This is a genomic window from Corynebacterium sp. UMB6689, assembly GCF_030215295.1.
Classification (GTDB): Bacteria; Actinomycetota; Actinomycetes; order Mycobacteriales; family Mycobacteriaceae; genus Corynebacterium; species Corynebacterium aurimucosum.
In genome coordinates this window covers 115,344-171,838 of the sequence record NZ_JASOLS010000003.1, presented here as the reverse complement: position 1 = coordinate 171,838, position 56,495 = coordinate 115,344, and the positions used below count along the sequence as shown (strand labels likewise).

Genomic DNA, 56,495 nt, shown 5'->3' with positions numbered 1-56,495 from the left:
GAGCAGATCACTGAAGAATCTGAAGAGGCTGTCGCCCGCCAGGTAGCTGAAAAGAAGGCGCGAACCCTCAAGAGGGTTCCCGCTGACCGGCATGAGAGGGACAAGTTCTTGCGTCGCATCGTTGGCACGCTCGCGCGGCGTGGCTATAACCAGGAACTCGTTATGCGTATCTCCATTGAGGTCTTGGACGCACGCATTGCCGAACTTAAGGCATTATGAGTAGTCGGATGGGCCAGTTAGAATGTCCCCCCGTGAACTCCCCCGTAACTAATTCCCAGCCCCGCACCTATGAGGTGCGGACTTTCGGCTGCCAAATGAACGTTCATGACTCAGAGCGCATCTCCGGCCTGCTTGAGGAAGCCGGCTATTCGGCGGCACCGGAGGGCACTGAGCCTGACCTCATCGTTTTCAATACTTGCGCCGTGCGCGAGAACGCCGATAAGCGCCTGTACGGCACGTTGGGTGCGTTAAAGAAGACGAAGGAAAACCACCCGGGCATGCAAATCGCGGTGGGTGGCTGCTTGGCGCAGAAGGATAAGGACACAGTCCTTGACCATGCGCCGTGGGTAGACGCTGTTTTCGGAACCCACAACATGGCTGCCCTGCCGGCATTGCTGGAGCGTGCCCGCCACAACGATGAGGCCCAGGTCGAGATCGTCGACGCCCTGGAGGCCTTCCCGTCTGTGCTCCCGGCAAAGCGCGAATCCGCTTATGCCGGGTGGGTATCGGTATCCGTGGGCTGCAATAACACCTGTACCTTCTGCATTGTTCCCTCGTTGCGCGGCAAGGAAGAGGACCGCCGCCCAGGTGATATCCTCGCAGAGGTTCAAGCACTGGTGGACCAGGGCATGTCCGAGGTGACCTTGTTGGGGCAAAACGTCAACGCCTATGGTGTCAACTTCGCCGACCCGGATCTGCCGCGGGACCGCTTCGCTTTCTCCAAGCTGCTGCGGGAAGTAGGCAAGATTGAGGGCCTTGAGCGCCTCCGCTTTACCTCCCCACACCCTGCCGAGTTTACGTCCGATGTTATCGATGCCATGGCGGAGACCCCAGCGGTGTGCCCACAGCTGCACATGCCGCTTCAGTCTGGTTCGGACAAGGTGCTCAAGGACATGCGCCGTTCCTATCGCACGAAGAAGTTCCTGGGCATTCTCGATGAAGTGCGAGAGAAGATGCCGCATGCTGCCATTACGACGGATATAATTGTGGGCTTCCCTGGCGAGACAGAGGAAGACTTCGAGGCCACTCTAGAGGTGGTGCGCCGCGCCCGCTTCGCGTCCGCCTTTACCTTCCAGTACTCGCCGCGCCCAGGCACCCCGGCTGCGGAAATGGAGAATCAGATACCGAAAGAGGTCGTGCAGGAGCGCTTCGAGCGCTTGGTAGCGCTGCAAGACTCCATCCAGGCTGAGGAAAACGCGAAGCTCGTCGGTTCCGATGTGGAGCTTCTGGTTCAGGCGGAAGGTGGTCGTAAGTCCGCCGAGACTCACCGCCTTACCGGCCGCGCCCGCGATGGTCGCCTCGTTCACTTCGCTCCCGTCGATCCTGCGGGCAAGGACATTTCCGCGGAGATTCGTCCCGGTGATGTCGTGCACACCACCGTGACGGGTGCGGGCTCCTTCTTCCTGGTTGCTGACTCCGGCGTCAGCGAGCACCGCCGCACGAAGGCCGGCGATATGTCGGCGGCAGGGCAAACACCTACGACGGCTCCGATTGGGGTGGGGCTGGGGCTGCCGGGCGTCGGCAAGCCCAGCGCGCCGGCTGATTCTTGCGGCTGTTAGAAGAGAGTAGGCTCCGGTTCTATGAGTGATGACTTGAAGCAGGTGCGCGACGCCGTCGCGGCAGAGAAGCGTGCAGCGAGGACCATTGAACTGGGAAAGCACAAATACGCGCTCATCGTATCCGTCCTGGCGTGGGTAGCGTACCTGGTGCTTCCTTATGCTGGCGAGGCTCGCGGATGGGAAGCGCTCTTCGTCGGAGGAACCGTTGAGGGAGTCCGGATCTCGCTTATGGAGACCGTCAGCGCCTGGCTAGCGTTGGGTGGCGTGGGTATTCTGACCACGGCCACACTCCTCGCGCGGCGGACGTCTGTAGCTCTCGCCGCATGGATGATGGTGACCATCTCCTTTTTCGTCAACTTATGGGGCTTCTGGTACCGCGGCGGCGCCGCTGAGGGTGCTTCCATCGGCATGTACGTGGGTGCTATCTCGACGTTGGTGGCCTTTCTTGTGTACTGCCAAGTTGCGTTGCGCCGCAACCCTGAGCAGCTAGCCGCCGCTGAGCGTGTCCGTGAAGTCTCGGGGCAGCTTGACCACGTGGGTGTCTTGCAAAACGAAGCCGCGACTGAGCTGCCAGCGGAGCAGAACCCGCTGCTTATCGACGACCGCCGCGCACGCGCCGCCTCACGCCACCGCCGTCAGCAGGGCGAGGAATAAGCGCTACGAGATTCGTGTTGTGGAGTGCATGACTACACTCTTCGACTCACTTGAATTGGGACGGCTAACCCTGCCAAACCGCGTGACCATGGCAGCTTTGACCCGCTCACGAGCAGGCCGTGACGGTGTCCCCACACATGTGCACGAGACGTACTACACGCAGCGCGCTTCCATGGGCCTTATCGTGACAGAGGGCGTATTCCCCTCGGTGACGAGCCGCGCCTTTCCTGGCCAGCTCGGTGTCGAAACTCCAGAGCAGATTGCCGGGTGGCGTCGCGTGACGGAGTCCGTCCATGAGGCCGGCGGACGCATTTTCATGCAGGTAATGAATGGCGGGCGCCTGTCTCATGCCAGTCTCCTAGAAGGGGCACAGCCGGTAGCGCCCTCCGCAGTGGCCTCTGGGACTGCGGTCAGAGATTTTGAGTCCCGCAAAGAGTGCCCGGTTCCCCGAGCCCTCGACGTTGAAGAGCTACCTCGCATCATCGGAGAGTTCCGTCAGGCCGCTCGCAACGCCATCGACGCAGGGATGGATGGCGTAGAGATCCATGGCGCCAATGGCTACCTTCTGCATCAATTCCTTTCCCCGAGCTCCAATCACCGAGAGGATGCTTATGGTGGAAGCCCAGAGAATCGCTATCGCCTCGTGGAGGAAATCCTCCGTGCTGTGGCCGAGGAGATCGGTGCAGACCGTCTCGCACTGCGGCTGTCGCCACAACACAATATTCAGGGCATCGAGGAAACTGACGCCGCGGATGTGCTTGCCACGTATGGAGGGCTGCTCCGTGCAAGTGAAGACCTCGGTCTGGCCTATGTTTCCTTTCTCCACGCAGAGCCCACCGGTGAGCTCATTACTGAGCTGAGCACCCTTGCACGCGCTAACGGGCGCACCCGCGTCATCCTGAATTCGGGATTTGGCCAGGTCACCCAGCGTGCCGAAGCCGAGGAGCTGGTTCAGCATGGTGATGCGGTGGCCGTGGGCCGCTTGGCCATCTCGAACCCGGACCTCGTTCGCCGCTGGCAGGAGCAGCTTCCAATCACCGCGCCGGACGAAGGAACGTTTTACACAGGTGGGGAGCGCGGCTACACCGATTATCCGCTCTACACGGTGAGCTCGTAGGCGCTGCTGGCGGAGATGATATGCGCGCCGAGGCGCGCGTAGAGCGCATTCATCGCTGGATCAGCTTGGGCCACAGAACAGTACGCCCGGCGAACGGTGGGCCAGTGGTGTGTCACCGCGTACTGAGCATGCTGCTTGGCGCGCGTGGCCAGTCCGCGCCGGCGGTAGACGCGGTCGGTGACTGTGAGAGTCCACTCGCACACTTCGGGGTCTGCATCGCCGTGGCGCGACAGCTCCGTGAGTGCGACAACTCGACCGCGCTCGAGAATGCCGACGAGCAACGTGTGAGCCTTCCGGGAGCGTAGCCGGGCGTAAGCTTCGTTGAGGCGTTGCCGCGTCCACACGATGGGCTCAACGCTCAAGTCACCGTACACGGCGTCGGCGGAGGCAATGGTGAGCAAGCGGAGGACATCATCCAGAAGCTCTTTCGGGATGTCATAGTCCGGCCACACTTGCGCACCGAGCACCGGGGCAGTGGGCTGGATGTCGACGTACATCTGACGCTCGGCGTGCTTCTGGCGAAACCCCAGTTCGAGGTAGGCCTGCGACATCGGATCGTAGGTATGGTCCGCGTCCGGCGGATACAGCATGCCAACCTGGGCATTCTTGCGGCCCAGTTGGCGGGTAAGCCGGAGTGCCTCGCGGGCGAGGGCTCGCGTAACGTCGAGAGCCTCTGGCTCTAGTTCCTCCCCAGGCAAGGGCAAGAGATCCGCGGCGAGAACGCATTCGATATCGGCGTTGTCCGTTTCCTCCAAGAGAGGAAGTGAGATATGGATGAAACCGTCGAAGTCGATTTCTGGGCTGGGCTCGGCTGCTGAAATGACCGGCAGCCCCAGTTCTCCTGCAGTGCCCATAGCAGCGGTAGTGAGCCCGAAAAGGTAAGTCACGGACTCTGCGGAGCCTTGCAATCGCTGGAGCACACGGCGTGGAGAGCCACTGGCCGCGGGATCACCGCTGGCTTCCTGTGCGGCAAGGTTAGCGTCGAAGACAAAGCTGCGGAGGCAATCCGCCGGCTCAGCGTGTGCCGAGCCCGGCGGGGCGACTATCTGAACGAACACTCAGACTGGGAGCCGCTACTTATCGTTGACAGCAGCCGCAGCGGCATCCGCGAACTCCTGCCATTGCTGCGCCTGGGCGCGCAGTTCCTCTGCCTTTTTGGCATTGCCCTTGGCGTCTGCGGCCTCCGCCTGTGCAGTGAATTCATCCACCTTGGCTTGGAACTGGGCCACGCGGGCTTGGGCCTCTGGGTCCGTCCGGCGCCATTGTGAATCCTCGGCGTCGCTCACGCGCTTTTCCAAAGCCGAGATCTTAGACTCGTATTCGCGCACCTGCTTGCGCGGGACGAAACCAATCTCTTCCCACTTTTCCTGCAGCTCCCGCAGCTTGGCCTTTGCAGCGTCGATGGACTTGGATGGATCAATCTGGGAGTCATATTCCGCAATGAGCGCGTCTTTGGCGGCGGCGTTTTCTGCGAATTGCTTATCCCGTTCGTCGTTGACCGCGTTGCGGGCGTTGAAGAAGTGGTCCTGCGCGGCACGGAAGCGGGCCCAGAGTTTATCGTCGATCTCGCGGGGAGCGCGGCCAGCGGCCTTCCACTCCGTCATGAGGTCACGGTAAGCACGCGCCGTTTCACCCCAGTTGGTGGATTCCTTAATAGCCTCCGCGCGCTCCACTAGCTCTTCCTTCTTGGCGCGGGCTGCAGCGCGGTTGCGATCGAGCTCGGCGAAATGCGAGCCCCGACGACGGTTAAAGGAATCGCGGGCGCGGGAATAGCGCTTCCACAGTGCATCATCCGTCTGACGGTCGATGCCACGAATCTGCTTCCACTCCTCGAGGATGGCGCGAATGCGGTCGCCGGCGGCCTTCCACTCCGTCGAGTTGGCGGCGATGTCCTCGGCCTCGGCCGCCAGCTTTTCCTTCTTGGCGATTGCCTCTTCGCGGCGGCGAGCCTTGTTAGCCTGCGCCTGCTCGCCGGCCTCCACGGAATGCTCAATGACGGTGCTCAGGCGCTTGTCCAAGGCGGCAATATCACCAATCACTGCCTGCGTGGGCAGGGAGTCCCGGAGCTCTGCCGCGGTTGATTTGATCGACGCTGCATCGTCCGGATGCGCCTGCAGGCGGGATTCCAGCAGCTCGATTTCGGTAGACAGATCGTCGTAGCGGGCGCCAAAGTGCGCCAAGCCTTCTTCTGGGGTGCCTGCCTGCCATTCGCCGATCTTGCGTTCACCTTCGGGCGACTTCACAAAGACCGAACCATCAGCATCAACGCGGCCCCATTTAGCGGGATCATTCTTTGCCGGCTGCACCGGTCGTGCGGCGGGGGCGGAAGCCGACGGGCCGGGACGAGCGCCCTTGCGGGGCATGGCTCCAGGAGAAGGAATAGCGGACATGGTAGGAAACCACCTTCGGTACTATCGCGCCGCGCGACACGGCTGCCAAAACTTATGTGACACAACACTACCGTTTCCGCCGTGCAGCCGCGTGTTAACCCCGAAAAACAAACCTTATAGGATGGGAGTTGATGCAGAATCTCATGGTTATGCCAGCCTCCCCGGCTCTGGCGGAAGAACTCTCTCCCGGCGATGACGCTTCGCGCGCGCTGCTCGGCGCGGCCTGCGAGCTCGCTCGCGATGCCGCACGCATAAGCGGCGGAGGCCCTCTCAAGGTAGATATCGTGGGATCGCGTGATACTCGGTGGCGCACCGAGCATACGGGAAGCTTGCGAGCATGGGGAGCGCCGCAGGTCGACGTCGGCGGAGGCAACTTTCTGCCAGAAATCATGGCCCGCTACGTGCTTTGTCGCGCGCTTGCCCACACACCCGATGAACCAGGCTTCGTGGTGGAGGATTCCCGCGCTGAACTCGGTGAGGTCCGTCCCGCCCGCCTGACCGTTGTCTGTGTTGATGGCTCAGCAGGCCTGACCAAACGCGCGCCACTAGCCCTCGTCGACGGCGCACGGGATGCCCACCTGTGGTGCGAAAGCGTTCTTGCCGGCGGGGAAGCACACTGCGACGAGGCACGTCTGCGGTCCGCAGGTGTGCTCGAGACGAACCTCTGGGCACAGCTGGCAGGCGTGCACCCACGGCACGCGGAGCTTCGGGCAGCGGATTCAACCCTCGGGGTAGGGCGCTATGTGGCGGGGTGGCAGTGCTGATGACTCATACTCACCCGCACGCACCAACCCCCATTGCAGTGGTTGGCCCGACGGCCTCCGGAAAGTCGGCTCTCGGCGTAGCTCTTGCACACGAGCTTGACGGGGAAGTTGTCAACGTTGATTCGATGCAGCTCTACCGTGGCATGGACATCGGCACCGCCAAGCTAACGATGGAGGAACGCGAAGGTATCCCACACCATCAGCTCGATGTGTGGGACGTGACGGAAACGGCGTCGGTAGCACGCTATCAGTCCGCTGCCATCGCGGATATCGAGAGTATTCGAGCGCGTGGCAAGACTCCGATCTTGGTGGGCGGCTCCATGCTTTATGTCCAATCACTCGTGGATGATTGGCAATTCCCGCCCACTGATCCGCAGGTGCGCGCTCGCTGGGAAGCCCGGCGCCAAGAGATTGGTACCGATGCCTTGCACGCAGAGCTTGCCAGCGTGGACCCGGCAGCCGCGGCCATCATTGAAGATAAGGACCCGCGCCGTACCGTGCGCGCGCTGGAAGTCATCGAGCTTACAGGCAAGCCTTTCAAAGCCAGCCAGCCACCGAAGAACGCCCCGCCCCGGTGGGGCACGAGAATCCTCGGGTTGCGCACGGAAGCCAGCTGGTTGAACCCGCGCATCGAGCTGCGTAGCCGCCTCATGTTCGACAAGGGGCTGGTGGAGGAAGTGGAGAGCCTCCAAATCCGCGGCTTGAAGGCTGAGTCCACAGCCGGGCGGGCGATTGGCTATGCCCAAGTTCTCCAAGCACAGCGCGGAGAGCTGACATGGGAGGAGGCAGTGGAGCGCACTATCACCGGAACCCGCCGCTATGTGCGCCGCCAGCGCGCCTGGTTCAACCGCGATAAACGGATCCACTGGTTGGATGCCGCGGCTGACACGACCACGCAGGCTTTGCGTGTCCTCGAAGGGCGTTAGACTCTACAGCTATGAACTTTGCTAAAGGCCACGGAACTGAGAACGATTTCGTCATTGTGGAGGGAACCGAGCCGCTACCGCCGGAAAAGGTGGCGGCACTGTGTGACCGTCGAGCCGGAATCGGCGCCGACGGTGTACTGCGCGTCATCCGCGCTGGTGAACTGCTCGCTTCTGGAGAAATCGATGAGCTCGCGCCGGGTATTAACGCCGATGACTGGTTCATGGACTACCGCAACGCGGATGGCTCCGTGGCGGAAATGTGTGGCAACGGCACCCGCGTCTTCGCGCATTGGGTCCGTTCCCGTGGGTTGGTGGAAGAAGACACCTTCACCGTGGGCACGCGCGCCGGCGCCAAGCAGGTTACCGTGCACTCTTTCAGCGAGACTGAGGCCGAAGTTAGCGTGGAGATGGGACCAGCACAGGTGCTCGGTGTCTCCACGGCTGCGATGGCGGGGGAGAGCTTCGCCGGGCTAGGAGTGGACGTGGGAAACCCCCATTTGGCGGCTGTAATCCCGGGGCTTAGCGCAGAGGCCTTGGCTGGAAAGCGCCTTGAGCAGCCTGTCTTTGACACTGATTTTTTCCCGGCAGGCGTCAACGTAGAGCTGGTGACACCTTTGCGCGATGGTGTGATTCACATGCGCGTCTTCGAGCGCGGCTCGGGTGAGACTCGCTCGTGCGGCACCGGAACGGTGGCGGCAGCGTGCGCCGCGCTTGCCGATGCCTCCCAGGTCACCGGCCACGTCCGCGTCATTGTTCCGGGCGGCGAGGTAGAGGTGGACATCACCGAAGACGGCTCCACGCTGACGGGGCCTTCGCGCATCGTGGCAACTGGTGAAACTTCACTATAGGGCTTTTCGGGACGGCGTTTAGCGTCCGTCCTCTTTTTTGTAGTTGGTGCCCAAGGCCAAGGCGGCGCGGCGGGCCGCGAGCCAGGCTTCTTTGAGTTCTGCGGCGCGCTCGTCGGCCACTTTAAGCAGGGATTCCAGCTCACTGGTTTCAACGTGCGGTGAGTTCACCCGCGCATCGAGGCGGCGTAAGAAGCGTTGCGCACCATGCATCTCGTAGTGGAACGCTTCGATGACGGGGTTTGCGCAGTCGACGTCGACAAGCGCGGGGCGGTGCAATGTTCGGTCGGCTAAGGACTCCGCGTCATCGCTCGTAGCAAACGTGGCATAGTCCTCGAGGACACCCGTGATGTCCTCCACCGTGAGCGCAATGGAAGCCCGCAGTGCCGCATGCTCCGAGGCGTTGGGGCGGGCATCGGCGAAAAGCCACAGCGCGCCGCAGACGAAAGCAGCGAGGATGACTCCCGGCAGCTTCAGCGTCACAATCAACACCGCAGCGGTAACTGCGGCGAGAAGCAGCGCTAGACCGCGACGCTGAGATGCGGAAAAAATCATGGTGACAACTCTCCGAGACCTTAGTGGCCTCCGCAGCCTCCAGAGCCACAAGCGCAGCCGCCTTCGCTGCCACAACCACCGGTGGGCAGCGCAATCGAGGCCGTCAACATCGCCGAACCCGCAAGAACGGAATCCTTCGGTGGCAGCTCACCAAAGCTCTCCGGCAGACACAGATCGAAGGGGAAGGTGCCATCCATGACGAGGTGCATGAAGCGCTTACCTGTGAGCTGGTTGTGGCGCCACTCGGATTCCATGACCCGTGCGGAAAAAGTGCAGCCCGGCGTGGGGGATTCGGAACCGGAACCGGCCGCAACAATTGCCGCGCCAGTGGATTCAAACGTGGCTGGGTAGGCACCCTTCTCGGCTTCGTAGGCTTCAGTGCTGTCGAAGGCGGTGACGTCGAGGCCCATCGCGGTGAGCTCTACCTGTTGCCACTGCTGGGTGTCCTCATCTGCCAAGAGCGGGCCCTGCGCCAGGTTCGCCGTTGCTTGCGCGAGAACGTTTCCGAAAGGATCGATGATGTCCAGGTAAGCCAAGACATCGTTGATCATAGAGACGTGAGCGAATCCTTGGGTGACGCCCTCGAAGCCGATAAAGGTGGCGAAAGGTTCGACGGCAAGGATATTGAGTTGCGCCCCGGAAGGATCCGAGAACTGAATGAGTTGTCCTCCGCGAACCTCCCCGGTGACTGCCAGCTGGTTGGTGGAAATGGCGGCTTCGACGGCGTCCTGCCAGCGCTCGTAGTTGAGGCCAATGGCCTGCATCTCTGGGTGGGTGGTCTCTTTGACGGTCATGCGGCCCATTGTATCTGGCGCCGCGATGACTCTAAAATGTTGTCGGTGAGCCTTGCCGCCGGGATCGGCACAAGGTCGTGTGCAACGGAGATTCCCTGTTAAGAGGCGTGACGTGCAAGAATAGAAAACATATGACACAAGAAACCCATGATGATCTCCTCGCGCAGGCTTTTGGTGAGCCCGCGCCCATGACACAGGTGCCGTCCACCGGTGATTTCGACCTCGCGGAGCGCAATGCCTTCCGGCGAGTGAACCGTAAGACCACAATCCGCTCAGAAGACAGCACCGACATCTACGAGGTGGAGTACCGCAAGCTCCGCCTTGAGCAAGTGATCTTGGTGGGCGTGTGGACCGAAGGCACCGTGGCCGAGGTTGAGGCCACGATGGCGGAGCTTGTCGCGTTGACGGAGACCGCGGGTGCAGAGGTCATCGAAGCCCTGTATCAGAAGCGCGACAAGCCGGATCCTGGAACCTATATCGGTTCCGGCAAGGTGAAAGAGCTCAAGGATATCGTGACTGCCACCGGCGCGGATACCGTGGTATGCGACGGCGAACTTACCCCGGGCCAGCTCACGGCATTAGAACGAGCGCTCAACACCAAGGTTATCGACCGCACCATGCTCATCTTGGACATCTTCGCGCAGCACGCCAAGTCCAAGGAAGGTAAAGTCCAAGTCTCGCTCGCACAGCTGGAGTACCTCTACACCCATACACGCGGTTGGGGCGGTAACCTCTCGCGCCAGGCGGGTGGCCGAGCCGGATCCAACGGCGGTGTCGGCTTGCGCGGACCCGGTGAAACCAAGATTGAGACGGATCGTCGCCGCATCCGCACGCAGATGGCGCTGCTGCGCAAGGAACTTAAAGGGATGAAGACGGAACGCGAGATCAAGCGCTCGCGCCGCGCATCCTCAACGATTGCGCAGATCGCTATTGCTGGCTACACCAACGCTGGCAAGTCTTCGCTCATCAACGCGATGACGGGCGCTGGCGTGCTGGTGGAGGACGCGCTGTTCGCTACCTTGGATCCCACTACGCGCCGCGCCGAGCTGGCCGATGGCCGTCAGGTCGTCTTCACCGATACCGTCGGCTTTGTGCGCCACCTGCCGACGCAGCTGGTGGAAGCCTTCAAATCCACCTTGGAGGAAGTCCTCGCAGCGGACTTGATGCTTCATGTGGTGGACGGCTCTGATCCTTTCCCGCTCAAGCAGATTGAAGCGGTCAACAAGGTCATCTATGACATTGTGAAGGACACCGGTGAGGAAGCCCCGCCGGAGATTATCGTCATTAATAAGATTGACCAGGCTGACCCCCTGGTACTCGCGGAGCTGCGCCACGCCCTCGACCGCGACAATGTCGTCTATGTCTCCGCCAAGACGGGGGAGGGCATCGATGAGCTCACTGCGCGTGTGGAGCTGTTCCTCAATTCCCAAGACGAGCACGTGCAGTTGCTCATTCCGTTTACCCGCGGGGACGTGGTCGATCGCATCCATACCCAGGGCACCGTGCGCAGTGAGGAGTACACGGGTCAGGGCACGCTTGTCGACGTTCGCCTGCCCGCCTCTATTGCCGCCGAACTCAGGGAATTTCGCGTGGCCGGTGAGGACGCTTAGGTTTCAGTGCTCCCGTGAGCCATAATTATGGTTCGTGAGTAATTTTGGCTGGGCCGTCCACGGGGACGGAAAAACGATTAAGCCGGGCGCGGTCGTCGCACCCGAAGAACGATTGAGCTGGGGCCGCACTATCGGCATTGGCATGCAGCACGTCGTGGCCATGTTCGGCGCGACACTGCTGGTGCCCACCCTGACCGGATTCCCGGTCAATACGACGTTGCTGTTTTCAGGCCTGGGAACAATCCTATTCCTCCTGATTACCCGCAACCGCCTGCCTTCCTACCTGGGATCCTCTTTCGCGTTCATTGCGCCGCTGAGCGCCTCCCAGCAGTACGGCATTGGCGCACAGGCGGGTTCCGTCTTAGTGACTGGCCTGGTCCTGGTGGCGATTGGTTTCGCGGTGAAGGCGGCGGGCCGGAAGGTCCTTGACGCCGTCATGCCGCCGGCTGTGACCGGCGCCATCGTGGCACTGATTGGCCTTAACTTGGCGCCCAATGCTGCCACCAATTATTCGAGCCAGCCTCTGGTTGCCACGGTGACGCTGGCGGTCATCATCCTGGCCACCGTCGCTGGTCGCGGCATGGTGTCGCGCCTGTCGATTCTTATCGGTGTCGTTGTCGGTTGGGCTTTTGCGGCTGCCACGGGCAACCTTGGCGAAGGCGCTGTGCAGTCCATCCGCGAAGCAGCCTGGATTGGCTTCCCGCAGTTCCATGCGCCGGAGTTCCACGCCTCCGCCATCGCGGCAGCCCTGCCGGTGCTGGTTGTGCTGATTGCTGAGAACGTCGGTCACGTCAAAGCGGTCTCTGAGATGACCAAACGCGATCTCGATGATCTCGCTGGCGACGCTCTCATCGCCGATGGCCTGGCTACCTCCTTAGCCGGTGGTTTCGGCGGCTCCGGTACAACGACCTATGCGGAGAATATCGGCGTGATGGCCGCGACCCGGGTCTACTCCACGGCCGCCTACTGGGTAGCTGCTATCACAGCCATCGCTCTGGCCTTCATCCCGAAGTTTGGCGCGCTCATCTTTACCATCCCCACCGGCGTGCTGGGTGGTGCTTGCATTGTCCTCTACGGGCTCATCGGCATGCTCGGCGTGCGCATCTGGATGGACAACAAGGTCAACTTCAATAACCCGGTGAACCTCACTGCTGCGGCGGTGGCGCTCATCGCGGGTATTGGCAACCTCACCCTCGACGTCTTTGGCGTGACGCTTGAGGGCATTGCCTGGGGCTCTGTCGGCATCATCGTGCTCTACCCGGTGATGAAGAAGCTCTACGGCGCCATTGGTGAGGGCCGCGGCGCGAAGTACTAGACACACCCTCGCCGCCTGATCGGAGTAAAGGCACCATCTGGAGGCTTTGGTTTAGAAAACCCCAGGTGAATATGTGCAGAACTCTGCATAAGGTGCTTTTACTTCGGTCCCTTTAAAGCTCTCCCCACGAACTCATCATCCAGCCAGACATCATCACTGCCGGAATGAGCCTGTGCGTAGTCCAGCAGCTCTTCCACCGTGTGTATGTATACCTCGTCGTCGGTATGAGTTGGCCACGAAATGGTTTCGGGGTTGGCGAAGTCTGCTTTTCCAATCGGATAATCTCCCGCTAATTGATCCGCCCAGAGGTGTGAGGCGACTCCGTGGTAGAGGGTTTCATCGAGGTCGCCGCGGAACCGGGTCAACGCTCCCATGACCTCGTAGCCGACGTCTGGGGGCGTTGTTGGCTGGCCAGTCATGTCTTTGACTCTACACAGTAGGTCACTTCAGTCGAGGGGAGAAGACAAGAGAAAGAGTCCGCGCAGACGAGGCGAATCAAAAAGCTCCCGCCACCCTCAGCACAAGAGGGAAGCGGGAGCTCTGCCGTTCTATAGACGGAAAATGCTTTAGGAAGCGTCGAGGTCCTGCTCGATGAGACCGGCGATCTTCTCCACAGCGGCCTCGTTCTCAGAAGTCACGGTGACTTCGTCGCCCTGCTCGGCGCCGAGAGCCATGATCATGAGGGAGGAAGCAGCATCGGTCTCGTCCTCGTCCTCGTCACCGACGAGGGTCAGGAAGATGTCCTCGTCGAACTCAGCGGCGGCATCGGCAATGATGGAGGCCGGACGTGCGTGCAGTCCGACGGAGGAACCAACCTTGACGGTCTTAGAAGCCATGATAATAATCCTTTCGAATTACGGAGTTTCGTGCTTACAAGTGTACGCGGCTTAAGCGCTAGGCGGCGGCCTTGGCCTTGTCTGCCTTCGCAGCAGCCTCTTCCGCAGCCTTGTTAGGCCAGAATTGCTTCATCGCGATGACCGCAATGGCGGACACGATGACGCCGGCAAGGATAGCCACGAAGTAAGCCCACGCAGGTTCGATAGCGAAGATAACAAAGATACCGCCGTGCGGGGCGCGAGACATGACATCCAGGGACATCGACAGAGCACCAGTTACTGCGCCACCGAGCATCATTGACGGGATGACACGCAGCGGGTCGGCAGCAGCGAACGGGATAGCGCCCTCGGAGACGAAGGACAGACCCAGCAGCCAGGCGGACTTACCGTTTTCCTGCTCCGCAGGCGTGAACAGGTTCTTGCGTACGAAGGTAGCGATGGACAGTGCGATCGGCGGAACCATGCCGGAGGCCATAACGGCGGCCATGATCTTCATGGAAGCCTCATCACCCGTGGACAGGCCAGCAGTAGCGAAGAGGTAAGCAGCCTTGTTGACCGGGCCACCCAAGTCGGAGCACATCATAAGTCCCAGGATGATGCCCAGAAGGACCGCGGAGGAACCGGACATAGAGGACAGCCAGTTCTGCAGGCCTTCCATGATGGCGGCCAGCGGTGCACCGAGCAGCAGGTACATGAGCAGGCCGGTAATCATCGTGGCGAGCAGCGGGATGATGACCACAGGCATGAGGGAGCCGATCCAGCGCGGGACCTTCCACTTGCCAATCCACATCGCAACAAAGCCAGCGATAAGGCCGGTGACCAGACCACCGATGAAGCCCGCACCGAGGGTGACCGCAATGGCACCACCGGCGAAGCCCGGCGCGATGCCCGGGCGGCCCGCCAGCGCGAAGGCAATGTAGCCGGAGAGCGCCGCGACGATGAATCCCATCGATGCTTGACCGATGGCGAAGAGCACGGCGCCGATGTACAGGGCGAACCCTGCCTTCTTGAAGGTCATCATTTCGCCATCAACCATGACGTCATGGCCCGGCAGGTTGGTCAACGAGTAATCGCTGGTGATGGCCTGCCAACCGTTGGCCATGTCGTAGCCACCGAAGAGGAAGCCCAAGGCCAAGAGGAGGCCACCGGCAGCGACGAAGGGCACCATGTAGGACACACCGGTCATGATGGCCTGCTGAATGCGCTTGCCCCAGCCCAGTCCTTCGCCTTCTTCTGCGGAACTAGAGGAGGCTGCGCCTGCCGTGCCTGCGACCTTGTGTGCGTTGGGGTTCTTGGACGCAGCGATAGCTTCATCGAGCATCACGCCCGGCTCGTTGATGGCGCGCTTGACGCCTGATTCAATAACGGGCTTTCCGGCGAAGCGCTCCCGGTCGCGAACACCGACATCGGTAGCGAAGATGACGGCGTCGGCAGCCGCGATGGTGTCTGCAGAAACAGCGGTGTTATTGGAGGAACCCTGGGTTTCTACGGTGAGCTCGACATCGTCGCGCTCCTCGGCGGTTTGGGTGAGGGCGTCGGCTGCCATGTATGTGTGGGCAATGCCGGTCGGGCATGCGGTCACGGCCACGATGCGGGTCTTCTGTGAATCCGCAGCCTTGCTCGCCGCAGGCACAGCAGCCGCAGCTGCAGGTGCCGATTCGCTGGCCGTAGCCTTCTTCTTCGGTTTTTCGGCGTTAACCACGTCGAGTACCAGGGAGACGATTTCCTCCTTGGTCTGCGCGGTGCGCAGAGCCTCCAAGAAGTCCTTCTTCACCAGCGCGCGAGCCAGCTTGGAAAGGATCTTCAGGTGTGCTTTACCGCCACCTTCCGGGGCGGCGATGAGGAACACCAGGTGGGCGTCGCCATCGGGCCCGGAGAAGTCTACACCGCGCGAGAGGCGGGCGAAGGCCAAGGTGGGTTCAGACACTGCGGCGGAACGGCAGTGTGGGATGGCAACGCCACCGGGGACACCGGTGCCAGCCTTTGCTTCACGCTCGATGGCGGGGTCAGCCAGTTCCTCCACGGAGGTGGCGCGGCCGGTGTCGTGGACAAGCGTGGCCAGGTTGGTAATGACTGATTCGATGCTGTCACCGAAGTCGGCGTCGAGCGCCACAAGATCGGTGGTGATGAGTTCTGATGACATCGGGTACGTACTCCTCAGTACTGCTAAAAGTCGGTGACGGCCTGAACCGTCGTGTGTTCGATATCTAGTTCTTCAGGGGTTGGTATCTGGGTTCCCGGGAGTGCTGCGGCAGCCGAGCCGTAGGCCACCGCTTGGCGCAGGGCTTCCGAGTAGGAGGCACCCGAGCGGCGGGCGAGGATATAGCCGGAGAGCGAAGAATCACCGGCGCCCACGGTAGAGCGCAGGGTAATCGGCGGGGGAGTAGCGGCCCACGCTTCATCGGCAGTGACCAGCACTGCGCCAGCGCCACCCAGGGTGACGAGAACCTCGGGGATGCCGCGCTTGACGACGACCCTCGCGGCCTTGACCACACCGCTAAAATCACCGTTCTCGGCGGCAGCTTCGAGGGCCTGACCATCCACGTTGGCTAGCTGGCCAAGCTCAAGACCATTCGGCTTGATGAGGTCGGGGCTGGCGGTTTCGAGGTTTTCTCCGAGAGCCACCATAGGGGCATCGGAGGTGTCGACGGCTACACGGATGCCGGGGTTGGCTTCGCGCGCGACACAGATGAGCTGCGTGTACCAATCTGTAGGAACGCCTTGGGGAAGAGAGCCCGCCATGACGATCCACTCGGCGGCAGCGCAGTGTTCAGCAACAGCCTGTGCCACGTCTTGCTGAATTGATTCATCGAGCGTGGGGCCGGGTCCGTTGAGTTTGGTCGTACGGCCATCCGGTTCGGTCAGGGTGGTATTGGTGCGCACCGCGTCATGCGCCGGCACGGCGTGCACGGGGATAGACGCGTCAGCGGCGAGGGCTAAGAAAGGGTCTGAGGCCACAGCCGGTAGAAGGGCCAGACTGTCGACGTTAGCGAGCGTTACGGCGTGCGTGACGTTGACGCCTTTACCACCGGCAACGCTGGAGACAGACCCTGCGCGGTGTACAGCACCAGGCTCGAGTTCCTCGTTTAGGCGCACGGTGGCGTCGATGCTTGGGTTGGGGGTCAAGGTAAGGATCATTGTGGACAATGTCCCCTTTCGCGGAGTGCGTATATTGGGGGCAAACGCGCCTCGGCGGCTTAAACAAGAACTCCCGTGCGGATTGCCCGTGGTCAGCGTGAAAGTAATGTTGCTTAATGTTGATTATTGCCCGTTTGTGTCCGAATGTCAACGGCGTCACTGTGGTTTTCGTTGCATTTTTGACCGACTTGTGATGATCTGGATAGAGAAAAACATCGTCTCCGTAAGGAAATGTGTCATGGAAAACGCATCCCCATCCACCATTAAAGGCACCGGCGTCGTCGCCGGCGTTGCATACGCTGAGGCGGTGTGGGTTCGCCCACGCCCAGAACTGCCCACGGCTGGAGAAACCGTGGCGGAAGAGCAACGTGATGCTGAATACGATCGCTTCCTCGAAGCCGCCGACATCGTTGCCAGCAGGCTAGAACAGCGTGCCGCTGGTGCTGAAGGTCAGGCAGCAGAAGTTCTGGGCGCTACTGCTGGAATGGTCAAGGACCGAGGTTGGCACAAGGCAGTGCGCAAGGGTATTCGCAGCGGCAAGAACGCCGAATATGCAGTTGTTGGTGCCACAGACAGGTTTGTCACCATGTTTGAGGCCGCCGGCGGCGTAATGGCCGAGCGCACGACTGACCTCAAGGACGTGCGCGACCGTGTCATCGCACAACTGCGTGGTGAGCAAGAGCCGGGCCTGCCCATGGTTGAAGGGGAGGCGGTGCTGCTGGCGGATGACCTTGCACCGGCGGATACCGCAACCTTGGACACCACCCATATCAAGGCGCTAGTGACCGAGCTGGGCGGTCCCACCAGCCACACGGCAATTATCGCTCGTCAGCTCGATCTTCCGTGCATCGTGGCGGTCGGCGCTGAGCTGCGCACGATTGAGGCGGGAACCCAGATCTTCGTCGATGGCTCCGTGGGAACAGTGGCCCTTGGTGCGGATCGCGCTGCCTCGCTCAAGGCTGTAGAGGAATACCGCGAGAAGGCAGCACGAGTGGCCGAGTGGCGGGGTCCGGCCCAGACCAAGGATGGACACCGCGTGCAGTTGCTCGCCAATGTTGCCGACGGCAACGCAGCTCGCATCGCCTCTGATTCGCAGGCAGAAGGTATCGGTTTGTACCGTACAGAGCTGTCCTTCCTCTCCGCGAGCGAAGAGCCCACCGTGGAGGAGCAAGCGCGCATCTACGGCAAGGTTTTCAACGCTTTCCCGGACTCCAAGGTCGTTGTTCGAACGCTCGATGCTGGTTCTGATAAGCCGATCTCCTATGCCACGTTAGACTCTGAGGAGAACCCCGCCTTGGGCGTCCGCGGCCTGCGCATCGCCCGCGATAACGAGGCACTTTTGACCCGTCAGCTCGATGCCATCGCGCAGGCCGCAGAAAAGCGTGCCGAAAGTGCCACGACGTGGGTTATGGCACCGATGGTGGCCACGGCAGTCGAGGCAAAGTGGTTCGCCGAACTCTGTCGCGAGCGTGGGCTCACGGCTGGTGCGATGATTGAGGTACCGGCTGCAGCCCTGATGGCGGATACTATCCTGCCGCACCTCGACTTCGTGTCCATCGGTACCAATGACTTGACGCAGTACACTATGGCCGCTGACCGCCTATCGCCCCAGCTGGCCTACTTGACTGATCCGTGGCAACCGGCCGTGTTGCGTTTGATCCAGCACACCTGCGTGGTCGGGCGCGATAATAATGTTCCGGTGGGCGTCTGCGGCGAAGCAGCAGCAGATCCCATGCTCGCCTGCGTGCTAACTGGCCTTGGTGTGACTTCACTGTCTGCGGCGTCGACTGCGGTCGCAGGTGTTGGCGCACAGCTTGCTGAGGTCACTCTTGAGCAATGCCAGAAGATGTCGGACGCAGCAGTAAACGCTGAGGGCCCAGCTGATGCCCGCGCCGCGGTGATTGACCTATTGGAGCAATTCCAAGCGTCCTAGATTATTGTGAATGCGCAGGAGGTGTGTGCCCCTCACCATGAAGGGGTGCACACCTCCTGAAACGATCTAGGGGCTAAAGCGCCTACTTCTCTGCAGCAATGATCACCTCAATGCCGTGCTCACGCAGCGCTTCAACGTAGGAAGCGGGCGCGCCGGCATCGGTGATAACGACATCAATTTCATCGAGGGACGCAAAGCTCACGAGGTAGTCATTGCCCAGCTTTGAAGAATCGCACAGTACGACGACGCGGTGCGCATTGGTGACGAAAGCGGACTTGATCGCAGCCTCTTGCGAGTCTGCCGTTGAGAGACCGTGATCAATGGTCAGTGCGTTGGTGCCGACAAAAGCCACGTCGGCACGCATGAGCGCCATGGTGCGAAGGGCGGTATCACCAACCACGGCCTGGGTAATTGCCCGTACTGTACCGCCAAGGAGCTGGACTTCGGATACCCCGTTGCTGGCTAGCGAAAGGGCGATCGGCAGGCTGTTGGAGACGATGCTGAACTGACCTGCCGAATAGCGCTGGCCAATGAGATCGGCAAGCGCATTCGTCGTGGTGCCGGCGTCGAGGAAGATGCTGCCGCCATCGGGGAGCTGTTCCAGCGCAGCGCGCGCAATGGCCATCTTGGCGCCCGTGGCCGAGCGTTGACGGGTATCAAGGGTTAACTCCGCGGTTTGGAAGGATTGGGAGGCAACCGCACCACCATGGACTCGGTGCACGACTCCTTCCCGGTCCAAAACCGCGAGATCGCGGCGAATCGTCTCAGCGGTAACATCGAAGCGTTCAGAAAGTTCGGTGACATTGACACGGCCTTCGACGGCGGTCAATGAGGCAATTTGTCGGCGACGCTCTTCTGCGTACATAGTTCCTCCCGGTGAAGTCTGCCTGTGGTGGTCACTGCGCCCGCCGCGGAAAGGAAACGGGGCTGGGGCGTGTGAACGAAAAGAGCAACGAATGTTGCGGCGATGCTTCTATTGTCCCACTGAATGTGAAGAAAACGGAACGAAACAAAGAAAAACTCACATTGCGATTGCCGTCTTAGTGCAAAAATTCAGTTATAACCTGCACATATGCAAATGTGTGATGTCGGACGCTAAAGCGGTAGGAATCGGGCATGTACACACACAAGGGGGTAGAAAGAAACAATCCCCCGGCCCTTTACGCCCGCACCGAGTGGACTGGCACTGCGGGGTGGGTAGGGCCCTGGGGGTGGCTGCGAAGTGATGATTCCTAGAGCTTGCGGAAAACTGACACTACCTTGCCCATGATCTCAGCTTCGTCGCCCTTGATGGGGGAGTAGGCATCATTATGGGGGAGAAGCCAGACGCCGGAAGAGTCGCGGTGAAATTCCTTTACGGTAGCTTCTTCGCCGTCCAGGAGAGCGGCGACGAACTCGCCTTCCTCTGCGACGGATTGTGAGCGAATAATCACCCAATCGCCGTTGAGGATTCCGGCGTCCTGCATAGAATCGCCCACGACCTGCAGCATGTAAAGTTCGCCGCTGCCAAGGATTTCGCCCGGCATGGGGAAATAAGCGTCAACGTTTTCTTCGGCGGTAATTGGGGAACCTGCGGCAATGCGGCCGACAACAGGGATATAGTTCGGCGTCGCTGCGTCCTCAGGGATATCGGGGGTGGAAAGATCCGGAGACTTGTTTGCCTGGCTTGTCTTGCGGCCGGGCTTCTTCGAGTCTTCGGCACCGGGGAAGTGGCGGACATCAACGGCGCGCGGCTTGTTTGGATCGCGGCGCAGGAAGCCCTTCTCCTCAAGCTGCTTCAGCTGGTAGGCCACGGATGATGTGGACTGTAGGCCGGTGGCATCACCGATCTCACGAATGCTTGGCGGGTATCCGCGGAGCATTACGGCATCATGGATAACCTCCAGGATGCGGCGCTGGCGGGCGGACAGGGTGTCGAGGGAAGGGTGGTCGCTTCGCTTGGATTTGCGGGCCATTCTTTCTCCTAAAACTATTGCGATGTGCACATTCGTGGTTGAGGCTTTGGCGTGCCAGGCATGTATGGGACTGCCGGTGGTGCTTCCGCTTTCCTTTTTAGCACGACAGGAAAAAATGTTCGACTGGCGTCGCCGAATTGTGGACAAATTTTCGAGACGGTGCTATAAATCGAACATACACGCTAAATCGAACGGTTGGTCGATGGTGATGTTCGAAAGTGTCTGCCTGGATTCTTATACTTCGGATATTGCGTCGATGGAGAAGGAAGAACTAGAAAGGAGCCGTCATGGCTATCGCTCTCAATAATGCCTCTGTACTGCGTAGGGATGTTCGTCGGAAGCCTCGCAATACGGCAGTGCTGGTCCCTCCGGCGGCAATTTGGGATCCTGTGCAGGGCCAGGTGCGAACCCATGAATTATCACCTACTTCTTCCCGTGGCTCGTCTGTTGTTCGAACGCTCTCTTCGGAGGGTAGAACACAGGGGCGCACGATCAGCTCGGCACCATCCTGTGTTTCTTCCCCGCGGAGTGTGTCGCGGAGCCGGCGTGGTGGGTCGAACGTAGGTAACTATGTTTTGGGCGCGGTCTTTGGCGCTGCAGTCTTTATTGGAACAGTGTGGGGTGGCCTCAGCATCGATAGTGAGGTTCCTAGTAACAATGGTGCTTCAGCTACCGCGGAGGCAACTTCGCGCTAGAATTCCTTGGGCCGGGGAAGCAAGGCGCATCGGCGGAGAGGAAGGTTACGGCACTATGTATTGCCCGTTCTGTCACAATGAACAGTCACGAGTCATCGATTCGCGCGTGATTGATAGTGGAACCTCAATCCGGCGGCGTCGCGAATGCGCCGCATGTAAAGGCCGTTTTACCACGATCGAAAAGGCGGTCCTGTCGGTAGTCAAGCGCAATGGCTTAGCGGAGCCCTTCAGCCGCGACAAGCTGATTCGCGGCGTCAAACGCGCGTGCCAAGGGCGTGATGTAAGTGATGATGCTCTGAAGAAGCTTGCACAAGAAGTCGAGGAGACCGTGCGCAGTCATGGGTCCTCCCAAGTCAATGCCAACGACATCGGCCTTGCCATCTTGGAGCCTCTCCGCGATCTCGATGAGGTCGCCTACCTGCGCTTCGCCTCCGTATACAAGTCTTTCGAAAGCGCAGACGACTTCGAATCGGAAATTCGCCTGATGCGTCGGCGTGACCGCGATAGCTTCTAGCGCAATTTATCCGCGGCCTTTTGGATTCTCCGAACAGACACCGCATGAGCGGTTCCTAGGCGTTGCGCGAAGAGCGATACGCGCAACTCCTCGATCATCCACAAGATCTCCTTAACTTCACGCGTCTTCTCGCGGCCTGCAGGCAAGGAGCGCAAACGATTATTCAGGTAGGCCTTGGCCTCGTCGACATCTGCCTGGCGGTCAGCGTCACGATCTGGATCCAGGTTCATATCATCAAGCCTGATACGTGCAGCCTGGATATAGCGCGGTAGGTGGCGCAAGTGCTGGATTCCATGCACGGTGATGGCGTGCGGTGGCAATAGGAAGTCGAGCTGAGCGCGAATATCATCGATTGCCGGCCCCTCCCAGTGCTTCAGCTCAGCGTTGAGGTTGGAGTACTCTGCCAACCCTGGGGCAATGGCCACCACCGCCTGACGCACACGCCCCGGGACCTCAGGCTTTACGGCGTTCAGCAAGGCGGTAAACTCCTCAGGAGTTCTTACGGGCCCGCCCTTCTCCATCATGATGTCGCGCACTGCGGCTACTCGTGCATCGTTGACCAACCCTTCGGCTCCGCCGTGTGGGTAGGAGTCGACAGCTACCCGCTGCTGTAGCGGTAAGCCCTTGACCATCTGTTGTGCACTCACGGAGATTTCCCGAAGCAACAAGGTGAGGGTGGCGGTGATCATGGAGGCGTCGGCAGCCGCTTTTGTCGGGTGCACCTTGAGAGCGACGCCTTCCTTCGTTGCTACGAGTGCTGGATAGGCGGTGACCTCGTGCCCATCAACGACAGTGGTTACCTCTTCATCGATAGCGCCCAGAGTGTCCTTTGACCATTCCTTGACGGCGGTGGATTCAGCTGCCCGGCCAACACGCGAGACGGAGGACGAGATATGCCCGGCTTGGCGTTGCACGAGCGCCTTCAAGTCCCGATCGGAATCGATGACCTTTCCTCGTTTGTCCACTGCCGCGTAGTTCATGCGCAGGTGCGGAGGGAGCTGGTCGGGGCGGAAATCCCCTGCGTTGATGCCTTGGCCGCCCATTTCTTGCAGAACAGCAGCGAGTTGCTCAGTGAGTGCGCCTTCATAGGGCACAAGCTTGGGCAGCGCTCGTTCAGCGAATTCGGGTGCTGGAACCACAGTGCGCCGAAGAGCCTTCGGGAGTGAGCGAATCAGCTCCGTTACCAGCTCTAGCCGCAGGCCGGGTACGAGCCAGTCGAAGCCCCCGGAGTCCAATCCCGCAAGGAGGGGGACAGGGACCATGAGCGTGACACCATCGAGGGGGTCACCGGGTTCAAATTTATAAGAGAGGTCGTAGTCGATGCTTCCCTTCAGCCATCGGTCGGGGAAAGCCTCTTCAGTAACAGCGTGGTCCTCTTCGAGGAGTGCTTCCGGGTCGAAGTCCAAAGAGTGCTTGTTCTTCTGTTTCTTCCACCAAGAATCGAAGTGACGGGCAGTGGTGACAGACTCGGGGATTCGCTGGTCATAGAAGTCGAAGAGCGTGTCTTCATCCACCACGAGACCGCGCCGACGGGCCTTCTCCTCATACTCGGAGGCCTCGGCAAGCTTGCGCTTGTTGTCGTGGAAGAAGTGATGGTGGGTGGTCCATTCGCCGTCGACAAGCGCATTGCGAATGAACATATCGCGTGCCGCCGCAGGATCGACGCGGTGGTAGGGCACCGACCGGTCTGCGACCACGGTGACGCCGTACAACGTCGAGCGTTGGGTAACGACCGCTGAGCCACGCTTCCGTGACCATGTTGGATCGGAATAGTTGTGTTTCAACAGATCCTTCGCCAGTTTTTCCACCCAGGCCGGGTCGATGGCGGCAACATCGCGTGCCCACAGTCGCGAGGTTTCCACCAGCTCGGCTGCCATGAGGAACTCCGGTGGCTTCTTTGTGAGCGCTGATCCCGGGAAAACAAGGAAGCGGGTATTGCGCGCGCCAATGAACTCCTTGGAGTTACCGTCACGTGCGCCGATGTTGGACAGCAGGCCAGAGAGCAACGACATGTGGATGTCATCGGGGCGCCGTTCGGTGCCCTCTTGAGCGTTCCACCCGAGCTGCTTGGTGACGTCCCGCAGCTGCCGCACCAGGTCGAACCACTCGCGGATGCGCATATAGTGCAGGAAATCGGCCTTCATCCGTTTGCGGAAAGCATTGCCGCTCATCTCCTCGCGAGCTTCTTGGACAAAGTCCCACAGGTTGAGCATTGCCATAAAGTCTGAAGACTTGTCTTTAAAACGAGCATGGGCTTGGTCAGCCTGCGCTTGCTTGTCGGTAGGCCGCTCGCGCACATCCTGGATTGTCATCGCGGCAACAATGACCATGACGTCGTGGAGGCATCCGGAGGTGTTGGCTTCAACGAGCATGCGGGCCATGCGCGGATCCACGGGGATGCGGGCCAGGTTGCGTCCAATTCGGGTCAGTACCGGCAGCCCACCTTTTTCTTTGCCCTCGAGTGCGCCCAATTCGTGGAGGAGGAGCAGACCATCGCGCACGGCCTTCGGTTCGGGGGATTGAACGAAGGGGAAGTCGGCGATATCACCGAGGCGCAACGAGATCATTTGCAGGATGACGCTGGCCAGGTTGGTGCGCAGGATTTCGGGGTCGGTGAATTCTGGCCGGGAGAGGAAGTCCTGTTCACTGTAGAGGCGGATGGCAATGCCATCGGCAACGCGACCACATCGGCCTGAGCGCTGGTTAGCGCTTGCTTGGGAGATCGGCTCAATGGGCAGTCTTTGCACCTTGGTGCGAGTGGAATAGCGCGAGATGCGCGCGGTGCCCGTGTCGACGACATAGCGAATGCCAGGCACCGTCAATGAGGTCTCAGCGATGTTGGTAGAGAGCACGATTCGGCGGCCGCGGTGCGAGCGGAAGACGCGATGTTGTTCCTGGTTGGACAGTCGTCCGAAGAGCGGAGTGACCTCCACGTTGCGCCAATGGCGCCCTTCGATGGCTTCCATGGCGTCGCGGATATCGCGCTCGCCCGGGAAGAAGCACAGAATGTCTCCTTCGCCTTCGGCCATGAGTTCTTCGATGGCTTCGCAGAGGGCGTCCAGGGGATCGAGGTCGATGGTCTTTCCGCCTGATTCGACCTCGAGCGGGCGGTAGCGGATCTCCACGGGGTAGGTACGCCCCGATACCTCGATGATCGGCGCTGGTTCACCGTGAGCGTCAGCGAAGTGCTTGGCGAAGCGTTCCGGATCAATGGTGGCGGAGGTGATGATGACCTTCAGGTCCGGGCGCTTGGGAAGAAGCCTTTTAAGGTAGCCGAGGAGGAAATCAATGTTGAGCGAACGCTCGTGTGCCTCATCGATGATGATTGTGTCATAGGCGTTGAGGAAGCGGTCACGCTGCATTTCTGCTAGCAAGATGCCGTCCGTCATGAGTTTCACTGCGGTGGTGGAGGAGACTCGGTCATCGAAGCGGATGGCATAGCCGACTGAGTCCCCGATGGACTGGTCAAGCTCTTCTGCAATGCGCTCAGCAACCGTGCGCGCTGCCAAACGTCGTGGCTGAGTATGCCCAATGAGCCCTCGACGCCCGCGGCCGAGCTCCAAACAGATTTTGGGAATCTGGGTGGTCTTTCCCGAACCAGTCTCACCGGCGATGATGACTACCTGATTATTCTCGATAGCTTCGGCGATATCATCGCGGCGCCCAGTGACGGGAAGCTGTTCGGGGTAGGTAATGGGTGGTACATGCGCATCGATGGTGCGCACCTTGTCTTGGGCGGCTGCGATATCGGCTCCAATGGCATTCAGGGCCTTGGGGGAGCGGGCCTTGCGCAGGCGACGGCGGAAAGCGCGCTCATCACTCAAGGAAACCGAAGTGAGAGCGCCGTAAAGGTCTTCGCGAGTAGCAGTCATAATCGACCTAAAAGTCTACTCGGAAGGCTATTCGCTCACAGGTCGAGGTGGAGATATTGGTACCCTCGTGTTTACTGCACGAACACTAATCAATGAAGGGCATAGTTTATGACTAATCCTTTTGAATCGAAGCCGGAGGATAACGACTCCAACCGGGGCTTTGGCAGCAACCCGGCTCATAACTCCGGCGACTCCTCCGGAAACAACGGCGAACTTCCCAAATACGAGCCTACTTCTCACCCAGAAGATCAGGCTGGCTTCGGCCAGTCCAGCAGCTACGGCAATTATGGCGGCGGCGACTACGGCTCCCAATCCTATGGTGGGTACGAGGCTGGCCAGCCGGGCTACGCTGGTGCGGGCTATGGAAGCGACTCCAGCTACGAAGGCCCAGGCCCAGGCGCCGGCCCGGCCTACACCGGTCCGGTCAGCGCTATCGAAGCGATCAAATGGGGATTCAAAGCCGCGCTCAGTAACGCACTTTTGTGGGTGCTGGGCGCCGTCGTCGTGTTCGCTATTCAGTTTGTCCCACAAATTGGAATCAGCGTTGGTGCGCAGAGCGCCGATGGGGCGGAGACCTCCATTATGTTGGACCTCTTCTCCTTCGCGGTGTCCATCCTGTCCTTTGTCATTGCTCTGGTTGTTTATCGTTTGGCCTACCGTGAAATCGACAAGCCGAGCCCCACGTGGGGCACCCTGTTCCAGGGTGTTCGATGGGTACCGCCGCTCGTGGTGAACATCGTCTTGGGCATTCTTGGTGCGATTGTCTTGGTGATCGTCATCGTCGGCCTGTTTATGGTGGGCCTCGGTGGTGTGGCAGGTGTGGACCTCCAGAACCCAGAGCAGCTCAGTGAAAATGATATTTTTGCACTCGTTGGCTCTATCTTCGGCGGAGTCATCATCGTCATGCTGATTGCGCTGTTCATTCAGCCCTTCTTCACTCTCATGCCGTGGTTGGCAGCCGATAGCTCCTCCGTTGGTGAGGCTTTCTCCCAGGGTCTGAAGCTGGGCAAGGAAAACTACGGTCACATCTTGCTGTTCATTGTCCTGTCCGGTCTGATGGCTTTCGCCTCCCTCATCACCCTGGGCTTGGCACTGATCATCATCGCGCCGGCACTGCAGCTGGCAACCGCACACCTGTGCCGCCAGTGCCAGGGTCGCTATGCTCCTGCAGCCTAAGGCTTAAGCTGTCGAATCGATACGCAACGCCGCCCCTGACTTCATGAGGTGAGTTAGGGGCGGCGTTGTCGTCTTCTTTAGCTCTGATGCTGGAGCTGGGGAACAGTTAGGAGGCCGTGAAAAGTGTCCGGGAACGCTCCGCGGCGTCGCGGAAGGCAGCGGTGACCAAGGTCCCGAAAGCGCTGAACTCATCGGCACGGGCAGCGGAAGAGCGGAAGACAAGCCCCACGTGCCGCTCCGCCGTGACAGAAGGGGCAAAGTGTGCGACGGAGAGCCGCGGATTCTGGCATTCCGTTGCCAGGGCGGACTCGGGGACGAGAGTGGCGCCGAGGTTTCCCATGACCAGCTGCAAGATAGTAGTCAGCGACGAGGCTCGAGTGACGGCATTGGTGGCTTCGGAGGGATTGACCTTCGCGCGGCGGCACAGGTCGAGGACTTGGTCGCGGAGACAGTGGCCGTCGTCAAGCAGGAGCAGATCAAGGTGCCCTAGATCCTCGAGCGTGAGATCCTTTCGACCCGCAAGTGGGTGCTCTGCCGGGGTGACTGCGGTGAAGGCCTCGCTGTAGAGAGGAATCTCCACCATTCCGGGGGCTTCGGTGGGCAGGGCAACAATGGCCAGGTCCAGGTTGCCCTCGCGCAGCTTGTCTAGCAGGTGCTGGGTCTGTTCCTCGACGAAGCGGGGTTCTAAATCGGGATAGGTCTCGCTGATGGACTGCAGTATCCCCGGCAAAATATAGGGCGCGATGGTGGGGATGATGCCGATAGTGAGGGGGCCGGTAAGCGTGCCGCTAGCGCCGCGCGCTTGGCTGAGGAAAGCGTCGGAAGCTTCGAGTGCTGCCTTGGCATAAGGCAGTAGCGCTTCACCTGTCGACGTCACGATGACCTTGCGGGTCGAGCGTTCGATCAGCTGTACTCCCAAACCTTGCTCGAGTGCGACGAGGGCCTGGGAGAGCGAAGGTTGGGAGATATCGAGTTTGGCGGCTGCGGTTCCAAAGTGCTTGTTTTCCGCAATCGTGACGAAGGTACGCAACTGGGCAAGGGTTGGGCGATACTCCTTATTGTTCATGCCTATAACTCTAACATCTCTAATTCGTGGAGCCTATTGACGCGCAAAGCCTTCCGTGGCATACTTAACAAGCGAGCGACTGCGTACTAGCCAAAAGGCAAAGTGGTGTGCGGTCGTAGAGATTTACATCACATTTGTGCATTGTTGTGACTATTAAAGGAGATGAGTCTTCTATGCCTATCTTGACCGTTGGTGAGAAGTTCCCGGAGTTCGAGCTGACCGCGCTGAAGGGAGGCGACCTCCACGACGTCAACGCTAACCAGCCGGAGGACTACTTCGAGCAGGTATCTCTGGACAAGTACCAGGGAATGTGGAAGGTCGTGTTCTTCTACCCGAAGGACTTCACCTTCGTCTGCCCGACTGAAATTGCGGCTTTCGGCAAGCTGAACGAGGAATTCCTGGACCGCGATACCCAGGTTCTTGGCGGCTCCACCGATAACGAGTTCGCGCACTTCAACTGGCGTGCAACCCACCCGGAGCTGAAGGAAGTTCCGTTCCCGATGTTCTCTGATATTCGCCACGACCTGATCCGTGCCCTCGGTGTGGAAAACGCCGACGGTGTTGCTGACCGCGCTACCTTCATCATCGACCCGGACGGTGTTATCCAGTTCGTGTCCGTGACTCCGGATGCTGTCGGCCGCAACGTAGATGAGGTTCTGCGCGTGCTGGACGCCCTGCAGTCTGAAGAGGTCTGTGCCTGCAACTGGGAGGCTAATGACCCGACCAAGAACATCGACAAGCTCGAGGTTGTTAAGTCCGCTCTATAAACCAGCACTAAGCACAACCGCCCAACCTTAAAGGAGTTAGATCAGTGTCCATCGAAAATCTGAAGTCCGCGCTTCCGGCATATGCCAAGGATCAGAAGCTCAACATTGGTTCCCTTACGCGTAGCACCGAGCTGAATGAGGAGCAGCTGTGGGGCAGCTTGGTTGCTGCCGCTGCTGCGACCCGCAATGACCTGGTGCTGTCGGAGATTCTTGAGGAAGCTCGCGAGCACCTCAGCGAGGAGGCAATTGACGCAGCTCTCGGCTCCGCCACGGTGATGGCTATGAACAACGTGGCCTACCGCGCAAAGAGCTGGTTGGGTGATGATTTTGCCCAGGTCAAGTTTGGTCTGCGCATGAATATCATTGCTAAGCCTGGCGTAGACAAGGCTACGTTCGAGCTGTGGAGCACCGTCGTCTCCGCCATCAACGGCTGCGAGCACTGCCTGTCCGCACACGCTAATACTCTCCTCGAGGAAGGCGTGACCAAGGAGCAGATTTGGGAAGGCATCAAGGTCGCTGGTGTGGTTGAGGCCGTTGCACAAGCGCTCCAGGCCGAAGCCGTACGCTCCGCTGAGTAAATGACTCAGTGCGCTTTCCCAAGCGCAGTTAAGCAGTCCCACTCACCGCTCGCACTGCGGTGAGTGGGACTTTGTGCATTGTCGGCTTGGGCCCGGACCTGGGGCAGAGGAAAGTGTCCTAGCATGGGCTAGCCGATGACCCCGCCGAAGGCTACGCCGATGCCATAGGTGATGGCTAAGCCGAGCGCACCACCGATAACCAGGCGGAAGACGGAGCGCGCGGCATCCGTGTCAGCGAGGCGTGCCGAAACGTAGCCCGTGATTGCCAGGGCGATCAGGGTAACAATGGCGACTGTTGCTGCAGCCATGCTCATGGGTGCGAGGAAGATTGATAACAGGGGGAGTGCGGCGCCGGCAAGGAAGGATACGGCCGACCAAAACGCGGCGTGCCAAGGATTTGTCAGGTCTTCGCCATCAATGCCCATCTCCAGTCGAAGGTGTGCCTCGAGAAGTCTATCTTCGGCAGCGATCTCGCGGGCGGCAGTATCCGCGGTTTCGGTATGCATGCCGTAGCTGGCGAGCATAGAAACGAGCTCGGCATGCTCTTGCTCGGGGAGATCTGCCAGCTCGCGGGTCTCCTTGTCTATCATCATGCGCTCGGAGTCGCGTTGTGCCGAAACAGAGACATATTCTCCGAGTGCCATGGAGGCAGCGCCCGACACCGTTGCGGCTAGGCCGGCGGTGAGGATGGCGCTTGCCGACGCCCCAGAACCAACGACGCCAAGTAGAAGTGCCGCGACGGAGACGATGCCGTCGTTAGCCCCAAGTACACCTGCGCGAAGAGAGTTCAGACGAGCGTTGTGTGAGGCTCCGTGGGGTTCGCTGATATGTTGTGGCATTGCCAGCTCCTTGGATACCAGAATATGCGTGGCTCTCTAGTGCTTTCGCAGTTGTCTAGAGAACTTCTTATGTTCCAGTATCGCCGCTGGTCAGGGCCTTGTAAAGCGTGTGTAGGCTTAGCTGAATGCAGAGAGTGAAGGCTTAGATTATAGTGCCGGTCCATTCACCGCATGCCGCACCGTCCACGGAAAGAGCCATGGTAAACACTTCTTCCGAGAGGTTGAAATGAGCGGTGGGGAGGGTAACAGTCAACTCTTCCGGGGTGTACTCGTAGGGGTAATCAACCCGACGGTGGGCGTCCCTGGTGTCCTCGCCGAAGGAAGAGATTTCCATCGACGTGAGCTGCTCTTGTTCGAAGTGAGCGGTGAGCTCCAGATCGAGGGTGTGCAGGGTGAACACGACGTCACGGTGGTGGGGCATTCCTCCAAGGAGCCAATGCACGGTGACGGCGTCTTCGTGCGTCTCAAAATGAACGCCTGCGAGGCGGATGCCGGTGGGCGGGGTGTTCTGTTCGTTCATAGCGGTCCCCACTGTACTCCCCGGATACCTACTTAAAGTCGAGAGAAAAGTACTCAGCCCTAGTCAGGTGCAGAACCTTTTCAAAGAGCCAGCAAAAGAGCAGCGCAAGGGCGAGGGGAAGGATGACATAAACGAAGGTAATAATCATCACGTTGCTGGCGCTCCAACCCCAGCCTTCGTAATTGAGGGCTGCCAGTGGGCCCATGAGGCCGGAGATGCCAAAGCCAGCAGAGATAGGGGTGCCGGAGATTCCTAAAGCGCCACCGACGCCGCCCAGCACGGCAGCGGAGCATATCACGGGCAGGAAGGTGACTGGCTTGGATAGCATGTTGGCCATTTGCACCTTCGGGGAACCCAAAACATGCAGGATAGAGGTGGCGAAGCCGTTGACGCGCCAGCCGGCAACGAGGAGTGTGAACCCAGCGGCGACGGCGCCCAGGTTCGCGGTACCGGAGGCGATGCCGTCAATGAAGATGGCAGTGGCAATGCCGACTGTGGAGACTGGAGAGACAATCATGATGGCGAAAAGGACGGCGAGGACAACACCCATGAGAACCGGCTGCAAAGTAGTTGCCCCATTGACCAAGTTGCCCAGCCAAAGAGTGAAGACCTTGACGATGGGGAAGGTGACAGCCCAACCGATGGTGCCCGCCACCAGCGTCACGATGGTGGATAGCAACAAAATAGAGTAATTTTTCAGCCTGTCGCCGATAAAGAGCAATAATCCCACTGCTATGGCTGCGGTAAGGCCTGAGTTGATAACAAGACCGGTGCCTTTGAGGAAGAAACCGCCTTCGGGATTAACAGTGGCCACGCCTGAGCCGCAGAAGGAAGCAATGCCGACCGCAGCAGTCTGGATGGGGGTCATCTTGAATTCGATGCCCACGAGGACACCAATCATTACCGGCAAGAGGCTTGCGGCTAAGCCCGTCAGTGCAATGACGGTGGCTGCGCCGGACCACAAGGGGAGTAGCGCCTTGGCTAATTCACCGAGCAGTGCTTGTGGGACGAGCGACACAACGACGGCGATGGAGATGCCGTTGAGGACCTTCATGGTGAAGGAGCCGGGGGTGAGGCGCTCGGCCGCAGGCGCTGCGCTGGCGTGAGGGATAGGGGAAAGCTTGCGTTCGTCTATCTGCTGTGGCGTACTCATTCCCCAATCATACGCATAATATGCGGTGTGTAGAAAATATTAATTCAGAAAGGGGGGTATTAATAGTCCCTGCTTATGCGCCCTAGTACTCCACGCGCAGCTCGGATAGCCGTACCTCCCCGGCTTCATCGGAGGCATCGAGATCTACGGTGCCAACGAGCTGATAGGAATTATCACCCTCTGGGTCCTTAAGGATCTGACGCACGGTCCACGACCGCGAGCCGCCAACGCCACGAGCGCCCGAACCTGCGTCGCCCTTGTCCAGGAGGAAGTATTCCTGGCCCCTAGCCGCTGGCCCAGTGTCAATGTCATCGTAGTCATCGAAGTAGTCATCGAGGGCACGGCTAAAGTCAGGAATCTCCTCCAAGTAGTCCAACAGGTCTGCCAAGCGCTCTTCCTTCTCCAACGCAAAGAGTTGGGCAAGGCGGAAGAAGTAGTTGCGCACCATGATGCTGAAAGCCCGCTGATTCGCGGTCAAGGCGGTGGGATCCTCGACTCCGAAGGCCAACTCGCGGTCCAAATCTTCCTGGGAAATGGGGGAGTCCTCGCCAGCCATCTCAGCCCACTCGTCGACAAGCGAAGAATCGACTTGGCGGATAAGCTCCCCGAGCCAGACGATAATGTCCTCGAGTTCCTCTGTGAGGAACTCCGCAGGGATAGACTGCTTGAGCGTGCGCCAGGCATCGGTCAGGTAGCGCAAAATGACGCCTTCCGAGCGGGCCAGACCGTAGGTGGCGACGAGATCGGAAAAAGTCATGGCGCTCTCCAGCATGTCGCGCACTACAGACTTAGGCCGCAGCTCGAACTCCTTCGCCCATGGGTTGGTCTGGCAGAAGGTCTCATAGGACTGTTCGAGGAGCTCTTCCAGAGGCTTTGGCCACGTGATGTCTTCCACGATGGCCATGCGCTCGGTATAGTCCACGCCCTCGGCCTTGAGCGCCGCGATTTCCTCACCGCGCCGCTGCTTCTGTTGGGCAATGAGTACCTGGCGAGGATCATCCAGCACCGATTCAAAGACAGAGATGACGTCGAGTGCATAAGTATCCGATTCTGGATCTAATAAGGTGAGCGCTGCCAGCGCGAAGGGTCCTAAAGGCTGGTTGAGGGCGAAATCGCGCGGCATCTCTCGCACGACGTGGTAGGGACGGCCGTAGATATCGAGCCCCTTCGTAGACTTTTGCACTACGCCCGAATTGAGAAGTCCCCGGAACAGACTCAATGCCGTCAGGATGTCTTCGTTCTGGCGGGCACGCGTGTTGTGGCTGGTGCGCAGCAGGTGCTTGAGATGCTCGTAGCCGTTGCCGTGCCGGGCGAGCACGTTGAGCAACATGGAATTGGACACTCGGAATTGGGACGTTAGTTGCTCCGGTTCGGCGTCGATAAGCCGTGCGTAAGTCTGTTCCGACCACGACACTTCACCGTCGCGCGCAGACTTCTTTTTCAGCTTCTTGAGCCTTGCTGGGTCATCGCCCACACGGCGCCGCGCCTTGGCGTTCTCAATCTCATACTCCGGCGCCTGCACGACGACGGTGCCTTCCGTGTCATAACCGGCGCGGCCAGCGCGGCCGGCAATCTGGTGAAACTCGCGAGACTTCAGAATGCGCTGGCGGGTTCCATCATATTTGGCAAGGCCGGTCATCAGGACTGTGCGAATGGGGACGTTGATGCCCACGCCCAAAGTATCGGTGCCGCAAATAATCTTGAGAAGGCCCTTCTGGGCCAGGCGCTCAACCAAGCGCCGATATTTCGGCAACATACCAGCGTGGTGCACACCGATTCCCTTACGCAGAAGCTTAGAGAGGTCTTTGCCAAACGTCGTGGTGAAGCGGAAGCCCGCGAGCTCAGCTGCAATGGCCTCCTTCTCCTCCGGGGTGATGATCTTCGACAGGGAAGTCAACGCCTGCGCGCGCTCTGAGGCCTCGCGCTGGGAGAAGTGGACGACATAGACAGGGGCCTTGCCATCGGCGAGCAATTCTTCGATGGTTTCGTGGACCGCGGAAAAGACATAAGAGAAGTCGAGGGGCACTGGGCGAGTTGTTCCCGCTACCAGAGTCGTCGTACGGCCGGTACGCTCCGTCAAATCCTTCTCCAGCCAGGCGGTATCGCCCAAGGTGGCGGACATGAGCAAGAATTGGGCCTTCGGTAGCTCCAACAGCGGAACCTGCCAGGCCCAGCCGCGATCAGGCTCGGAGTAGTAATGGAACTCATCCATGATTACCTGATCAATGGCGGCTTCCGCGCCATCACGCAGCGCAATATTGGCCACAATCTCAGCCGTCGCGGCGATGATGGGAGCGGAGCCGTTGACCGTGGCATCACCGGTCATCATGCCGACGTTCTCGGGGCCGAAAATCTCGCAGAGCGCGAAGAATTTTTCGCTCACCAAGGCCTTGATGGGTGCGGTGTAGAAGCTGCGCTGGCCGCGCGCCAAAGCAATGAAGTGGGCGGCGTTGGCCACCATGGATTTGCCGGAACCAGTGGGAGTTGCCAGGATGACGTTATCCCCGGCAAGAATGCCGAGGGAGGCTTCTTCCTGCGCTGGGTAAAGCGAAATACCACGGCCAGAAGTCCAGGACAAAAATGTGTCCCAGATGGCCTCATCAACCATCGACTCGGGGACTTCGGCGAGATCGGGCAACATCTGAGAAAGGTTCACCCGTCCCACCTTAGGCGAAAAGCACCGCGGACTAGGCCTCCACCCCGGATCCCCAGATGGCTGTCCTCGGTGCCTGTGCTCGTGCGGTAGATCTAACCGCGATTAGACGTCATCGTCCATATCCGAGCCGGGTCCTTGCTCCCGCCCATAGTTGTCTTCGCGGTCATCGATATCATCGGAGAGGATATCCGGATTGTCGTCGAGGCCCGCCAGGAAAGCTTCAAAGTCTGCTCCGATCTCCTCACCAGTAGGCATGTGCTCTTCGCCAGGCATGATGGCCTGCGGGTGGCGGGAGCGGTAGCGCTCCATGTAGGCGTCGTACTGCTCCTCCAGCTGGTGGACCACGCCTGCAATTTCCTCAGAGTTGGTAACCTGCTCCTCCAACTGCTGGTTAACGCGAGTCACGTCTGCCTCCAAGCTGCCCAGTGGGATGTTGAGGCCAGCTGCGGTTGCCACCGAATCCAAAAGACGCAGCGTGGCCGACGGGTACGGGGAGGCGGCCAAGTAGTGCGGAACATGGGCGGTGTACCCGGCAACGCGGCGGCCCTTCTTGTCCAAGGCTCGCTCGATATACAGGGCGGCGGCGCCGGGGACCATCATGGTGGATTCCATGCGCACCATTGAGTTAAGGAGCTCCGGCGAATTGCCATGCGCTGTTACCACAGTGGGGCGGGTGTGCGGCACCGGCATGGGGGCCGAGTAGAGCATGATGGTGTTCTTGATATCGAATTTCTCCACCAAGTTCACTACCGCATCAGTAAAGGCCTCCCACCGCAAGTCCGGTTCAGGGCCCGAAAGAAGCAAGAATGGAGTGCCAGAGTTATCCCGCAGCACCTTGATACCCAAGTCAGTGTTCTCAATCTCCACCGTGCGGTCATGATCGATGGTGACGGCGGGGCGGCGCGAGCGGTAATCAATGAGCTCGTCATTGTTAAACGAGGCCAGCTGGCGGTTTTCCAAAGCGGCCTTGAGGTGATCGGCACTGGCTTCGACGGCTTGTCCGGCGTCGGCATAACCATTCATAGCAACGATCATCGTGGGGCCGTTGTCTGGAGTCGAATCATCCTTGATCACTGGAGCGGGATACTCCAGCTCATACATGCGGCGCTGTTCTTCCTGCATGGTAGTGACTCCTCCTTCTCATCGTGCGCTTCTTAACGAGCGTACGGACTTCATCAGCGTTCTGTGTCATGCAACGCTTAAGGCTTGCTGCCTATTCCCAGCTGAAATGGTGCTCCAAGGAGAACACAAACCCGGGAGGCTGCGTATGTGGGACTGCCTGCGGGAACTGGTGTTGATCGTACAAGCATGCCATATAGTCATTACTTCTTCCAGGCTTGCCTTTGCCAAGGTGTGGATAACCCAGTGGATTTCCATGGATTGAGTGGCAGTCCGGACTTGTTATCCACAGATATGCCGTGCGCGCCGGGGTATCCCTAGCGGTGGCTACCGTTGGTGGTTCAGGCTACAGGGTATGAACACTTTTTCAACGCACACAGACCGTACACCACCAATAACAACTCCAGGTCATCTTCTCGCTAACATCCCCGGCCTCTTAGGCTTCTATCCCACCGAATCAGTGGTGTTCATGGCCATCGACACCACTCCACGCGGCCCAGCCATGGGGCCGCTCGCTCGCGTCGACATCACGGATGCCCAAGGAGCGATCACAGACATCGCACCGCTACTAGCGGAGCATGCCCGCGAAGGTGTCTTTGCCTTCCTCATCTCGAAGCAGCCTCTCACCGAACTGCGGGAAGTGTCCCACTGGCTTTATGGCCTGGACCGCGCTGAGGATGGGGTGGAGATCGACGCCGCGTGGTATGCCCAGGAAATCACCCAGAATGCGCCTTATATATTGCTGCATGGAACCGTCAACGCGGACGGTAGCGGGCCGATGAAGAAGTGGGTTGAGGGGACTATACCGGCGCTAACCGACGCCCCCTCGATGCGCTCTTGCGTCGACCACAATGTGGTACCTGAGCTAAACCGGGAGGATTTCTTTTCCGTCTTTGCGCCGGGGAATAGCTACCTCGACGCTGAAGAAGCTAAAGTCTTAGCGCAGCAAGCCCGCGATTCGGCAACGCGATATCGCGAGCAGGTGGCCGTTGCGCACGGAAAGAAGCGCAAAGACCTGCTGGATCACTTTCTTGAGGATGCCCAGTGGGCGCTTGACCAAGTGGCATCGGTGGAAGAAGCAGAACAGGACAGCAAGCTACTGGAAACCTGCGCAGTGTGGCTCGCGACGACGTGGACGCGCGACCTCGTAGTAGATATCTGCGCGCAGGCAGGCGAATCCGGGGCGGACCTTCTCCTCGCAGCGGCCCGCACATTCAGCGGGGAGCTGCGGGCGAATGCGCTGACCCTTTTCGCATTAGCGCAGTTGGAGCAGGAGTGGGATATCCTTGCCGGACCAGCATTGCAGCTCGTCACGGAGGAGTTTCCCAGCCACCGCCTCGGGGCGCTGCTGTGCCAAGCGTACCGCCATGGCCTGCATGAAAAGGTACGTGATTCGATTCATACAGGGGCGCTCAAGGCTTATGACACCGCCCTAGGGGAGGAGCCTAAAGAAAAGACGCTTAGCGCCGAGCGGAGTGAGCCCGCTCGCCGAGCTGCCGGGTGAAATTCCAAGCATCCGTGACGATGGTCTTCAAGTCGGTGCGGCCCGGGTTCCATCCGAGCTCGGATTTAATCTTGTCTGAGGACGCCACGAGCGTCGCGGGGTCACCAGCGCGGCGCGGCGCAAGCTCTGCTGGGATGGGGTGTCCAGTGACTTCGCGGCAGGCCTCAATAACCTGCTTGACCGAGTAGCCGTCCCCGGAGCCCAGGTTGTAGATGCGGTGGGTGCCAACGGCATTGTTCTCCAGCGCTAAGACATGGGCTTCGGCCAAGTCACGAATGTGGATGTAATCGCGCACTGCGGTGCCATCGGTGGTGTCGTAGTCATCGCCGAAGATGAAAATCTTTTCGCGATGTCCCAGCGCTACCTGCAGGACAAGGGGAATGAGGTGGGTTTCCACCTCGCGGTTCTCTCCGATATCGCCGTAGGCGCCGGCGACGTTGAAGTAGCGCAGGGAAGTCGCCCCCAAGCCATAGGCCTGGGCATAAGAGGTAATCATGTAGTCGATGGCAAGCTTCGATGCGCCATAAGGGTTCGTCGGCTGGGTGGGCATCGTCTCCGTGATCGGCACTTGCGCCGGCTCACCGTAGGTGGCAGCGGTTGAGGAAAAGACGAGGTTGGTGACCTCGAATTCACGCATAGCGTTGAGCAGCTTTAGAGTTGTGACCACGTTGTGCTGCCAATAGTCAGCCGGGGCCTCCACAGATTCGCCCACGAGGGAGCGGGCCGCGAAGTGCAAGACTCCTTCGAAACCGCCCTCAGATAACACCTCACGAGCGACATCGGCCACGTCGCCTTCGACAAGGCGCGCCTTCTCCGGGATGGCCTCGCGGTTGCCGGTAGAGAAATTGTCGATGATGGTGACATCGTGGCCTTTTTCAACGAGGACGGCCGCGCATACGCTGCCGACATAGCCGGCGCCGCCGGTAACTAACAGCTTCATCGGTTTAGTCCTCCTTGACGCGGATAGCGTGAGCAAGGTCGTCGACAAGCTCGACAGTGTGCCCTGATTTCGTTGTCAGCCTAATCGTCCCGCTCTCATTGACTACGGTGACGTGCGAGCCAACCTGGATTCCGCAGGCATACAGGTCGTGGAAGGTGGAATTATCAGCTTGCAAGACCTCATTGATTTGCACGATAGTGGCCTCGGTTTCTTGCCCCGTGGGAAGGTCGATGGCGCGCGTGCCCAAGTCGAGCTCTACCGGAGACATGCCCAGCTGTGCCAAACCGGGGATTGGGTTGCCGAATGGTGAGCGGGAGGAATCCTCCAGCACCGCGACGACTCGCTTTTCTACTTCTTCGCTCATGACGTGTTCCCACCGGCAGGCCTCGTCGTGGACCTTGTGGATATCAAGGCCAAGGACATCCGTGAGCAACCGCTCAGCCAAGCGGTGTTTGCGCATGACGTTGGTAGCTAATTCGCGGCCCTGCTGAGTGAGATCAAGGCTGCGGTCGGTGCGCACGTGAAGAAGTCCATCGCGCTCCATCCGGGCCACGGTCTGGGAGACGGTCGGTCCGGACTGCTCTAAACGCTCTGCAATTCGAGCACGCAGTGGGGTAATACCTTCCTCTTCGAGCTCGTAGATGGTTCGCAGATACATTTCCGTGGTGTCAACTAGGTCCCTCACGTGGGCTTACCTTTCTGCGTTGTCGGCGGTCCGTAGCCACATAGGTTTAGGCGCGGTAATAAAAGTGTATTAAGAGAATATCTTAAACAATAGCGCATTTTTCGAAAGCTGAGAGCGCGCAGCACTGTGCGTTCGACAGGGAGGAGAGGGGCGGGAATTAAAAATCGTGAGGACCACCGCGAGGAAAGAAAAAGCCACCGAGCAACGTCCTCTGCGGCCCAGCAGCACAAGTCAACTGGGCAGCAAAGGCATTCCTCAATGGCTAAGGCTGGGAAGTCAGCTAAGGCTTAGAGCGCGTACTCGCGGAGGCGGTCCGCACGGTTGCCCTCGCGCAACTTGGCCATCACCTCACGCTCGATTTGGCGAACGCGTTCACGAGAGAGGCCGAACTTGCGGCCAATCTGGTCGAGGGTGCGCGGGACACCATCGTCCAAGCCATAGCGCAGGCGGATGACATCCTGTTCGCGTTCCTCGAGGGAACCAATCACGGAGCGGATATCGGAGTGGCGCATGGAGGCCACCACAGCGGTCTCGGCATCCGTTGCCTCGGCATCCTCAATGAAGTCACCCAACGGGGCTTCCTCATCGGTACCGACCGGCATGTCCAAGGAAACAGGATCGCGGGACTGGCGCAGCAGCATCTCGATCTTGGACTCTTCGATTCCGGATTCCTCCGCGAGCTCCTCATTCGTGGCCTCGCGGCCCAAGGACTGGTACATCTCGCGTTTAATGCGGGAAAGCTTATTTACCTGCTCAACTAGGTGCACGGGGAGGCGGATAGTGCGGGACTGGTCAGCCATGCCGCGGGTAATGGCCTGGCGGATCCACCACGTTGCATACGTGGAGAACTTGAAGCCCTTGGCATAATCAAACTTCTCCATCGCACGAATCAGGCCCAAGTTACCTTCCTGGATGAGGTCCAGCAGCGGCATGCCGCGGCCGGTATAACGCTTAGCCAGGGAGACTACGAGACGCAGATTGGCCTCCAAGAGGTGGGAGCGAGCCTTCTTGCCTTCGCGGGCCAAAATCTTCAGGTCGCGCTTCTCAGCGCGGGTCAACTTTTCGGCATTAGCGAGCTTGTATTCGGCGTACAGGCCTACCTCGATGGCCTGTGCGAGCTCAACCTCGTCCTCAGCACTCAGCAGCGCCGTTTTGCCGATTCCGTTGAGATAAACGCGGACCAAGTCCGCAGAGGGATTGTCATTTGTTTGGTTACGGCGTGAGCCGCGGTCAACTTCCTGTCCGTCCTCGTCCTGGACGCTAGCAGCGGATGATGTGGCCATCTCATGCCTCCTAAGTTGCGGCTTGGTTCATCTCCTACAACGAGCTTTCGGCGCAGTTAGTTCCCGTGGCCCGAAAAATGTTCTAACACCCCGCGGGAAGAGTGAGGTTTTAGGCCATTTTGGGGGAGGTGCACCGCACCTAGACCTCCACGAGCACGGTGAACGGCCCTTCGTTGACCGAGGAGACGCGCATCATCGCTCCGAACTGGCCTTCCTCCACGGTGATTCCGCGTTCGCGCAGGCGCGCAACTACACCCTGGATCACCGGCTCCGCGGCCTCGCCTGGGGCTGCATCTGACCACGAAGGTCGGCGGCCTTTCGCGGTTCGTCCGTAGAGGGTGAACTGGCTTACCACCAGAACTGGCGCACCACTATCGACCACGCTGGTCTCACCCTCGAGGATGCGCAGCTCAGCGATCTTGCGCGCCATCGTGTCCATCCTCTCCTCTAAAGTCGGGCCGTCGCTAGCGGTGGCGTCACCACCTGCCTCGACGTCCTCCCGCGACACACCAATGAGTGCTAGGACTCCGCCGGTGTCGGGGCAGGTAATGGACCCAACGACGTCGTTGTCAACGGTGACAGAGGCTTCAGAAACACGGGTTAAAACAGCACGCATGGCAGGGAAGTACACAACCTTTCTGTAGAGGAGTTCTTTCTCGGATGAGAAGTACGCGGGGATTGAAGGAGTAAAGAGGCTCTTAGTGGGGGCGCGAGGCTACTCAGTGTGGCTAAAAGCTAGCAGCTCGGTCGGGATGAGAAGCCCGTGGCGGATAAGATCCACGATGGCCGGAAGTGCTGCGCTGACCAACTCGGCTTCTTCAAAACCCTGCGCGGCGGCGTAGAGCTCGATGGTTTCACCGATGCTCAAACCATTCGGGTTAAACCCGGCGACAATGGCCGCGAGATGCTCATCGACATCGTGCTGCCAGCGGGGGCCATCGGTACGGCTGAGCCGCAGTGCCGCGCGCTCAAAGCCCATGCCCAGGTCCCCATCGGGCAGTGCAACGTCCTCACGGGCCACCCCGGGGCGCAGCTGTACATGCTTAGTTTCTAATTCACCCGGCACCAGGTTGCGCAGCCATTCGACGCGCGCGAAGTATTCTTCCACTTCCGGGCCGAGCGGATCGATAACTGGCTGCGCCATGGTCTCCGCCAAGATATCCGAGGGCTCGTCCTCACCGATGCGCTGGATGGCCACGAAACCAAACCCGATTCCGGTGACCTCGTTTTCACGGAAGTGCTCCAGCCACCGGCGAGACCGCTCTTGGCCTTCAGGGCTGCGAACATCCACGGATTCATCGCTCAACCAGGTTGAGACATATAACGCTGGGTCCGCCACATCGCGCTGAATGATCCATGCGGCGACGCCGGTATCCGGTAGCCACGAGGCGACGCGCTGTTGCCACGATTCTTCGCCTTGATGCACCCAGGCTGCGAGTACGTGCGCTGTGCCCCCAGGGTTGAGATGCTCGACTGCCTGGGAGACCACCAGCTCGCTTGCTCCATCCAGGTTGAGGCCGGAGTCTCGATAGACATGCCCCACTTCGGGTAAGCCAACCACGAATGGAGGATTAGCCACGATGCGGTCGAAGCGCTCATTCTCAACGGGTTCGTACCAGGAGCCGTGGCGTAGCTCAACGCGGTCTTCCGCCTCCGCCGCGAGGACGGTGGCGCGGGCGAGTTCAAGGGCTCGCTCATGGACGTCGGTAGCCACAATGCGTTGCGCAGAATCCAGCTGCCCAAGGACCTGGACGCCTGAACCCGTGCCTAAATCTAGTACTGATTCCACTGGTGTCGTTGGCGTTGAATGCAACAAGGACAGGCTGGCCGAGCCCACTCCCAACACATGCTCGGGGCCGGGGACGTGATGCACCAGAGATGCATCAACATCGGAGAACACGACACGATTCTTGCCCACGATGATGTGCGGTCGAATGTCATAAGCCACGTAGGCGGTGCCGTGTTCGTCGCTGAGCACGACACCGCAATCAATGAGTTGGGCGGCTAGGCGTGCTCCGAGGACGTCGGAAAGCAGCGTGGCTGGTACGTGTTCATGCAGCAAGAAGATACGGATGAGATGGTCCAGGCGGGAATCGCCGCTTGCTCCTAGCGCAACTGCGGCGGGCTCGCCGCGATGCAGGGCTTCGGTGTACTCGGGTCCCAAATGGCCTGCGATGCCATCCGCACTAAACCCTGCCTCCGCAAACACTCGGGAAAGTTCTGCCGCAACGTCCGCGATGGGGTGTTCCGGGTTCATCGCTGGGCCAAAAGGAGAAGGCTGCTGGGTGCTCACAAGAGAATCCTTAAATGCATCGGGGAGGGAATACAGTGATGTTCTAATCTTCGTGGTCAATAGTGTCAGCTGCAGTACTGTTTGTGTCTGCTCCTGACGAGGGTTTGTGCCGCCCAGGCGTGCTGGGCAGTTCACCATGGGAACCGCTGGTGAGTTCTTCACGTTGTGCTTGCGCCATTTGCCGGGCAAGGGCTGGTTTATAAACAGCTTTTTCGCGCTTGTCTTTCTTTTGACCCCGGCCATTGCCAATGACCACAGCGATCCAGGGGAGGGGGAAGGTGACGGCCACGACAAGGGCGGCGGGGATCCACCACTGCCAGACATAAACCATGGCCCCGGCAATCAGGAGGGATGGAACGCGCAGAAACTGCAGTATGGAGTAGATGATCTCGCGGCGATGCCGGTCCTGACCGGGGGCGAGTTTTGCCGTGGTGATGAGGTGCGTTTCGCGCCCGAATCGGCGTCCGCGCCGCTGCCCCGATCGTGGGGTATGGCGGGCGTTATCGCGCGAGTTCGAAGGGGTCATGCCTATCAGCGTAGCTGGAGGACTCGCCAACTTCGATACTGATGCGGCATGATAGTGGGCGTGAGTACGACGACTAAGACTATTGAGCGCCCTGATGTCCGCGAGGATACGTCGACCAACGACGACACCCCGAAGTTCTTCCACTACGTGAAGAAGAACCAGATCCTCGACTCCGCGGTCAACGGCAAGTACGTCGTTGCCCTGTGCGGAGAGACCTTCCCGGTAACCAAGCAAGCCAAACCTGGTTCGCCCGTGTGCCCTGACTGCGAGCGCGTCTATAAGAGCTTGCGCCGCCGTTAAGCTGCGCATCGACGTTCATCCTGCGTCGATGCCAAGCATTAGGGATAGAGAACTTCACAGAAGCGGGATGTTGGGATAACTAGAGGGGGATAGTCGCTGACCGTGTCTACACAGACTCCAGCACAGAGATTTGCCAATAACGGTTCGCTGCGCGTGTGGCAACGCGCTGCTTTGGATAAGTTCCTAGCCACCAAGCCGAAGGATTTCATGGCGGTGGCAACGCCAGGTGCAGGTAAGACCACCTTCGCCCTGCGGGTGGCCACAGAGCTTATGGCGGACCGCACCGTTGAGCGCGTCATCGTGGTGGTGCCCACCGAGCACCTCAAAGTGCAGTGGTCGGAATCCGCCTCCCGCGTTGGCTTAGCGCTCGACCCCAAGTTCACAAACTCCTCGGGAGTCAACCCCGCGATGGACGGTGTCGTGGTGACTTATGCGCAGGTGGGCATGCACCCGTACAAACACCGCGCGGTGGCCTCAGCCCGGCGCACCCTGGTGATCCTCGATGAGATCCACCACGCCGGTGATGCCAAGAGCTGGGGCGATGGCGTGCGGGAAGCCTATGATGATGCGGAGCACCGCCTCGCGCTGACCGGTACCCCCTTTCGCTCCGATGACTCGCAAATTCCCTTCGTGCGCTACGAGGAGGATGGGGAAGGTCACCTCGTATCCCGCTCTGATCACACGTATGGCTATGGCGATGCGCTTGCCGACGGTGTCGTGCGCCCCGTCGTCTTCCTCAGCTACTCCGGCGAATCCCGCTGGCGTGATAGCGCCGGTGAGGAACATGCGGCCCGGCTCGGCGATATTCTCAATCCGGAGCAGACCGCCCGCGCATGGCGCACGGCCCTCGACCCGAAAGGCGAGTGGATCCCCACCGTCCTGCAGGCGGCGCACACACGGCTGATGCAGATGCGCCGCAACATGCCGGATGCCGGCGGTCTCGTGCTCGCTACCGACACGACAACCGCGCGCGCCTACGCCAAGATCCTCAAGCAGATTTCCAATACCCCCGTCTCCGTCATCCTCTCCGATGACCCAGGCTCCTCGGCGCGTATTGCAGAGTTCTCTGAATCCACCGACGAGTGGATGGTGGCCGTGCGCATGGTGTCGGAGGGCGTCGACGTTCCCCGCCTCGCCGTGGGCGTGTATGCCACCTCTGCGTCGACACCGCTCTTCTTCGCGCAGGCCATCGGGCGCTTCGTGCGCTCCCGCATGCCAGGGGAGACAGCCTCCGTCTTTCTTCCTTCCGTGCCGGTGCTCTTGGGGCTTGCCGAGAACATGGAGAAGCAGCGCGACCACGTCCTGGGAGGGGAGAAAAACCCCGACAAGGATGGCTGGGACGATGAGCTGCTCGAGGACGCCAATAAGAAGAAGTCCGAACCGGACATGCTCGAGCCTTCCTATGAATCCTTAGGCGCGGAAGCAGAATTTTCAGGACTGCTTTACAACGGCTCGCAGTTCACCACGGGCAATATCACCGATGAAGAAGAGGATTTCCTCGGCATCCCCGGGCTTCTCGACGCCGACCAGGTCAAGGACCTTTTGCGCAAGAAGCAGTCCGATGAGCTGGACCGCCGCGAGGCAGAAGAGAAGGCGCGCCGGGCTGCAGAGGCGGCAGAGGAGCAACGCCGCAAGCTCTACGGCACTCCGCATGCGCCCAAGCGCGGGGCGGAGGCATCGGCAAGCAGCACCGGTTCCCAGTCAGGTGTGGTGGATGAGATTTCCGCGTTGCGCAAGGAGCTCAACACAGTAGTGTCTATCACCGCTCAACGCACCGGCCGCCCACACGGCGCTATTCACACTGAAGCCCGCAAGGCTTGCGGCGGCCCTCCCACCGCGTTGTGCGACGCCGAGCAGCTCCAAGAGCGCATCGATTATCTGCGCAAGTGGTAGTTGGCGCCGCTGAGTAGGCGTGGATTCGGGGAAGAAGAGAGCTGCGGGCTGAGGGCTAGGTGCGCGATCAACTAGTTGGTTGATGTCAAAGTCAGCCGACCACTCGATGACTGTGCTGGCTGCGCCAAGCAGGATGGATACCAGAAGGCTTTGGCCGTGATAGATAACACCCTCGGTGCAGCAGCCACAACACCGTGGCTAGGAAGGAACAAGTAATGAAGTCCCTGTATAGAGCAGCTATTTTCTACCTCGTTATGGGGTTGGCAGCAGGACTATTCTACCGTGAGTTCACACGCGCAAATGATTTCCCGGAGGGCCAGTTCACCCAGTTGGGCGTGGCCCATACCCACCTCTTGGCGCTGGGATTCATGATGTTTTTGATCTTCCTCGTCGTGGACAAGGTATTCGGCGTCTCGCGGAATAAGAAGCTGTTTAACTCCTTCTTCTGGTTCTACAACATTGGTGTCGTGCTTACCGTTGGAATGCTAATCTGGCACGGCAGCCTGACCGTGTTGGGCGAGGAATCCACCGCCATGATCGCCGGGATTGCCGGTATTGGCCACATCCTCATCACGATTGGCCTCGTTCTCTTCGTTGTCGCACTTGGCCGCGCATTGAAGGAGCCGGCTAACTCTTCCACCCCGGCACCCGTGAGCGCCTAGTCATGTTGTCGCCCACAGCGGGTTCCATCACGGCGGTGCCGACCCGCCGTGACTGGATTAGTCTTGCGGTTTTGTCGGTAGGACTGGGCGTCATTGTCCTTGATGGCACCATCGTCGGGGTAGCGCTGCCGGCTATTATTACTGACCTCAAACTGGACATAACTCAGGCGCAGTGGGTCAACAGCCTCTACGCGGTAGTGCTTGCCGCACTGTTGTTGTCCACCGGAAAGATCGCGGATAGTTGGGGTCGCAAGCGAGCGTTTCTCGCCGGTCTTAGCATTTTCGTAGCAGGCAGCGTGTGGGCGGGTTTCGCGGACTCCGCAGGCACGCTCATTTCCGCGCGTGCAGTACAAGCAGTGGGTGCAGCGTTTATCATGCCCTCAACCTTGTCCACGGTGAACGCCGTTTTCCGAGGCAAGTATCGCGCGGCTGCATTCGGTGTGTGGGGCGCAGTTATCTCTGGCGCCGCCGCCGTCGGACCTTTGGCCGGTGGCGCGCTTACCCAGTGGGTATCGTGGCATTGGATCTTCCTGGTCAATGTTCCCATTGGCATCATCGTGGCTGTTGGAGCTGTGCTCAGCGTGCGGGAAACCCGTAGCCCCGAAAAACGGCCCGGGGTCGACGTCGATGGCGCACAGTTGAGCGCGATTGCCTTCGGAGCCCTTGTTTTCGCGGTGATTGAGGGGCCAAGTCTTGGCTGGTGGACACCACAGTCCGAGCTGACGGTGTTCGGCTGGACATGGCCCACCACCGCGCCGGTATCTGCGGTGCCAGTTGCACTGCTCATCGCCGCGATCAGTTTCAGTTTGTTCATCCGCTGGGAGGAGCACCGTGAGCGAGTACAACGCTCCGCGCTGCTGGACCTGGGCCTCTTTTCCTACTCCACGTTTTCCTGGGGAAACATCACCGCGGGCGCGGTAGCTATCGGTGAGTTTGCGATTATTTTTATCCTCCCGCTGTACCTCATTAATGCGCTGGGCTTGAGTGTGATGTCCGCTGGCCTCGTGCTCGCGGCGATGGCAATCGGCGCCTTTATTTCGGGAGCCGCCGCACGGCATGTTGCTGGCCGCTTTGGTGCTCCTGGAACAGTGCTCATAGGTCTGGGCCTAGAAGTTGTCGGCGCGCTTATCCTCGCGATGCTCCTGAGTCCGGACACTAGCGGCTGGGTCATCGCGCTTCCGCTTGTGTTGTATGGCGTGGGCTTGGGGTTCGCATCTGCGCAGTTGACGGGCACGGTCTTGAGCGAGATACCGGTAGCGAATTCGGGGCAGGCATCTGCTACCCAGAGCACGGTCCGCCAGATCGGCTCTTCCCTCGGCACCGCGGTTTCTGGTTCCGTCTTTTCCGTCGCCCTAGCACTGGCGTTGCCGAAGGCGCTCGAAGACATCGACGTCGTCGGCCCAGCCGCAGATGCCATGGCGGAAGCTACCCGCCAGTCCGCGGGCTCGAGCATCGCAGGACTTCGCGCACAGGGCGCGGCTGGACCCTTTGGGGAACAGACAACAGCGTTGGTGCAGGCGTTGAGCGAAGGCATGAGTGATGCAGCTCGATGGTCGCTTCTGGCCGCAGTGATGTTCTTGGTACTCGGTGTCTTTGGTGCGTTGCAGGTTCAAAAGGCCGCGAAGAGCTAAGAAGGTGAGGCGGGGGCTACAGGAGCGTTACGCTGGTCTCGGCAGACCGTCCGGTAGCGAGGGTAGGCTCGGCAGCATTCCCAGAAGAGTGCTCGAGGGCAATGAAAACCTAAGGAGAAGGATGATGAAGAAGCTCATCAACTCGCCGGACAGCGTAGTAGAGGAATCCGTGGAGGGCTTTGCTTTAGCACACGGTGACATAGTCACTCGATCCACCGATCCTCTCTTTGTGTCCCGCTCGCAGAAGAAAGAAGACGGCAAGGTAGCCATAGTCTCCGGGGGCGGTTCTGGACATGAGCCGCTGCATGCCGGCTTCGTTGGCTACGGCATGTTGGATGCAGCAGTGCCCGGTGCCATGTTTACATCGCCAACGCCGGACGCAATCCAAGCGGCCACGGAGGCAGCTAATGCCGGGGCGGGGGTGCTCTACATCGTCAAGAACTACACCGGCGATGTTCTCAACTTCGACACCGCGGCGGAGCTGGCGGAATTCGATGATATTGAGGTCAGCCAGGTCATCGTGGACGATGATGTTGCGGTGGAGGATTCCACTTTTACAGCTGGTCGCCGCGGTGTTGCCGGCACACTGTTGGTAGAAAAGCTGGCGGGTGCTGCAGCCGAGCGCGGTGATGATCTCGCGGCGGTGGCCGCTGTGGCGAAGAAGGTGGTAGAAAACACCGCGACCATGGGCGCAGCGCTGAGTGCCTGCACGGTGCCACACGTGGGCAAGCCCTCCTTTGACCTCGGGGAAGACGAAGTCGAGCTCGGCGTGGGTATTCATGGGGAGCCGGGCCGCAAGGAAATTCCGTTGGTCTCTGCCGACGACGTAACTGACCATCTGCTTGATCCGGTGTTGGCAGACCTTAAGCTGGGTGATGGGGAGCGTACCATTGTCCTTGTCAACGGCATGGGTGCTACTCCGGCGTCCGAGCTGTACGTGGTCTACCGTCGTGTGGCTCAGCGTCTGAAGGACGCGGGTGTTAGCATCGAGCGTTCCCTCGTGGGTAACTTCGTTACTAGTCTAGATATGGCCGGTTGCTCCGTTACAGTCATGCGCGCGGACGAGGAAGACCTTGCGCTTTTTGATGCCCCGTGCCACACCACCGCACTACGCCAAGGAATGTAATTATGACCGACAATGCAACTTTGTCAACAGCGTGGGCCCAGGCGTGGATGAAAAACTGCGCCGCAGCGGCACACGAACACCGCGAGGAACTCATCGAGCTTGACCGCGCCATCGGGGATAGTGACCATGGCGCAAACGTCGACCGCGGTTTCCGAGCTGTCGCGGAGAAAGTGGATTCGGATATCTCACCGGAGACGTCTCACGTTGCTGATGTGTTGAAGCTGACGGCAAAGACGCTTATGTCCACCGTTGGTGGCGCCTCTGGTCCATTGCTGGGAACCGCTTTCTTACGCGCGGCTAAGGCCGCAGGCTCTGGAGAGATCGATGCGCCTACGACGGCCGCTCTCATTGAGGCCGCGCTTGAGGGAATAGCCACCCGTGGTAAGGCCTCTGAAGGGGAGAAGACGATGGTCGATGCCTGGGCGCCGGCCGCACGGGCCGCTCGCGCTGCGGCGGATGCCGCACAGAGCCCCGATCAAGTGCTGCGCGCGGCTGCCGACGCCGCAGCAACAGGCGCGGAAGCGACTATCCCGATGGTGGCCACGAAAGGCCGCGCTTCCTACCTAGGGGAGCGTTCTGCTGGACACAAGGATCCGGGCGCTACATCCTCGGCACTTTTCATCGCTGCGGCTGCGGGCGCCGCCGAAACCCTCAAGGAGGAAGCATAGGATATGGCACAACCCCGCGTTGGACTCGTTCTCGTATCACACTCGGCAAAGCTCGCTGAAGGTCTGACTGAGCTTGCTGCTCAGATGGCTCCTGACGTGACCATCCTTCCTGCCGGTGGTCTGGAGGAGGGCGGCATCGGAACGTCCTTTGACCTCGTCGAAGGGGCTATCAGCCACGCACGTGGCCAAGGCCTTAGCGTGGTTGTCCTCACCGATTTGGGCTCGGCCACGATGACCGTTGAGTCCGTTCTCGAGTTCCTTGACGAAGACACGGTGACGTTTGTCGATGCCCCCTTGGTCGAATCCACTATTGCAGCAGCCACCGCCGCTCAGCAGGGCGATGGACTCGCCGCCGTGATCAAAGCCGCGGAACGCGCCATCGAAGTCTTCGTTCCGAAGCAGCCCTCAGCCACTGCGTCTGCAGCCGAGGATGACCTAGCAACAAACGCTGATGGGTACTCGCTGACAGTGACTGTGGCCGATGAGGCGGGTCTGCATGCACGTCCGGCGTCAAGGATTGCAGAGCTGGCGGCGGAAGCGGCAGGGGATGTCACCCTCTCCTGTGACGGAGAGTCGGCAGAGGCAGACTCTGCAATGATGCTGATGTCTCTCGGGGTATCCCAGGGCGCTTCGGTGACCATCAGCGGAGATGTTTCCGATAAAGACGTTATCGATCGGATCGCCACAGCCATTGAGCTGGGGATCGAAGGCTAGAAAGCCCTTGGGTTTGCCGGCTGTATAGGGCAAAGAAAAAGCGGCGAGGAGGGATAAACCTCCTCGCCGCTTTATTTCTTCAGTTTGCTTAGTCCAGGTAGTCGCGCAGCACCTGGGAACGCGATGGGTGGCGCAGCTTAGACATGGTCTTCGACTCGATCTGGCGAATACGCTCGCGGGTAACGCCGTAGACTTGGCCAATTTCGTCTAAAGTGCGCGGCATGCCATCGGTCAGGCCGAAGCGCAGGCGAACTACGCCGGCCTCGCGCTCAGAAAGGGTAGTGAGCACATCTTGGAGCTGGTCCTGCAGCAAAGTGAAGGACACAGCGTCGACGGCAATGACGGCCTCGGAATCCTCGATGAAATCACCGAGCTGGGAGTCACCCTCATCACCGATGGTCTGGTCCAAGGAAATAGGCTCGCGGGCATACTGCTGGATCTCCAGCACCTTTTCCTCGGTGATGTCCATTTCCTTGGCCAGCTCCAGAGGGGTAGGCTCGCGGCCCAAGTCCTGCAACAGCTCACGCTGGATACGGCCCAGCTTGTTGATGACCTCCACCATGTGCACCGGAATGCGAATGGTACGGGCCTGGTCCGCCATGGCGCGGGTGATGGCCTGGCGAATCCACCACGTGGCATAAGTGGAGAACTTATAACCCTTGGTGTAGTCAAATTTCTCAACGGCACGGATCAGGCCCAAGTTGCCTTCCTGGATGAGGTCCAAGAATGCCATGCCGCGGCCTGTGTAGCGCTTAGCCAAGGACACGACGAGGCGGAGGTTCGCTTCGAGGAGGTGGTTCTTTGCCTTGCGTCCATCACGGGCGATGGCGCGCATATCGCGCTTCTCCATGGGGGAGAGCTTGGCGGCCTTGTCGCCCTCGGCGCGGGCCTTTTCCATCTCATCCATGCGGTATTGAGCGTATAAGCCGGCCTCGATGCGCTTGGCGAGGGATACCTCCTGCTCTGCGTTGAGCAGGGCGACCTTGCCGATTTGCTTCAGGTAGGCACGGACAGAGTCTGCCGAGGCAGTTAGCTCTGCATCCTTGCGAGCCTGGCGCAGGGCTGCGGACTCATCCTCATCCCAGACAGATGAGCCGTCATCTTCTTCTTCAGAGTCCTCGCCCTCGAGGTCGTCATCGTCGTCACCGAACTCGTCGTCCTCGTCCAACTCTGCGTTGTCCGGATCGAAGTCGATATCGGCATCGTCGTTGGTTTCGGCATCCAACTCGTCGTTCTGATCCTCTGCGAGCTCTTCGGCAGATTCAGAGCTTTCAGGCGAGGTTGCCTTCTTGGCTGCCGACTTGCGCACAGTCTTCTTGGCGGTTTTCTTCGTCGCCTTCTGCGCAGACTTGCGAGTTGTCTTCTTAGCAGCCTTCTTGGCGGTCTTTTTAGCCGTTTTCTTCGCAGTCTTTTTCGCGGTTTTCTTAGCCGTCTTCTTGGCTGTCTTTTTTGCCGTCTTCTTGGCGGTCTTCTGTGCAGGTGCAGATGCCTCGGAGGCGCTCTCGCCCTCGCCGAGTACCTGGTCTGAAGAATCAGTGGCTGCCACGTACGCCCTTTCGACTTGCTCTTTGAGTGGAAACTATGGGGACGCGCAAGTTTATCGCGACTAGTCCCCGATGCTAGCCCGCCTCCGTAATGAGCAGGGGAGGCGCGCCGCTGGATATTCGATAATCGACAGCCCAGTATAGATCATTTTTGTCACTAGGCGGTGACTGGGGTCGACTGGGGAAGATAGGGTCTGCTCGGTTTATGGGCGAATGCCTTCCTTCGCTGCCATTGCGGCCCCGACGATGCCCGCGCGATTGCGGAGCTGAGCTGCAACGACTGGGGTTTCGATGCTCAGGTGCTCGCCCCACTTGTCAAACTTTCGAGAGATTCCACCGCCGATGACAAAAGCTGAGGGGTTAAAAAGCGCCTCGTATTCATGGAGTACTCGGTTGACGCGCTTTGCCCAATGCTTAGTCTTGAGCCCCTCACGATCCTTGACTGCGGACGAGGCTTGGTGCTCTGCCTCCTTTTCCCCGACGATGAGGTGGCCGATCTCCGTATTAGGGAAGAGCTGGCCATCTAGTAGGAAGGCAGAGCCGATGCCGGTGCCTAGCGTAAGGAAGATAACGGGGCCGGAGCGCGCGACGTCATCGCCGTAGGCCACCTCGGCGAGGCCGGCTGCGTCGGCGTCGTTAAGTACAGTACAAGGAGCAGCGAGGTACTTGCCCAGCAAGTCCTGTGCATCGACCCCGATCCATGACTTATCAATATTCGCTGCGCTGCGAATAATCTGTTCTTTGACCACCGCGGGCATGGTGATTCCGACAGGACCGTCCCAGTTCTTCTCAGCGACGATCTGCGCGATTACCGTGGCCACGGCGTCGGGGGTGGCAGGCTGTGGCGTGGCGATCTTGAGGCGGTCGCCGACGAACCCTCCTGTCGCGAGGTCTACTACGGCACCTTTGATACCGGAGCCTCCAACATCGATGCCGAAGGCATGGCCATGGTGCTGGGGGCTCGGATTCGTGTCCTGCTGCTGTGATTCTTGCACGGTCATACCGACAGTCTATGTTTAGCCGCCCGATGATGTGGTGATACTTCAGTATTTAAGCCGAAGGTGTGGGGGAGAATACTTCGATTTTCGCTGTCCGATGCATCGTGCCCCAATGCATATTGGGTGGGGTGTGAGGAGCTTTACCCAGAAAAATTTTCCACGATACGAAAGGTGCAAACGCACAGCTTAGAACCATGAAAGCAGGAGCGGAGGGGGTATTAGGGTGAGTCGCATGGTGCCCCCATGGCGGGGCGAGTGTGACACGCGGGCCTGTGTGGTTTAGGATGCCGTCGATAAATACACGTACCTATCTATCTGACTCACAGAGGCAAGCATTATGGCCACCGATTATGACGCACCGCGTCGCCGCGCTGAAGATGAGCTCGAGGCTGATTCCCTCGAGGGCCTGAAGGCGGCTGAAAATGACAACAACGGCATGGATGACGATGGCGAAATCGTCGAGGCTTTTGAGCCGCCGTCAGTAGACCTGACGGGCGAGGAGCTCAACGTCACTGTCGTGCCGCGCAAGGAAAACGAGTTCACCTGTTCCGTGTGCTACTTGGTGCAGTCCAATAAGCGCCTGGACCACGAAGAAGACGGGCAGCCCGTCTGCATGGACTGCGCTTAGCTCATTGGTCGGCCAATTGGTTGAACCAATGAGCTAACGAGCTTCCTGATTCTGCACGCGGCGTTTAAGCCTTGGCAGCAGCGGCCTGTTCGGGCACGAAGGCCGCAAGTAGCTCGTCGGGGTTCTTTGAGCCAATGAGCCAATAAGGTGTTGGGTCCTCTGGGTCATCGAGGACAAGCATCACATGTTCTGGTACCCAGCCATGTGTCACAAGGAATGCAGCGGGATCGAGCTGTGGGCCCAACGCATTGCGACGCGCGGTGGCCGGCACCGCGGTGCTTCGGGCGACAACATCATGTGGCAGCTGCGCATCCTTCACGGTGAGCCACCGCGTGCCGTCGGTATCCTGTTCCACCTGCACCACCGTGTTGGACCATGCTAAGAGGACCCACGCGGCGATGGCGCTGAGCAGAATAGCGGGGATGATGACCCACATGATTCCGCGGTTGAGGCTGACCGTGGCTGTAGAGATCACCACAACGGCGGCCGCCATCAACCACCAGTGCCACGGCACCCACTGGCGCTCGCGGTAAAGGATGACGGGGGATTCGGCAGCCGCCGAGGGGGAAGCAGACGAAGAACTCGAAGACATGGCCTCAGAGTCTAGTCGTCTGGGGAGGGGAGAACCCAACGCGCCGAGTAGACATAGCCTCCAGGCCCCAGCCCGTGGGTGCGGCACGGTGGGAGCAAGGTAGGCTGGGCCGCGTGAATGAGCAACATCCCCTCGTAGAACCGGTAAGTCCTTTTGGTCAGATTCAGGTAAAGCGCCTTGATAAGGAGCTTCCGCTGCCGCAGCGCGCCCACCGTGGCGATGCCGGCGCGGATCTCTATGCTGCGCACGATGTCACTCTGCGTCCCGGCCAGCGGGCTTTGGTTGGCACGGGTATAGCCCTTGCCCTGCCGATGGGCACGGTCGGCTTGGTTCACCCTCGGTCCGGCCTGGCAGCCAAGCATGGGATTTCCGTGGTCAACACGCCAGGCACCATCGATGCGGAGTACCGCGGTGAGATTAAAGTCTGCCTTATTAACCACGACCCAGTAGAGACCTTTGAGGTTGAGCGGGGAATGCGTATTGCCCAACTCCTTGTGCAACGCGTGGAGTTGGTCGGTTTCCGTGAGGTTGAGGAACTCGATGAGACCGCTCGCGGTGAAGGCGGTTACGGCTCCACTGGCGTCAACTGACTCGAATAGACCAGTAACACACACGAATTAAGGAAGGCATAAACCATGGCGATGTGGCCCTTTGGCAAAAAGAAGAAGGACGAGAATAAGACCGAGGACGCGGGGAAGAACCCGGATCTCCGTCAGGACGAGGCTGCTCCGGAGGCAGCAGAGACCGTAGCCGATACCGCTGCCTCGGCTCCTGCCGAATCCAGCGCTGGCCTAGTCCGCGAAGCCAACGATGATTCTCATGGTGTTACCGGGATTAAGGCCGTGGCACATGATGCCATCAACGGGGAAATGGGGCCCTACGACGGCGATAACGTTGATATTGCCGAGTTCAACTTTGAGGACTTCTCGGTTGGTTTGCTGGACCTGGGTTCCATGCGCATCCCGCTGCCGAAGGGCTCGCAGGTCCAGGTGGAGATGGGCCAAGACGGCCCGCGCATGCTCCACATCCTTACGCCGCACGGCCGCATGACCCCCGTAGCCTTTGCCGCGCCGCGCACGCCAGGGCAATGGGCGGAATCTGCGGAGGATATCGTCCAAGGCTTGGAAGCCGATGGTTTTGCCGCGCACCCAGAGGACGGGCCTTGGGGATCTGAAATTGTTGGATCCAGCGACAAAGGCGGGATCCGCATTATCGGCGTGGAGGGGCCGCGGTGGATGTACCGATTGACCCTGGCCGCCCCGGCGGGCAAGGAAGAAGAGCTCGCAAAGCTGGGGCGTGAAGTCGTCGCCCGTACCTTCATCTACCGTGGTGAGGAGCCTATCCTGGCCGGAAGTTCGCTTCCTGTTATGCTGCCGCAGCAACTGGCTGAGCAAGTTCAGCAGGCCCTGAAGGAGCGCCAGCAGCAGGCTGCCGATGCCGACAACACTGCAACACCGGAGGCCGCATCAGCTACCGAGGGCGTCGAGAACGCCGCGGAGGCCCAAGCCCGCGAACAGCTGCGGGAGCTCGAAGACAACGAGAAGAACTAAAACTTTAAACGTTGTTTTCTCTCCCCGGCACTAGCGAAAAGGATTCTTAAAACACGTGACCACCCCTACGCCTGAAGAGCACGATTTCACTGAGCGCGGCGCCGCCCCTAGCCCCGCAGATACCGCGGGGCCGAGTACCGATACGTCACCGCAGGCAACGGCCGTGGTCCCGGATGCCGAGGTGGAACCATCGTTGCTCGAACAGATGGGAGGCCTGACTGGGCTCGTGTCCGCGACCCTACCGGTGCTGGTTCTCATCCCAGTCAACAACGTCTGGGGTCTGGGACCAGCGCTGGCTGCGGCGCTCGGCGTGGCATTGGCCATTAGCGTGTGGCGTTTGGCCCGCAAAGAGACCCTGCAGCCGGCTGTTTCCGGCCTGTTGGGCGTAGCTATCTGCGCCGCTATTGCCTGGTTTACAGGGGATGCCAAGGGCTATTTCCTTTATGGAATCTGGATGTCGCTCGTGCTGTTCATCGTGGCGGTGGTCTCTATCATCGCGCGCTGGCCACTCGTGGGCGTGGTCTGGAAGGGCCTGAACGGCGATGACATGGGGTGGCGCACAGTACCGAAGGCACGGCGGGCCTATGCCTTAGCAACAGCGGGGTGGGCCGCAGTCTTCATCGCCCGGTTCATAGTGCAGCGCGCGCTGTACGACGCCGACGAGACCACAACCCTCGGCATCGTCCGCATCCTCATGGGCTGGCCGCTGACCGGTATCGTCACCATCTTGACTGTTTGGATGGTGCGTCGCGCCAACGCTGTTGTTGAGGAAGCGCAGGGCTCCGGAATTACACAAGGAGAAAACTCATGACTAAGACTGAGCGGAACGCTGAGAGCGCAGCCATCACCAAAGGCCAGTCTTTCGGTACCTCCATCGAGCGCATGGGGCACGGCGGTGTCGGAATCGGCGCAGCACCCGACGGGCGTGTGTGTTTTGTCCCCGGCGCTTTTCCCGGAGACCAGGTAGCAGTGACGGCTACCAAGGTGAAGAAATCTTTCGTGGAAGCCGAAATTGATGCTGTGCTCAAGGCAAGCCCTGACCGCGTTGAATCTGCCTGCCCGGCGGCACAGCGTGGTGCCGGGTGCTGCGACTTCGCTGAGCTAGACCTAGCGGCGGAGCCGGGAATCAAGGTCGCAGTCTTGCGGGATCAGCTGCGCCGGGTAGGACGCCTTGAGAGTATTCCAGAAATTGAGCCTATTGATGTGGCGCCCCAGCGAGGGTGGCGCACGCGGGTCCGGTTGGGCGTCGACCAGCAAGGCCGTGCTGGTGTGCGCAAGCGCGGATCCACAGAACTGGTTACGGACGTGGCGTGCAGCCAGCTAGTACCGGGCCTTGTCAGCGGTCTGGTCGGTCCTGGAGCCCGCACATTTAGCCCTGGCGCGGAGGTCATTG

At 59.9% G+C, this 56,495-nt stretch carries 53 protein-coding genes (2 of these 53 cut by a window edge); 27 read left to right on the top strand and 26 right to left on the bottom strand.

The window, feature by feature from the left end; translation table 11 throughout:
- The 4 genes in view from recX to QP363_RS02775 are tightly spaced (at most 28 nt apart) and all read left to right on the top strand, a layout consistent with a single transcriptional unit that may run on beyond the window.
- A protein-coding gene (gene recX, locus QP363_RS02790; protein ID WP_284762313.1) for a recombination regulator RecX crosses the window boundary here: on the top strand, positions 1-219 show its end. 381 nt of this gene lie to the left of the window's left edge; only the last 219 of its 600 coding nucleotides appear in the window; its start codon lies beyond the left edge, outside the window; its stop codon occupies positions 217-219.
- Positions 220-227: 8 nt separating this feature from the next.
- Positions 228-1,778, top strand: coding sequence for a tRNA (N6-isopentenyl adenosine(37)-C2)-methylthiotransferase MiaB (gene miaB / locus QP363_RS02785; protein WP_284762342.1), 1,551 nt, complete (start codon positions 228-230; stop codon positions 1,776-1,778).
- 21 nt (positions 1,779-1,799) lie between these two features.
- A complete protein-coding gene (locus QP363_RS02780; RefSeq protein ID WP_284762312.1) occupies positions 1,800-2,432 on the top strand; it encodes a hypothetical protein in 633 nt (210 codons plus the stop codon).
- A gap of 28 nt (positions 2,433-2,460) precedes the next feature.
- Complete coding sequence (locus QP363_RS02775; protein ID WP_284762310.1) at positions 2,461-3,549, top strand: alkene reductase; 1,089 nt, start codon at positions 2,461-2,463, stop codon at positions 3,547-3,549.
- Here the strand turns inward: QP363_RS02775 and QP363_RS13720 are convergent.
- Complete coding sequence (locus QP363_RS13720; protein WP_284762308.1) at positions 3,531-4,607, bottom strand: GNAT family N-acetyltransferase; 1,077 nt, start codon at positions 4,605-4,607, stop codon at positions 3,531-3,533. The two genes, QP363_RS02775 and QP363_RS13720, sit on opposite strands and share 19 nt — an antisense overlap.
- Positions 4,608-4,622: 15 nt before the next feature.
- A complete protein-coding gene (locus QP363_RS02765) occupies positions 4,623-5,939 on the bottom strand; it encodes a DUF349 domain-containing protein (RefSeq protein ID WP_070644957.1) in 1,317 nt (438 codons plus the stop codon).
- Positions 5,940-6,070: 131 nt separating this feature from the next.
- Between QP363_RS02765 and QP363_RS02760 the strand changes: the two genes are divergently transcribed.
- The 3 genes from QP363_RS02760 to dapF are packed head-to-tail and all read left to right on the top strand — an operon-like array spanning position 6,071 to position 8,477.
- Positions 6,071-6,703 carry a hypothetical protein gene (locus tag QP363_RS02760; protein ID WP_070644956.1) on the top strand — a complete coding sequence of 211 codons (633 nt, stop codon included), beginning with the start codon at positions 6,071-6,073 and terminating at the stop codon, positions 6,701-6,703.
- A complete protein-coding gene (gene miaA / locus QP363_RS02755) occupies positions 6,703-7,629 on the top strand; it encodes a tRNA (adenosine(37)-N6)-dimethylallyltransferase MiaA (RefSeq protein WP_070446946.1) in 927 nt (308 codons plus the stop codon). Before QP363_RS02760 ends, miaA begins: the two co-directional genes overlap by 1 nt.
- 11 nt (positions 7,630-7,640) lie before the next feature.
- A complete protein-coding gene (gene dapF, locus QP363_RS02750) occupies positions 7,641-8,477 on the top strand; it encodes a diaminopimelate epimerase (RefSeq protein WP_070446736.1) in 837 nt (278 codons plus the stop codon).
- Positions 8,478-8,495: 18 nt separating this feature from the next.
- Here the strand turns inward: dapF and QP363_RS02745 are convergent, their stop codons facing one another.
- Together QP363_RS02745 and QP363_RS02740 are read right to left on the bottom strand one after the other, a co-directional pair.
- A complete protein-coding gene (locus QP363_RS02745) occupies positions 8,496-9,029 on the bottom strand; it encodes a hypothetical protein (protein WP_070446737.1) in 534 nt (177 codons plus the stop codon).
- Positions 9,030-9,049: 20 nt separating this feature from the next.
- Positions 9,050-9,832, bottom strand: coding sequence for a hypothetical protein (locus QP363_RS02740; RefSeq protein ID WP_284762303.1), 783 nt, complete (start codon positions 9,830-9,832; stop codon positions 9,050-9,052).
- A 122-nt stretch (positions 9,833-9,954) separates the two neighbouring features.
- Here QP363_RS02740 and hflX point away from each other — a divergent pair, with 122 nt between their 5' ends.
- Together hflX and QP363_RS02730 are read left to right on the top strand one after the other, a co-directional pair.
- Positions 9,955-11,433: a GTPase HflX gene (gene hflX / locus QP363_RS02735; RefSeq protein WP_284762301.1), complete on the top strand. Its 1,479-nt coding sequence runs from the start codon at positions 9,955-9,957 to the stop codon at positions 11,431-11,433.
- Between the two features lie 34 nt (positions 11,434-11,467).
- A complete protein-coding gene (locus QP363_RS02730; RefSeq protein ID WP_284762300.1) occupies positions 11,468-12,748 on the top strand; it encodes a uracil-xanthine permease family protein in 1,281 nt (426 codons plus the stop codon).
- Between the two features lie 98 nt (positions 12,749-12,846).
- On the opposite strand, the gene QP363_RS02725 is transcribed toward QP363_RS02730, so the two are convergent.
- The 4 genes from QP363_RS02725 to QP363_RS02710 form a co-directional block, all read right to left on the bottom strand.
- Positions 12,847-13,167: a hypothetical protein gene (locus tag QP363_RS02725; RefSeq protein ID WP_284762297.1), complete on the bottom strand. Its 321-nt coding sequence runs from the start codon at positions 13,165-13,167 to the stop codon at positions 12,847-12,849.
- Between the two features lie 147 nt (positions 13,168-13,314).
- A complete protein-coding gene (locus tag QP363_RS02720) occupies positions 13,315-13,584 on the bottom strand; it encodes an HPr family phosphocarrier protein (RefSeq protein WP_010190265.1) in 270 nt (89 codons plus the stop codon).
- Positions 13,585-13,642: 58 nt separating this feature from the next.
- Positions 13,643-15,727 carry a fructose-specific PTS transporter subunit EIIC gene (locus QP363_RS02715; RefSeq protein WP_284762292.1) on the bottom strand — a complete coding sequence of 695 codons (2,085 nt, stop codon included), beginning with the start codon at positions 15,725-15,727 and terminating at the stop codon, positions 13,643-13,645.
- Positions 15,728-15,750: 23 nt separating this feature from the next.
- On the bottom strand, positions 15,751-16,722 hold the full coding sequence (locus QP363_RS02710; RefSeq protein ID WP_070644947.1) for a 1-phosphofructokinase family hexose kinase: 972 nt from the start codon (positions 16,720-16,722) through the stop codon (positions 15,751-15,753).
- Positions 16,723-16,960: 238 nt separating this feature from the next.
- Here QP363_RS02710 and ptsP point away from each other — a divergent pair, with 238 nt between their 5' ends.
- Positions 16,961-18,655 carry a phosphoenolpyruvate--protein phosphotransferase gene (gene ptsP, locus QP363_RS02705; protein WP_070711311.1) on the top strand — a complete coding sequence of 565 codons (1,695 nt, stop codon included), beginning with the start codon at positions 16,961-16,963 and terminating at the stop codon, positions 18,653-18,655.
- 82 nt (positions 18,656-18,737) lie between these two features.
- On the opposite strand, the gene QP363_RS02700 is transcribed toward ptsP, so the two are convergent.
- A complete protein-coding gene (locus QP363_RS02700) occupies positions 18,738-19,520 on the bottom strand; it encodes a DeoR/GlpR family DNA-binding transcription regulator (RefSeq protein WP_070446745.1) in 783 nt (260 codons plus the stop codon).
- Between the two features lie 367 nt (positions 19,521-19,887).
- Positions 19,888-20,610, bottom strand: a complete 723-nt coding sequence (gene lexA, locus QP363_RS02695) for a transcriptional repressor LexA (RefSeq protein WP_070644943.1) — start codon at positions 20,608-20,610, stop codon at positions 19,888-19,890.
- Positions 20,611-21,360: 750 nt separating this feature from the next.
- On the opposite strand from lexA, the gene nrdR reads away from it, so the two are divergent.
- Entirely contained in the window at positions 21,361-21,819 is a 459-nt protein-coding gene (gene nrdR, locus QP363_RS02690) for a transcriptional regulator NrdR (RefSeq protein ID WP_010190258.1), read from the top strand.
- On the opposite strand, the gene hrpA is transcribed toward nrdR, so the two are convergent.
- Entirely contained in the window at positions 21,816-25,691 is a 3,876-nt protein-coding gene (gene hrpA / locus QP363_RS02685; RefSeq protein WP_284762287.1) for an ATP-dependent RNA helicase HrpA, read from the bottom strand. The genes nrdR and hrpA overlap by 4 nt on opposite strands.
- Positions 25,692-25,799: 108 nt before the next feature.
- Here hrpA and QP363_RS02680 point away from each other — a divergent pair, with 108 nt between their 5' ends.
- Positions 25,800-26,867 carry a hypothetical protein gene (locus tag QP363_RS02680; protein WP_284762285.1) on the top strand — a complete coding sequence of 356 codons (1,068 nt, stop codon included), beginning with the start codon at positions 25,800-25,802 and terminating at the stop codon, positions 26,865-26,867.
- Positions 26,868-26,973: 106 nt separating this feature from the next.
- Here QP363_RS02680 and QP363_RS02675 read toward each other — a convergent pair whose 3' ends face one another.
- Positions 26,974-27,933 (bottom strand): hydrogen peroxide-inducible genes activator, encoded by a 960-nt coding sequence (locus QP363_RS02675; RefSeq protein ID WP_284762283.1) that lies wholly within the window; start codon positions 27,931-27,933, stop codon positions 26,974-26,976.
- A 173-nt stretch (positions 27,934-28,106) separates the two neighbouring features.
- Between QP363_RS02675 and QP363_RS02670 the strand changes: the two genes are divergently transcribed.
- Both QP363_RS02670 and QP363_RS02665 read left to right on the top strand, forming a co-directional pair.
- Positions 28,107-28,700, top strand: a complete 594-nt coding sequence (locus tag QP363_RS02670) for a peroxiredoxin (protein ID WP_010190254.1) — start codon at positions 28,107-28,109, stop codon at positions 28,698-28,700.
- 44 nt (positions 28,701-28,744) lie between these two features.
- Entirely contained in the window at positions 28,745-29,278 is a 534-nt protein-coding gene (locus QP363_RS02665; protein ID WP_070446750.1) for a carboxymuconolactone decarboxylase family protein, read from the top strand.
- Between the two features lie 128 nt (positions 29,279-29,406).
- Here the strand turns inward: QP363_RS02665 and QP363_RS02660 are convergent, their stop codons facing one another.
- From QP363_RS02660 to QP363_RS02640, 5 genes are all read right to left on the bottom strand, one after another.
- Positions 29,407-30,117: a VIT family protein gene (locus QP363_RS02660; protein ID WP_010190250.1), complete on the bottom strand. Its 711-nt coding sequence runs from the start codon at positions 30,115-30,117 to the stop codon at positions 29,407-29,409.
- A gap of 142 nt (positions 30,118-30,259) precedes the next feature.
- Entirely contained in the window at positions 30,260-30,637 is a 378-nt protein-coding gene (locus QP363_RS02655) for a hypothetical protein (protein ID WP_070527229.1), read from the bottom strand.
- Positions 30,638-30,665: 28 nt separating this feature from the next.
- On the bottom strand, positions 30,666-31,790 hold the full coding sequence (locus QP363_RS02650) for a PTS sugar transporter subunit IIC (RefSeq protein WP_070527232.1): 1,125 nt from the start codon (positions 31,788-31,790) through the stop codon (positions 30,666-30,668).
- Between the two features lie 82 nt (positions 31,791-31,872).
- On the bottom strand, positions 31,873-34,446 hold the full coding sequence (locus tag QP363_RS02645; RefSeq protein ID WP_070644937.1) for an RNA helicase: 2,574 nt from the start codon (positions 34,444-34,446) through the stop codon (positions 31,873-31,875).
- A 102-nt stretch (positions 34,447-34,548) separates the two neighbouring features.
- Complete coding sequence (locus tag QP363_RS02640) at positions 34,549-35,568, bottom strand: PAC2 family protein (protein WP_070731253.1); 1,020 nt, start codon at positions 35,566-35,568, stop codon at positions 34,549-34,551.
- A gap of 352 nt (positions 35,569-35,920) precedes the next feature.
- Between QP363_RS02640 and QP363_RS02635 the strand changes: the two genes are divergently transcribed.
- Entirely contained in the window at positions 35,921-37,069 is a 1,149-nt protein-coding gene (locus QP363_RS02635) for a DUF4192 domain-containing protein (RefSeq protein ID WP_284762281.1), read from the top strand.
- Here QP363_RS02635 and galE read toward each other — a convergent pair.
- From galE to QP363_RS02605, 6 genes are all read right to left on the bottom strand, one after another.
- Complete coding sequence (galE, locus tag QP363_RS02630; RefSeq protein WP_284762280.1) at positions 37,026-38,009, bottom strand: UDP-glucose 4-epimerase GalE; 984 nt, start codon at positions 38,007-38,009, stop codon at positions 37,026-37,028. The two genes, QP363_RS02635 and galE, sit on opposite strands and share 44 nt — an antisense overlap.
- A gap of 4 nt (positions 38,010-38,013) precedes the next feature.
- Complete coding sequence (locus QP363_RS02625; RefSeq protein ID WP_070446758.1) at positions 38,014-38,694, bottom strand: metal-dependent transcriptional regulator; 681 nt, start codon at positions 38,692-38,694, stop codon at positions 38,014-38,016.
- Between the two features lie 287 nt (positions 38,695-38,981).
- Entirely contained in the window at positions 38,982-39,977 is a 996-nt protein-coding gene (locus tag QP363_RS02620) for a sigma-70 family RNA polymerase sigma factor (protein WP_046648202.1), read from the bottom strand.
- 139 nt (positions 39,978-40,116) lie between these two features.
- Positions 40,117-40,593 carry a D-aminoacyl-tRNA deacylase gene (gene dtd / locus QP363_RS02615; RefSeq protein ID WP_070719169.1) on the bottom strand — a complete coding sequence of 159 codons (477 nt, stop codon included), beginning with the start codon at positions 40,591-40,593 and terminating at the stop codon, positions 40,117-40,119.
- A gap of 99 nt (positions 40,594-40,692) precedes the next feature.
- A complete protein-coding gene (locus tag QP363_RS02610; RefSeq protein WP_201829549.1) occupies positions 40,693-42,234 on the bottom strand; it encodes a methyltransferase in 1,542 nt (513 codons plus the stop codon).
- A 79-nt stretch (positions 42,235-42,313) separates the two neighbouring features.
- Complete coding sequence (locus tag QP363_RS02605; protein WP_141740731.1) at positions 42,314-42,796, bottom strand: DUF3099 domain-containing protein; 483 nt, start codon at positions 42,794-42,796, stop codon at positions 42,314-42,316.
- A 48-nt stretch (positions 42,797-42,844) separates the two neighbouring features.
- Here QP363_RS02605 and QP363_RS02600 point away from each other — a divergent pair, with 48 nt between their 5' ends.
- From QP363_RS02600 to dhaM, 7 genes are all read left to right on the top strand, one after another.
- Positions 42,845-43,096 carry a DUF3039 domain-containing protein gene (locus tag QP363_RS02600; protein ID WP_012715089.1) on the top strand — a complete coding sequence of 84 codons (252 nt, stop codon included), beginning with the start codon at positions 42,845-42,847 and terminating at the stop codon, positions 43,094-43,096.
- A gap of 102 nt (positions 43,097-43,198) precedes the next feature.
- A complete protein-coding gene (locus tag QP363_RS02595) occupies positions 43,199-44,989 on the top strand; it encodes a DEAD/DEAH box helicase (protein WP_070446762.1) in 1,791 nt (596 codons plus the stop codon).
- 215 nt (positions 44,990-45,204) lie between these two features.
- Complete coding sequence (locus QP363_RS02590) at positions 45,205-45,651, top strand: DUF2871 domain-containing protein (protein WP_070644931.1); 447 nt, start codon at positions 45,205-45,207, stop codon at positions 45,649-45,651.
- 2 nt (positions 45,652-45,653) lie between these two features.
- Entirely contained in the window at positions 45,654-47,282 is a 1,629-nt protein-coding gene (locus tag QP363_RS02585) for a DHA2 family efflux MFS transporter permease subunit (protein ID WP_284762268.1), read from the top strand.
- A gap of 124 nt (positions 47,283-47,406) precedes the next feature.
- Positions 47,407-48,408, top strand: coding sequence for a dihydroxyacetone kinase subunit DhaK (gene dhaK / locus QP363_RS02580; RefSeq protein WP_284762340.1), 1,002 nt, complete (start codon positions 47,407-47,409; stop codon positions 48,406-48,408).
- 2 nt (positions 48,409-48,410) lie between these two features.
- Positions 48,411-49,076, top strand: a complete 666-nt coding sequence (gene dhaL / locus QP363_RS02575; RefSeq protein ID WP_070446766.1) for a dihydroxyacetone kinase subunit DhaL — start codon at positions 48,411-48,413, stop codon at positions 49,074-49,076.
- 3 nt (positions 49,077-49,079) lie between these two features.
- A complete protein-coding gene (gene dhaM / locus QP363_RS02570) occupies positions 49,080-49,790 on the top strand; it encodes a dihydroxyacetone kinase phosphoryl donor subunit DhaM (protein WP_070446767.1) in 711 nt (236 codons plus the stop codon).
- 88 nt (positions 49,791-49,878) lie between these two features.
- Here the strand turns inward: dhaM and QP363_RS02565 are convergent, their stop codons facing one another.
- Positions 49,879-51,336: an RNA polymerase sigma factor gene (locus tag QP363_RS02565; protein ID WP_070711305.1), complete on the bottom strand. Its 1,458-nt coding sequence runs from the start codon at positions 51,334-51,336 to the stop codon at positions 49,879-49,881.
- A 201-nt stretch (positions 51,337-51,537) separates the two neighbouring features.
- Complete coding sequence (ppgK, locus tag QP363_RS02560) at positions 51,538-52,335, bottom strand: polyphosphate--glucose phosphotransferase (RefSeq protein ID WP_070446769.1); 798 nt, start codon at positions 52,333-52,335, stop codon at positions 51,538-51,540.
- A gap of 334 nt (positions 52,336-52,669) precedes the next feature.
- On the opposite strand from ppgK, the gene QP363_RS02555 reads away from it, so the two are divergent.
- Entirely contained in the window at positions 52,670-52,960 is a 291-nt protein-coding gene (locus QP363_RS02555) for a DUF4193 domain-containing protein (RefSeq protein WP_070446770.1), read from the top strand.
- Between the two features lie 64 nt (positions 52,961-53,024).
- Here the strand turns inward: QP363_RS02555 and QP363_RS02550 are convergent, their stop codons facing one another.
- On the bottom strand, positions 53,025-53,552 hold the full coding sequence (locus QP363_RS02550; protein WP_070446771.1) for a DUF3093 domain-containing protein: 528 nt from the start codon (positions 53,550-53,552) through the stop codon (positions 53,025-53,027).
- 113 nt (positions 53,553-53,665) lie between these two features.
- On the opposite strand from QP363_RS02550, the gene dut reads away from it, so the two are divergent.
- The 4 genes in view from dut to QP363_RS02530 are tightly spaced (at most 55 nt apart) and all read left to right on the top strand, a layout consistent with a single transcriptional unit that may run on beyond the window.
- Positions 53,666-54,142, top strand: a complete 477-nt coding sequence (dut, locus tag QP363_RS02545; RefSeq protein WP_070446772.1) for a dUTP diphosphatase — start codon at positions 53,666-53,668, stop codon at positions 54,140-54,142.
- A gap of 45 nt (positions 54,143-54,187) precedes the next feature.
- Positions 54,188-55,102: a DUF3710 domain-containing protein gene (locus QP363_RS02540; protein WP_284762262.1), complete on the top strand. Its 915-nt coding sequence runs from the start codon at positions 54,188-54,190 to the stop codon at positions 55,100-55,102.
- A 55-nt stretch (positions 55,103-55,157) separates the two neighbouring features.
- The gene (locus QP363_RS02535) at positions 55,158-55,913 is read left to right on the top strand and encodes a DUF3159 domain-containing protein (RefSeq protein WP_070446774.1); all 756 of its coding nucleotides are present in this window, start codon (positions 55,158-55,160) and stop codon (positions 55,911-55,913) included.
- Positions 55,910-56,495, top strand: the 5' end (the start) of a protein-coding gene (locus QP363_RS02530) for a class I SAM-dependent RNA methyltransferase (protein WP_070719187.1). The gene runs 707 nt beyond the window's last position; only the first 586 of its 1,293 coding nucleotides appear in the window; the start codon lies at positions 55,910-55,912; its stop codon lies off the right edge, out of view. The genes QP363_RS02535 and QP363_RS02530 overlap by 4 nt, the downstream gene beginning before the upstream one ends.

Excerpts from the sequence above, each read along its gene's own strand:
- miaB (WP_284762342.1), top strand. The coding sequence starts at position 228 with ATGGGCCAGTTAGAATGTCCCCCCGTGAACTCCCCCGTAACTAATTCC.
- QP363_RS02780 (WP_284762312.1), top strand. The coding sequence starts at position 1,800 with ATGAGTGATGACTTGAAGCAGGTGCGCGACGCCGTCGCGGCAGAGAAG.
- QP363_RS02775 (WP_284762310.1), top strand. The coding sequence starts at position 2,461 with ATGACTACACTCTTCGACTCACTTGAATTGGGACGGCTAACCCTGCCA.
- QP363_RS02765 (WP_070644957.1), bottom strand. The coding sequence starts at position 5,939 with ATGTCCGCTATTCCTTCTCCTGGAGCCATGCCCCGCAAGGGCGCTCGT.
- QP363_RS02760 (WP_070644956.1), top strand. The coding sequence starts at position 6,071 with ATGCAGAATCTCATGGTTATGCCAGCCTCCCCGGCTCTGGCGGAAGAA.
- miaA (WP_070446946.1), top strand. The coding sequence starts at position 6,703 with ATGACTCATACTCACCCGCACGCACCAACCCCCATTGCAGTGGTTGGC.
- dapF (WP_070446736.1), top strand. The coding sequence starts at position 7,641 with ATGAACTTTGCTAAAGGCCACGGAACTGAGAACGATTTCGTCATTGTG.
- QP363_RS02745 (WP_070446737.1), bottom strand. The coding sequence starts at position 9,029 with ATGATTTTTTCCGCATCTCAGCGTCGCGGTCTAGCGCTGCTTCTCGCC.
- QP363_RS02740 (WP_284762303.1), bottom strand. The coding sequence starts at position 9,832 with ATGGGCCGCATGACCGTCAAAGAGACCACCCACCCAGAGATGCAGGCC.
- hflX (WP_284762301.1), top strand. The coding sequence starts at position 9,955 with ATGACACAAGAAACCCATGATGATCTCCTCGCGCAGGCTTTTGGTGAG.
- QP363_RS02725 (WP_284762297.1), bottom strand. The coding sequence starts at position 13,167 with ATGACTGGCCAGCCAACAACGCCCCCAGACGTCGGCTACGAGGTCATG.
- QP363_RS02720 (WP_010190265.1), bottom strand. The coding sequence starts at position 13,584 with ATGGCTTCTAAGACCGTCAAGGTTGGTTCCTCCGTCGGACTGCACGCA.
- QP363_RS02715 (WP_284762292.1), bottom strand. The coding sequence starts at position 15,727 with ATGTCATCAGAACTCATCACCACCGATCTTGTGGCGCTCGACGCCGAC.
- QP363_RS02710 (WP_070644947.1), bottom strand. The coding sequence starts at position 16,722 with ATGATCCTTACCTTGACCCCCAACCCAAGCATCGACGCCACCGTGCGC.
- ptsP (WP_070711311.1), top strand. The coding sequence starts at position 16,961 with ATGGAAAACGCATCCCCATCCACCATTAAAGGCACCGGCGTCGTCGCC.
- QP363_RS02700 (WP_070446745.1), bottom strand. The coding sequence starts at position 19,520 with ATGTACGCAGAAGAGCGTCGCCGACAAATTGCCTCATTGACCGCCGTC.
- lexA (WP_070644943.1), bottom strand. The coding sequence starts at position 20,610 with ATGGCCCGCAAATCCAAGCGAAGCGACCACCCTTCCCTCGACACCCTG.
- nrdR (WP_010190258.1), top strand. The coding sequence starts at position 21,361 with ATGTATTGCCCGTTCTGTCACAATGAACAGTCACGAGTCATCGATTCG.
- hrpA (WP_284762287.1), bottom strand. The coding sequence starts at position 25,691 with ATGACTGCTACTCGCGAAGACCTTTACGGCGCTCTCACTTCGGTTTCC.
- QP363_RS02680 (WP_284762285.1), top strand. The coding sequence starts at position 25,800 with ATGACTAATCCTTTTGAATCGAAGCCGGAGGATAACGACTCCAACCGG.
- QP363_RS02675 (WP_284762283.1), bottom strand. The coding sequence starts at position 27,933 with ATGAACAATAAGGAGTATCGCCCAACCCTTGCCCAGTTGCGTACCTTC.
- QP363_RS02670 (WP_010190254.1), top strand. The coding sequence starts at position 28,107 with ATGCCTATCTTGACCGTTGGTGAGAAGTTCCCGGAGTTCGAGCTGACC.
- QP363_RS02660 (WP_010190250.1), bottom strand. The coding sequence starts at position 30,117 with ATGCCACAACATATCAGCGAACCCCACGGAGCCTCACACAACGCTCGT.
- QP363_RS02655 (WP_070527229.1), bottom strand. The coding sequence starts at position 30,637 with ATGAACGAACAGAACACCCCGCCCACCGGCATCCGCCTCGCAGGCGTT.
- QP363_RS02650 (WP_070527232.1), bottom strand. The coding sequence starts at position 31,790 with ATGAGTACGCCACAGCAGATAGACGAACGCAAGCTTTCCCCTATCCCT.
- QP363_RS02640 (WP_070731253.1), bottom strand. The coding sequence starts at position 35,568 with ATGCAGGAAGAACAGCGCCGCATGTATGAGCTGGAGTATCCCGCTCCA.
- QP363_RS02635 (WP_284762281.1), top strand. The coding sequence starts at position 35,921 with ATGAACACTTTTTCAACGCACACAGACCGTACACCACCAATAACAACT.
- galE (WP_284762280.1), bottom strand. The coding sequence starts at position 38,009 with ATGAAGCTGTTAGTTACCGGCGGCGCCGGCTATGTCGGCAGCGTATGC.
- QP363_RS02620 (WP_046648202.1), bottom strand. The coding sequence starts at position 39,977 with ATGGCCACATCATCCGCTGCTAGCGTCCAGGACGAGGACGGACAGGAA.
- dtd (WP_070719169.1), bottom strand. The coding sequence starts at position 40,593 with ATGCGTGCTGTTTTAACCCGTGTTTCTGAAGCCTCTGTCACCGTTGAC.
- QP363_RS02610 (WP_201829549.1), bottom strand. The coding sequence starts at position 42,234 with ATGAACCCGGAACACCCCATCGCGGACGTTGCGGCAGAACTTTCCCGA.
- QP363_RS02605 (WP_141740731.1), bottom strand. The coding sequence starts at position 42,796 with ATGACCCCTTCGAACTCGCGCGATAACGCCCGCCATACCCCACGATCG.
- QP363_RS02600 (WP_012715089.1), top strand. The coding sequence starts at position 42,845 with ATGATAGTGGGCGTGAGTACGACGACTAAGACTATTGAGCGCCCTGAT.
- QP363_RS02590 (WP_070644931.1), top strand. The coding sequence starts at position 45,205 with ATGAAGTCCCTGTATAGAGCAGCTATTTTCTACCTCGTTATGGGGTTG.
- QP363_RS02585 (WP_284762268.1), top strand. The coding sequence starts at position 45,654 with ATGTTGTCGCCCACAGCGGGTTCCATCACGGCGGTGCCGACCCGCCGT.
- dhaK (WP_284762340.1), top strand. The coding sequence starts at position 47,407 with ATGAAGAAGCTCATCAACTCGCCGGACAGCGTAGTAGAGGAATCCGTG.
- dhaL (WP_070446766.1), top strand. The coding sequence starts at position 48,411 with ATGACCGACAATGCAACTTTGTCAACAGCGTGGGCCCAGGCGTGGATG.
- dhaM (WP_070446767.1), top strand. The coding sequence starts at position 49,080 with ATGGCACAACCCCGCGTTGGACTCGTTCTCGTATCACACTCGGCAAAG.
- ppgK (WP_070446769.1), bottom strand. The coding sequence starts at position 52,335 with ATGACCGTGCAAGAATCACAGCAGCAGGACACGAATCCGAGCCCCCAG.
- QP363_RS02555 (WP_070446770.1), top strand. The coding sequence starts at position 52,670 with ATGGCCACCGATTATGACGCACCGCGTCGCCGCGCTGAAGATGAGCTC.
- QP363_RS02550 (WP_070446771.1), bottom strand. The coding sequence starts at position 53,552 with ATGTCTTCGAGTTCTTCGTCTGCTTCCCCCTCGGCGGCTGCCGAATCC.
- QP363_RS02540 (WP_284762262.1), top strand. The coding sequence starts at position 54,188 with ATGGCGATGTGGCCCTTTGGCAAAAAGAAGAAGGACGAGAATAAGACC.